This window comes from Eggerthella timonensis (genome assembly GCF_900184265.1).
GTDB classification, from domain to species: Bacteria; Actinomycetota; Coriobacteriia; order Coriobacteriales; family Eggerthellaceae; genus Eggerthella; species Eggerthella timonensis.
This window is the reverse complement of record NZ_FXXA01000002.1, coordinates 3,785,533-3,843,203: the sequence shown is the minus strand read 5'-3', so window position 1 is coordinate 3,843,203 and position 57,671 is coordinate 3,785,533. Positions and strand designations below refer to the sequence as shown.

General features: G+C 64.7%; 46 protein-coding genes and 1 pseudogene (2 of these 47 only partly in view). 30 read left to right on the top strand and 17 right to left on the bottom strand.

Annotation, left to right across the window (positions count from 1 at the left end; all coding sequences use genetic code 11):
- Window positions 1-2, top strand: partial view of a DUF47 domain-containing protein gene (locus C1A15_RS16515; RefSeq protein ID WP_101723579.1) — a 2-nt sliver only. It extends 628 nt beyond the left edge of the window; only 2 of the gene's 630 nt are visible here; the start codon falls outside the window, past its left edge; only part of the stop codon is in view: it crosses the left edge, with 2 bases visible at window positions 1-2.
- A gap of 122 nt (window positions 3-124) precedes the next feature.
- Here the strand turns inward: C1A15_RS16515 and C1A15_RS16510 are convergent, their stop codons facing one another.
- Together C1A15_RS16510 and C1A15_RS16505 are read right to left on the bottom strand one after the other, a co-directional pair.
- Window positions 125-1,075, bottom strand: coding sequence for a trimeric intracellular cation channel family protein (locus C1A15_RS16510; protein WP_101723578.1), 951 nt, complete (start codon window positions 1,073-1,075; stop codon window positions 125-127).
- Between the two features lie 6 nt (window positions 1,076-1,081).
- On the bottom strand, window positions 1,082-2,074 hold the full coding sequence (locus C1A15_RS16505) for a zinc dependent phospholipase C family protein (protein WP_101723577.1): 993 nt from the start codon (window positions 2,072-2,074) through the stop codon (window positions 1,082-1,084).
- 144 nt (window positions 2,075-2,218) lie between these two features.
- Between C1A15_RS16505 and C1A15_RS16500 the strand changes: the two genes are divergently transcribed.
- On the top strand, window positions 2,219-3,445 hold the full coding sequence (locus C1A15_RS16500; protein WP_101723576.1) for an MFS transporter: 1,227 nt from the start codon (window positions 2,219-2,221) through the stop codon (window positions 3,443-3,445).
- Between the two features lie 34 nt (window positions 3,446-3,479).
- Here the strand turns inward: C1A15_RS16500 and C1A15_RS17375 are convergent, their stop codons facing one another.
- Entirely contained in the window at window positions 3,480-3,608 is a 129-nt protein-coding gene (locus C1A15_RS17375; protein WP_281254145.1) for a hypothetical protein, read from the bottom strand.
- A 466-nt stretch (window positions 3,609-4,074) separates the two neighbouring features.
- A complete protein-coding gene (locus C1A15_RS16495) occupies window positions 4,075-5,760 on the bottom strand; it encodes an MFS transporter (protein WP_101723575.1) in 1,686 nt (561 codons plus the stop codon).
- Between the two features lie 250 nt (window positions 5,761-6,010).
- Between C1A15_RS16495 and C1A15_RS16490 the strand changes: the two genes are divergently transcribed.
- The gene (locus tag C1A15_RS16490; protein WP_101723574.1) at window positions 6,011-7,888 is read left to right on the top strand and encodes a BglG family transcription antiterminator; all 1,878 of its coding nucleotides are present in this window, start codon (window positions 6,011-6,013) and stop codon (window positions 7,886-7,888) included.
- 105 nt (window positions 7,889-7,993) lie between these two features.
- Here the strand turns inward: C1A15_RS16490 and C1A15_RS16485 are convergent, their stop codons facing one another.
- Both C1A15_RS16485 and C1A15_RS16480 read right to left on the bottom strand, forming a co-directional pair.
- Entirely contained in the window at window positions 7,994-9,610 is a 1,617-nt protein-coding gene (locus tag C1A15_RS16485) for an amidohydrolase (RefSeq protein ID WP_101723573.1), read from the bottom strand.
- 155 nt (window positions 9,611-9,765) lie between these two features.
- Window positions 9,766-11,448, bottom strand: coding sequence for an MFS transporter (locus C1A15_RS16480; RefSeq protein ID WP_101723572.1), 1,683 nt, complete (start codon window positions 11,446-11,448; stop codon window positions 9,766-9,768).
- Window positions 11,449-11,790: 342 nt separating this feature from the next.
- On the opposite strand from C1A15_RS16480, the gene C1A15_RS16475 reads away from it, so the two are divergent.
- A complete protein-coding gene (locus C1A15_RS16475; RefSeq protein WP_101723571.1) occupies window positions 11,791-12,300 on the top strand; it encodes a hypothetical protein in 510 nt (169 codons plus the stop codon).
- 567 nt (window positions 12,301-12,867) lie between these two features.
- Window positions 12,868-14,025: a helix-turn-helix domain-containing protein gene (locus C1A15_RS16470; RefSeq protein WP_245865069.1), complete on the top strand. Its 1,158-nt coding sequence runs from the start codon at window positions 12,868-12,870 to the stop codon at window positions 14,023-14,025.
- An 86-nt stretch (window positions 14,026-14,111) separates the two neighbouring features.
- Here C1A15_RS16470 and C1A15_RS16465 read toward each other — a convergent pair whose 3' ends face one another.
- On the bottom strand, window positions 14,112-15,518 hold the full coding sequence (locus C1A15_RS16465) for a sodium:solute symporter family protein (protein ID WP_101723569.1): 1,407 nt from the start codon (window positions 15,516-15,518) through the stop codon (window positions 14,112-14,114).
- Window positions 15,519-15,764: 246 nt separating this feature from the next.
- Between C1A15_RS16465 and argF the strand changes: the two genes are divergently transcribed.
- From argF to C1A15_RS16435, 6 genes are all read left to right on the top strand, one after another.
- Window positions 15,765-16,781, top strand: a complete 1,017-nt coding sequence (gene argF, locus C1A15_RS16460) for an ornithine carbamoyltransferase (protein WP_101723568.1) — start codon at window positions 15,765-15,767, stop codon at window positions 16,779-16,781.
- A gap of 136 nt (window positions 16,782-16,917) precedes the next feature.
- The gene (locus C1A15_RS16455; protein ID WP_101723567.1) at window positions 16,918-18,432 is read left to right on the top strand and encodes a YfcC family protein; all 1,515 of its coding nucleotides are present in this window, start codon (window positions 16,918-16,920) and stop codon (window positions 18,430-18,432) included.
- 79 nt (window positions 18,433-18,511) lie between these two features.
- Window positions 18,512-19,369 carry a dimethylarginine dimethylaminohydrolase family protein gene (locus C1A15_RS16450; protein ID WP_101723566.1) on the top strand — a complete coding sequence of 286 codons (858 nt, stop codon included), beginning with the start codon at window positions 18,512-18,514 and terminating at the stop codon, window positions 19,367-19,369.
- Window positions 19,370-19,399: 30 nt separating this feature from the next.
- Entirely contained in the window at window positions 19,400-20,389 is a 990-nt protein-coding gene (locus C1A15_RS16445; RefSeq protein WP_101723565.1) for a hydroxyacid dehydrogenase, read from the top strand.
- Window positions 20,390-20,793: 404 nt separating this feature from the next.
- Window positions 20,794-21,969, top strand: coding sequence for a PucR family transcriptional regulator (locus tag C1A15_RS16440; protein WP_101723564.1), 1,176 nt, complete (start codon window positions 20,794-20,796; stop codon window positions 21,967-21,969).
- A 330-nt stretch (window positions 21,970-22,299) separates the two neighbouring features.
- On the top strand, window positions 22,300-22,485 hold the full coding sequence (locus C1A15_RS16435; RefSeq protein ID WP_101723563.1) for a hypothetical protein: 186 nt from the start codon (window positions 22,300-22,302) through the stop codon (window positions 22,483-22,485).
- Window positions 22,486-22,492: 7 nt separating this feature from the next.
- Here the strand turns inward: C1A15_RS16435 and C1A15_RS16430 are convergent, their stop codons facing one another.
- Complete coding sequence (locus C1A15_RS16430; RefSeq protein WP_180953129.1) at window positions 22,493-23,446, bottom strand: LysR family transcriptional regulator; 954 nt, start codon at window positions 23,444-23,446, stop codon at window positions 22,493-22,495.
- A gap of 383 nt (window positions 23,447-23,829) precedes the next feature.
- On the opposite strand from C1A15_RS16430, the gene C1A15_RS16420 reads away from it, so the two are divergent.
- From C1A15_RS16420 to C1A15_RS16390, 7 genes are all read left to right on the top strand, one after another.
- The gene (locus C1A15_RS16420; protein WP_180953128.1) at window positions 23,830-26,565 is read left to right on the top strand and encodes an LPXTG cell wall anchor domain-containing protein; all 2,736 of its coding nucleotides are present in this window, start codon (window positions 23,830-23,832) and stop codon (window positions 26,563-26,565) included.
- Window positions 26,566-26,586: 21 nt separating this feature from the next.
- A complete protein-coding gene (locus tag C1A15_RS16415; RefSeq protein WP_101723560.1) occupies window positions 26,587-27,573 on the top strand; it encodes a heme-binding Shp domain-containing protein in 987 nt (328 codons plus the stop codon).
- Window positions 27,551-28,651: a heme ABC transporter substrate-binding protein IsdE gene (isdE, locus tag C1A15_RS16410; RefSeq protein ID WP_101723559.1), complete on the top strand. Its 1,101-nt coding sequence runs from the start codon at window positions 27,551-27,553 to the stop codon at window positions 28,649-28,651. The genes C1A15_RS16415 and isdE overlap by 23 nt, the downstream gene beginning before the upstream one ends.
- 12 nt (window positions 28,652-28,663) lie before the next feature.
- Complete coding sequence (locus tag C1A15_RS16405) at window positions 28,664-29,656, top strand: FecCD family ABC transporter permease (protein WP_101723558.1); 993 nt, start codon at window positions 28,664-28,666, stop codon at window positions 29,654-29,656.
- Entirely contained in the window at window positions 29,646-30,422 is a 777-nt protein-coding gene (locus C1A15_RS16400) for an ABC transporter ATP-binding protein (protein ID WP_101723557.1), read from the top strand. Before C1A15_RS16405 ends, C1A15_RS16400 begins: the two co-directional genes overlap by 11 nt.
- A 132-nt stretch (window positions 30,423-30,554) precedes the next feature.
- Window positions 30,555-31,835 carry an aspartate kinase gene (locus C1A15_RS16395; RefSeq protein WP_101723556.1) on the top strand — a complete coding sequence of 427 codons (1,281 nt, stop codon included), beginning with the start codon at window positions 30,555-30,557 and terminating at the stop codon, window positions 31,833-31,835.
- A gap of 10 nt (window positions 31,836-31,845) precedes the next feature.
- Complete coding sequence (locus tag C1A15_RS16390; protein ID WP_101723555.1) at window positions 31,846-32,895, top strand: aspartate-semialdehyde dehydrogenase; 1,050 nt, start codon at window positions 31,846-31,848, stop codon at window positions 32,893-32,895.
- Window positions 32,896-32,964: 69 nt separating this feature from the next.
- Here C1A15_RS16390 and C1A15_RS17370 read toward each other — a convergent pair whose 3' ends face one another.
- Together C1A15_RS17370 and C1A15_RS16385 are read right to left on the bottom strand one after the other, a co-directional pair.
- Complete coding sequence (locus C1A15_RS17370; protein WP_015761364.1) at window positions 32,965-33,096, bottom strand: hypothetical protein; 132 nt, start codon at window positions 33,094-33,096, stop codon at window positions 32,965-32,967.
- 265 nt (window positions 33,097-33,361) lie between these two features.
- On the bottom strand, window positions 33,362-34,798 hold the full coding sequence (locus tag C1A15_RS16385) for a helix-turn-helix domain-containing protein (protein ID WP_146001882.1): 1,437 nt from the start codon (window positions 34,796-34,798) through the stop codon (window positions 33,362-33,364).
- Between the two features lie 213 nt (window positions 34,799-35,011).
- Here C1A15_RS16385 and C1A15_RS16380 point away from each other — a divergent pair, with 213 nt between their 5' ends.
- Both C1A15_RS16380 and C1A15_RS16375 read left to right on the top strand, forming a co-directional pair.
- Window positions 35,012-36,796: an FAD-dependent oxidoreductase gene (locus C1A15_RS16380; RefSeq protein ID WP_101723553.1), complete on the top strand. Its 1,785-nt coding sequence runs from the start codon at window positions 35,012-35,014 to the stop codon at window positions 36,794-36,796.
- Between the two features lie 139 nt (window positions 36,797-36,935).
- Complete coding sequence (locus C1A15_RS16375) at window positions 36,936-38,972, top strand: DUF6541 family protein (protein WP_342746820.1); 2,037 nt, start codon at window positions 36,936-36,938, stop codon at window positions 38,970-38,972.
- Window positions 38,973-38,993: 21 nt separating this feature from the next.
- Here C1A15_RS16375 and C1A15_RS16370 read toward each other — a convergent pair whose 3' ends face one another.
- The 3 genes from C1A15_RS16370 to C1A15_RS16360 all read right to left on the bottom strand — a co-directional run bounded on the left by C1A15_RS16370 (window position 38,994) and on the right by C1A15_RS16360 (window position 42,647).
- Window positions 38,994-39,857 (bottom strand): GyrI-like domain-containing protein, encoded by an 864-nt coding sequence (locus tag C1A15_RS16370; RefSeq protein WP_101723551.1) that lies wholly within the window; start codon window positions 39,855-39,857, stop codon window positions 38,994-38,996.
- Window positions 39,858-39,884: 27 nt separating this feature from the next.
- Complete coding sequence (locus C1A15_RS16365) at window positions 39,885-41,000, bottom strand: C45 family autoproteolytic acyltransferase/hydrolase (RefSeq protein ID WP_219618205.1); 1,116 nt, start codon at window positions 40,998-41,000, stop codon at window positions 39,885-39,887.
- A 147-nt stretch (window positions 41,001-41,147) separates the two neighbouring features.
- A complete protein-coding gene (locus tag C1A15_RS16360; protein WP_245865067.1) occupies window positions 41,148-42,647 on the bottom strand; it encodes an FAD-dependent oxidoreductase in 1,500 nt (499 codons plus the stop codon).
- Here C1A15_RS16360 and C1A15_RS16355 point away from each other — a divergent pair.
- The 4 genes from C1A15_RS16355 to C1A15_RS16340 all read left to right on the top strand — a co-directional run bounded on the left by C1A15_RS16355 (window position 42,601) and on the right by C1A15_RS16340 (window position 46,088).
- The gene (locus tag C1A15_RS16355; protein ID WP_245865066.1) at window positions 42,601-44,517 is read left to right on the top strand and encodes a response regulator transcription factor; all 1,917 of its coding nucleotides are present in this window, start codon (window positions 42,601-42,603) and stop codon (window positions 44,515-44,517) included. The genes C1A15_RS16360 and C1A15_RS16355 overlap by 47 nt on opposite strands.
- A gap of 70 nt (window positions 44,518-44,587) precedes the next feature.
- On the top strand, window positions 44,588-45,319 hold the full coding sequence (locus C1A15_RS16350; protein ID WP_101723839.1) for a TlyA family RNA methyltransferase: 732 nt from the start codon (window positions 44,588-44,590) through the stop codon (window positions 45,317-45,319).
- A gap of 6 nt (window positions 45,320-45,325) precedes the next feature.
- The gene (locus tag C1A15_RS17160; RefSeq protein WP_219618204.1) at window positions 45,326-45,739 is read left to right on the top strand and encodes a hypothetical protein; all 414 of its coding nucleotides are present in this window, start codon (window positions 45,326-45,328) and stop codon (window positions 45,737-45,739) included.
- Window positions 45,723-46,088 (top strand): YccF domain-containing protein, encoded by a 366-nt coding sequence (locus C1A15_RS16340; RefSeq protein ID WP_101723549.1) that lies wholly within the window; start codon window positions 45,723-45,725, stop codon window positions 46,086-46,088. Before C1A15_RS17160 ends, C1A15_RS16340 begins: the two co-directional genes overlap by 17 nt.
- 4 nt (window positions 46,089-46,092) lie before the next feature.
- Here the strand turns inward: C1A15_RS16340 and C1A15_RS17465 are convergent.
- A pseudogene (locus tag C1A15_RS17465) lies at window positions 46,093-46,266 on the bottom strand (response regulator transcription factor); the annotation flags it as partial.
- Window positions 46,267-46,704: 438 nt separating this feature from the next.
- Between C1A15_RS17465 and C1A15_RS16330 the strand changes: the two are divergent.
- A complete protein-coding gene (locus C1A15_RS16330) occupies window positions 46,705-48,375 on the top strand; it encodes an FAD-binding protein (RefSeq protein WP_101723548.1) in 1,671 nt (556 codons plus the stop codon).
- An 8-nt stretch (window positions 48,376-48,383) separates the two neighbouring features.
- Window positions 48,384-49,007 (top strand): cytochrome c3 family protein, encoded by a 624-nt coding sequence (locus C1A15_RS16325; protein ID WP_101723547.1) that lies wholly within the window; start codon window positions 48,384-48,386, stop codon window positions 49,005-49,007.
- Between the two features lie 111 nt (window positions 49,008-49,118).
- Here the strand turns inward: C1A15_RS16325 and C1A15_RS16320 are convergent, their stop codons facing one another.
- Window positions 49,119-50,531 (bottom strand): helix-turn-helix transcriptional regulator, encoded by a 1,413-nt coding sequence (locus tag C1A15_RS16320; RefSeq protein ID WP_180953127.1) that lies wholly within the window; start codon window positions 50,529-50,531, stop codon window positions 49,119-49,121.
- 286 nt (window positions 50,532-50,817) lie between these two features.
- Between C1A15_RS16320 and C1A15_RS16315 the strand changes: the two genes are divergently transcribed.
- Both C1A15_RS16315 and C1A15_RS16310 read left to right on the top strand, forming a co-directional pair.
- The gene (locus C1A15_RS16315; RefSeq protein ID WP_101723545.1) at window positions 50,818-51,138 is read left to right on the top strand and encodes a type II toxin-antitoxin system RelB/DinJ family antitoxin; all 321 of its coding nucleotides are present in this window, start codon (window positions 50,818-50,820) and stop codon (window positions 51,136-51,138) included.
- Window positions 51,135-51,590: a type II toxin-antitoxin system VapC family toxin gene (locus C1A15_RS16310; protein ID WP_101723544.1), complete on the top strand. Its 456-nt coding sequence runs from the start codon at window positions 51,135-51,137 to the stop codon at window positions 51,588-51,590. The genes C1A15_RS16315 and C1A15_RS16310 overlap by 4 nt, the downstream gene beginning before the upstream one ends.
- 50 nt (window positions 51,591-51,640) lie before the next feature.
- Here C1A15_RS16310 and C1A15_RS16305 read toward each other — a convergent pair whose 3' ends face one another.
- Together C1A15_RS16305 and C1A15_RS16300 are read right to left on the bottom strand one after the other, a co-directional pair.
- Window positions 51,641-53,005 (bottom strand): PFL family protein, encoded by a 1,365-nt coding sequence (locus tag C1A15_RS16305; protein ID WP_101723543.1) that lies wholly within the window; start codon window positions 53,003-53,005, stop codon window positions 51,641-51,643.
- 468 nt (window positions 53,006-53,473) lie between these two features.
- On the bottom strand, window positions 53,474-54,445 hold the full coding sequence (locus C1A15_RS16300; RefSeq protein ID WP_101723542.1) for a biotin--[acetyl-CoA-carboxylase] ligase: 972 nt from the start codon (window positions 54,443-54,445) through the stop codon (window positions 53,474-53,476).
- Between the two features lie 516 nt (window positions 54,446-54,961).
- Here C1A15_RS16300 and C1A15_RS16295 point away from each other — a divergent pair.
- Both C1A15_RS16295 and C1A15_RS16290 read left to right on the top strand, forming a co-directional pair.
- Entirely contained in the window at window positions 54,962-55,621 is a 660-nt protein-coding gene (locus C1A15_RS16295) for a TetR/AcrR family transcriptional regulator (protein ID WP_101723836.1), read from the top strand.
- A 12-nt stretch (window positions 55,622-55,633) separates the two neighbouring features.
- Window positions 55,634-57,671, top strand: the start of a protein-coding gene (locus tag C1A15_RS16290) for a 2-hydroxyacyl-CoA dehydratase (RefSeq protein WP_101723541.1). It continues 2,654 nt past the right edge of the window; 2,038 of the gene's 4,692 nt are visible here — the first part of the coding sequence; it begins with the start codon at window positions 55,634-55,636; its stop codon lies beyond the right edge, outside the window.

Below are 57,671 nucleotides of genomic sequence, written 5' to 3'. Positions count from 1 at the left end.
AGGGAGCTCCTGCGTTCCGCGGCGCGCTTGGGTGAGACAGAGGGACGGGGTAATTGTCTCATTTTGCTCGCAAAATGAGACAATTACCCCGTCCCTCTGTCTCACCGCCGCCCCTCTGCCTCGCTCACCGTCGCGGCTCGAAGGGGTCGCGTTCTTTCTCCTCGTCGGAGCCGACGATGCGGCGAAGCTCTTCGCGGTTCACGACGATGCGGTCGCTCGGGTCGCTGGCGCCCACGCTCGACGGGTCCGGCGATGCGCTCTCATGCGCCGCGGACGTCCGGTCGCCTTTGCTCCGCTCCGCCACGTACTCGCCGTTCATGCGCGCCCAGAACAGGCGCAGCTTCTCGTAGCCGTGCCGCTCTTTGTCGCGCTCCACCTTGCCCTTCGGCGGCCGCACGCGGTTCGCCACCGAGCGCACCGGCTTCGACACCGCCCTCGTCACCACGTCGGAGTAGTCGCGCGGCGGCTTCGTGCGCCAGCCGAAGAACAGCGACGCGTAGCGCAGTCCCAGCACCAGCACGACGCAGGCGAGGGCGGCGTAGTTGTCCAGGATGTGGTTCTGGCTCATCAGCGCGTAGACGATGCAGCCCACGAGCGCGGCGCTGCCGTACAGCGCGCCGGCTTGGAACGCTTCGGGCTCGCGGTTCATGCAGATGTCGCGCAGGATGCCGCCGCCCACGGCGGTGATGGTGCCCAGGATGATGGACGGGATGATGTCGAGGCCCGCCGACAGGCTCTTGCTCACGCTGATGACGGCCCACAGCGCAACCGATAGGTTGTCGAGGAGGTCGACGATGGGGTCGAGGTAGGTGGCCAGCTTGCCGAAGTAGAACACCACCACGCCCGCGATGGCGCACGCCAAGACGAGCGTGGGCTTCTGGAAGGCGTAGATGCCGTAGTTCTGCAGCAGGATGTCGCGCATGATGCCGCCGGCCAAACCGGTGATGATGGCGATGCAGGCCACGCCGAAGATGTCGTAGCGCGCACGCACGGCGCTCATGGCGCCGGACAAGCCGCCGGTCAGCGCAGCGGCCATTTCCAGCCAGAAGGGGATGGTGAGGGCGACGTCCAGCATGGGGGTTTATGCTTCGTCGACGGGCGGAGCGCTGACCGCGCCGTCCTCGACCGACACCACCAGGGCCACCACGGGCTCGCCGGAGAAGTCCAGCTCCTTCGTGATGGCGCGCGCGGCTGCGAGGTCGAAGCCGTCCTCGTCGAACGCGAACACGTTGTCCTGCGCCTTGTCCAGGGCTTCGTCGAAGAGGTCCCAGAAGCTCGCCGTGCGCACTTCGCCCGTGAACGGGTTCTCCCACGCTTCGCGGGCGCGGTTGTCGAACGGGCTCTCGGTGAGGGCGACGGGCCGATGGCTCATCGACTTGTAGAACGAGAAGGGGCGCAGCAGCTCCTCGACGCGGCCGATGACGGCGCGCTTGCGACCGGAGGGCGAGTAGAACAAACGCTGCGCCACGCGGAAGTCCTTGACGGCCGTCTCGAACATCGTGGCGGGAACGATCTCGCCGTACACGGTGAGGGCGACGTAGGCGTACATCTTCGAGACGACGTGCAGCACGAAGTCGCTCGCGTTGAGGATCTCGGCGGAGGGGTTGAACGTGGCCACGGTCTCGTTGCGCTTCTCGAACAGCACGAGCTCGTCGAGCTCGCTTTCGATGACGCCGTGCACTTCGCTGCCGTCGGCGCGCGAAAGGCCGGGCTCGCCGGCATCGCACAGCCGGTACTCGTGGAAGAACACGAACGGGTGCATCGTGGAATCGAGCGTGTAATGGCACAGGAAGCCCAGGGCATAGGCGCGTCCGACCTCGCGCTCGGCGCTGCCCAGGATGTCGAGGGAGTTCTTGAATGCGACCAGCAGCTCGCTCGGCTTCTTGTTGTGCATGGTAGAGCCCAGGCGATTGTGCTCGCGCAGCTGAGGGCTGAGCACCGTGTAGAACAGCGGATCAGGCCCCTGGTTGCCCAGAAGGAACGCCTCGGCTTCGTCGCGCGAGCCTCCGATGAGGGTGTACAGGCGGTCGTAGACGTCGCGCCCGAAGAAATCGTGGGTTATGAGTGCGGGCATGGGGATGACGCTCCGTTCTGACGTGAATTTTACCGGTGTCGCTACGCGCTATCATATACAATGAGGAAGCAGTTGTTAACCTTCGGTTTCTCACTTGTGAAGAAGCCTTCCCAAGTTGATGCAGACGAGACGAGAGGCGCGGCCATGGCGGGCAAGTTGACGAAGCAGGAGAAGAGCTGGATTCTCTACGACGTGGGCAATTCGGCTTTCGTGCTGCTTGCAACGGCGCTGATCCCCGTGTACTTCAAGACGCTGGCCGAGCCGGGCTCGTCGGTAGTGGTGGCCTGGGGTTACGCCGAGACGGTGGCCTCGCTGCTGCTGGCGCTGCTCATGCCCATCTTGGGAAGCCTCGCCGACCTCAAGGGCAACAAGAAGAAGTTCTTCATCGGCACCGTGGGCACCGGCGCCATCGCGCTGGCCGCGCTGGGCATCCCCTCGGCGGCGCTCGCGTTCCTCGTGATCTACGTCGTCGCCTCCATCATGCTGAACGGCTCGATGGTGTTCTACGATGCGTTCCTCGTGGACGCCACCACCGACGAGCGCTACGACGAGGTGTCGTCGCAGGGCTACGCGTGGGGCTACATCGGATCGTGCGTGCCGTTCATCGCCTGCCTCGTGGTGGTGCTCATGGGGCCGAGCGTGGGCATTCCCATGGATATCGGCATGAAGATCGCGTTCCTCATCACGGCCGTGTGGTGGGTGGCGTTCAGCATCCCGCTCATCAAGAACGTGCATCAGACGCACTACAAGGAGCGCGCGGCGCACCTTGTGCGCGATACGTTCGCGGGCCTCTTGCGCACGCTCAAGCGCATCTGGAAGGATCGCCGCCTGCGCTACTTCATGCTGGCGTTCTTCTGCTATATCGACGGCGTGCACACCATCATCAAGATGTCGACGAGCTACGGCACCGATCTCGGCATCGACGCGACGCAGCTGGTGCTGGCCCTGCTGGTGACGCAGTTCGTGGCCTTCCCGTCGGCCATCGCCTACGGGCGCCTGTCGTCGAAGTTCGGCACGAAGCGCATGCTGCTCGTGGCCATCGGCGCGTACTTCTGCATCACGTTGTTCGCGGCGTTCTTCCTGCGCGAGGCGCTTGAGTTCTGGATCCTCGCCATCTGCGTGGGCCTGTTCCAGGGCGGCATCCAGGCGCTGTCGCGCAGCGAGTTCGGCAAGCTCATCCCGAAGGAGCACGCCAACGAGTACTACGGTTTCTTCGACATCTTCGGCAAGTACGCCGCCGTCATGGGCACCTTCCTCGTGAGCGTGTTCACCCAGATCACGGGGAACTCGTCGCTGGGCGTGCTGTCCATCGCCGTGCTGTTCGTCCTGGGCTTCGTGCTGCTCGCGCGCATGCCCCAAAGCAAGGAGTGATGTCCCAAAAGGGGACAGTCCCCATTTGGGACATTTAGCGCGTGCGGGCGGGCGGCCGGACGATGCGGCTGCTTTCCGAGAACAGGCACGCGACCAGCACGAATATGCCGATCATCACCGTCGCGCCGACGGCCTTGCAGGTGGTGCTCAACGTCTTGTCCATGCGATCTCCTCACCTCGAAGCGTACGGCTTCCACTATATCGTGGCCTCTTTACGGGTGCCTTGATCGCCCCTTACGTGCGGCTTACGTCTTCGTAAGGCGGGTGGGGTGTGCGCGGCGTGCCGCGCTGCGCGAGGGGCGATTGTTTCACGTGAAACATCTGTTCGAACCCCTGTTTGGCGCAACGCAGCCTAGATCGTGCGAATATCCTGCCGCACGGGGGTTTTCGGCAAGAATCCCCCCTATTGGCAGCCTCGTTTCGCGCCTGTGCCTGCGGCTGGCGCCGCGACCTGGCCTTCCCCTTCCGATTCTCCCGAAACGGAAAACCCCGGCGAAGCCTGATCGGCCAATAAGGGGAATTCCTGCCAGTGCAGCCCCTTTCCGCTGCGATTCTGCGCCAAGCAGGGGGTCAGGATACCCGTTCTGAAACACCCGGGCGCGGCACGCCGTTGCCCATGCCGCTTCGCGCTACTTCTGGAGGGCCGCGTCTTCGAGGTCGACGTCGAGTTTGGGATCGGACGAGCCTGCGGCTGCGGGGCGGGTGCGGGGAACGGCGGTTTGCACGAGGTGGCGCGTCCCCAGTAGGCCGACGAGCATCACGAGGCCCAGCAGCGCGAACGTGACCTGGGTGGATTCGGTCTGCACTTCGGCATGGGCGGCCGCGAGCCCGTCGGCTGCGGCGGCGGCCATGCCGTAGGGTTCGATGATGTCCAGGAACCCCTCGTTGCTGGTGTAGGCGGCGCTCTGCTCGATGAGGAGCGCCCGTGCGTCGGCGTCCACGGCGTCGGCGGGAAGCGAGCCCGCCATGCCGAACGACAGCGTCAGCAGCAGCGACGTGCCCGCAGCGGCCGTGCCCAGCGCCATGCCGATGTTGCGCGCCGCGCCCTGCATGCCGCCCGACTGTTGCGCGTCGCGGCCCGAGACGGCCGATGCCACGGCGTTGTTCGCCTGCGAGTTCACCGCGCCCACGCCGAATCCGCCGAGGCATACGCCTGCGAACAACGTGGGCCCGACGCCGTCGCTTGTCACCCCGAGGGCGATGAGCGCGCAGGCGGCGGCCATGGCGACGAACCCCCCGCGGATGAGCAGGCGCGACGACAGGTGCGGGGCGACCTTCGGCAGGAAGGTAGCCAGCGCGAACATCGGCAGGGCCGACAGCAGCGAGAACACACCGGTCTGCAGCGCCGAGAACCCGGCCACCAGCTGGAGGTGCGGCGTGATCACCATGCCCTGCGCGCCCATGTAGAAGAACGGCAGCGCCACCGCGACGAGGCCCGCGCGCACGGGACGGCTCTCGATGAACGATCGCGGGATGAGCGCGCTGCCGTGCACGCGCTCGATGCGCCGCTCAATGGGGACGAGCGCTACGAGCAGGACGAGGCCGCACGCCGTCAGCGGCAGCGCCGGCGAGATGCCGAAGAGGGTGAAGGGGCATCCCGAGGTGGGCGCGACCACGCCCCACGCCGAGATGCGCGACGCGCCGAACAGGAACATTCCCAGCCCGATCGCGGCCAGGGCGGTGCCGACGCCGTCGAGGCGCGCGGGATGGCCGGAGGAGCGCAACGCCGGAAGCAGCGCCGTGCTGGCCAAGACCAGCACGAAGTAGAAGCCGAGCACGCCGAAGGTCATGCGGAAGCCGGCACCGTCCATGAGCGCGCCCAGCGCGAGCGGCGACAGCGTGGATATCGCCGCGGCCCCGGCGATGGCGCCGAACGCGATAGCGCGGCGCCGCCCCTGGAACAGGCCGGGGACGAATCCGAGCACGGCGGGCGTCACGAGGCTGGCTCCCAGGCCCATGATGAGGCGGCCTGCCCAGGTGAACGCTACCATGGTGGGCGCGAGCGCCGCGCACGCCTCGCCGACGGCGGCCAGCACGAGGCCGATGCGCAGCGTCTTGCGCCATCCCCACGACACGCCCAGCATGCCGCCGGCGATCATGAAGGCGCCCGCCACGAGCGCGTACACGGTGTTCGCCACTTGGATGTCGCCCAACGAAGCTCCCAGCTGGGACGACAATTGTGCAACGGCGATGTTCATAGCCGCGTTGTCGCTGGTGGTGCCCACCTGCGCCAGGATCAGCGCAACCAGAGGGGCGTACGAGAAAGACCCCCTCGAGGCGGATGCGGCCGTGCGTGATTGGGAACGAGCTGACATGGAAAACCCCTTTAGCCGAGATGCAGGTCGATGCTGCGAATCCGGTTCCGCCCTGTATTGTAGGCCGCACCGGGAAACCGTCCGTCAACGACAATTGCCGGAGTTGCGGCAACCTTGCGCTGCCGTACGAGGACGATTGCCGGAGCAACGGAACGCATGCACCCCGGACGCCAGGTACGCCTCTGGGCGGGTGCAGTAAAATGGGAGATGCGACGTTTCATATCCGCCGTATCAAATCAGGGGGTTGGCGATGAACGTGAGGCAAGGCGCATTGCTGCGCGAACTGCTCGAGGCAAGCGAATTCCAGACGTGCGATTACTTTGCCGGACGGCTCGGGTGCTCCGAGCGCACCGTGCGCAATGACGTGAAGGTGATCGCCGCGTTTTTGCAGCGCGAGGGATTCTCTTCGCAGATCGTGGGCAAGCGCGGAGCGGGCATGCGCCTCGTGCTGGCGCAGGGCGAGGGGAACCGTCTCGTGTGCGTGCTCGACGAGAGCGAGTTCTCCATGCAGCCGCGCTTCGAGCGCCTGTGCCAGGAGATGACCATGTTCGCCTGCGCTCCCGGCGCGCACACCGCCGAGTCGCTGGCGCATCGGCTGTACACGAACAAGCAGCAGATACAGGCCGACGTGCGTTGGTGGCAGCGCATTCTGGCCCCCTACGGCATCGCGCTGACCACCGGACGCAGCATCACGCTCGAGGGTGCGGAGTGGATCGTGCGCGGGTTCGTGATGTCGGTGCTGCTGTCGTTCTCGGCTCGCGCCATCAAGCAGCGCATCGAACCGTGGCTGACCGGCGAGGGAGTCGACAAGCACGACCAGGGGTTCTACGAACGATGCATCGACGAGGCGCAGGAGTCGATGGGCTTCCGCTTCTCGAGCAACGCGCAGTGGCAGCTCACCGTGTACTTGAAGATCGCCGTGTCGCGCATCAGGCTGGGCTACACGATATCCTCGCACGCGAGCCATCGTGCGCTGACGCCGTACTTCTCCGATCTGCGTACGCGGCTCGAGCGCCACTTCGGCATCACGGTGTCGCTTGCCGAGATGCATCTGCTGCAGGACATGGCCGATTGCTGCACCTGGCAGTGGAGCTCGAAGCTCATGGACCAGTACGTTCCCGACGAGCGCGCGTTCGACATCGCGCGCGACATCGTGCGGGCGCTGACCAACAGCTTTCAGAGCGAGGTGCCGCCCTCGTACGTCAAGCCGCTCGGCATCCTCGTGGAAAGCGGGCTCACGCGTCGCGCCTGCGGCTTCACCATCAAAAACCCCAACGAGCTGGCCGTGAAGTACGACACCATGGACAGCTTCTGCCTGCTGTCGTCGGTGCTGGTGGACGTGGAGCCGGTACGCGAGGCGAACCTGCACGGCTCGGACTACGCGCGCATCGCGCTCGTGCTGCTGGAATACCTCGAGCAGGTGGACTACCAGCGCCGGTACCGCGCGGGACTCGTGGTGAACTGCGGCATCGACATGGCGCTGTACGGCAAGCATCGCATCGAGAAGCTCGTGTCGAAGGTGCGCGTGGCCGATATCGTCAGCGAGGACGAGATCCAATCGGAGTGCGCACGGTCGAACGTGGGCCTGCTCGACCGCTTCGACTTCCTCATCTCGTTCGAGCCGCTGGCGGTTGATTTCCCTTCGGTGGTGGTGTCGAGCACCATCGACGAGCGCGATATCGAGCGCATCGTCGCGTCCATCCCGCTGTGGAAGAGCGGCCACGAGGCCGAGCTGCCATGGGAGCATCGCAAGCTCAAGCGCGGCGCGAAGAATGTGGGCGTGGTGCGCGGGTTGCACGACGACCTGCTGGCGAACAGCGAGATCGACATGACGTACGATCGGTTCGTGTGGCTGTTCGAAACGCTGTCGTTCGTGAAGGGCCGCACGCTCGTGCTGGCGCTGTGCTGCGAGGGAGTGGAGCGCACGCGCGCCGTGCTGTACCAGATGGAGGGCGACGCGCACGTGTCCGGGAAGCGGTGCTCCATGGCGGCGGTGCTGCTCGTGCCCCTGGCCGAGCGCAGCGACCTGACGCCGGCCACCGAGGGGTTCAAGCGCCTCTTGGAGGCTCATGCCGACATCGCGGACGTGCCCGACGAGAGCGATTTCTTCAGCAGCTTCCCGGAGTAGGGAAGGGGAGGGGCGTCGAAGGGCGCGCGGCGTGAAGCGAGAGGGGGATGGCCGCAGTGCGCAGCCATCCCCCTCTCGCTCGTTTGACGCTTCGTTCGCTGTTTCTTACCCGTAGACCCGCTCGCCTTCCTTGATGGTGGCGAGCACGCGCACGTCGCGGAGGTCGGCGGGGGAGATGGTGAAGGGGTCGCGGTCGAGGACGGCCAGGTCGGCCAGCTTGCCGGCTTCCAGCGTGCCCTTGCGGTCCTCTTCGCCGTACTGGTAGGCGCCGTTCACCGTGATGGCGCGCATGGCGTCGTACACGTCGATCTTCTGGTCCTCGTCGAGTTGGACGCCCTTCTTTGTCACGCGGTTCACGGCGCACCAGGCGGCCTCGAGCAGGTTCGGGCGCAGCACGGGGGTATCGGTGTGCAGCGTGAAGGGCAGGCCGGCGCGCAGGGCGTCGCCGCACGCGCTGATGCGGCCGCCGCGCACGGGCCCGAAGTTCTTGAGATGGACGTCGCCCCAGTACCAGATGTGCGACGCGAAAATGGACGGCACCATGTGCAGCTCGGGCATGCGCTCGTACTGGTCGGGGCGCATCATCTGGCAGTGGATCATCACGGGGCGCAGCTCGTGCTTGCGCGGGTTGTCGGACGCTTCGAGCGCGGCGGCGTACACGCGCAGCAGCTGGTCGCCGGCCGCGTCGCCGTTCGTGTGGCACAGCAGTTGGTGCCCGCCGTCGATGGCCTTCTTCGCGAAGGCGATGGCGTCCTCGTCGGTCATCGTGCCGTACGCCACCCAGTCGTCCTCGCCTTCGGGGCCGCTGACGTAGGGCTCGGTCATCCACGCGGTCATGCCCTGAGGCGAGCCGTCCAGGAACATCTTGAGGCCTCCGATGCGCAGGTGCCCCCGGTACGTCGGGCCGTCGAAGGCCGCGTACTGCTCCAGCATGGCGTCCACGTCCTCGCCGTGCATGGGGTAGGACACCACGTCCAGCTTGAGCTTTCCGCCCTCGGCCATGCCGCACAGGAGCCCGGCCAACGATGCGGGGGTGGCGCCGTCCTGGCAGGTGGTGATGCCGTTCTCGAGGTACACGAGCTGCATGTCGTCGGCGATGGCGTTGAGGTCGAGGTTCATCCGCGGCTGCGTGATGGCGTACAAGGCGTTCACGGCCGCGGGCTCTTCGGCGTAGCCATCGGGCTCCTGCGTGCCGGCCACGCGTCCGTAGCGTCCGCCTTCGGGGTCGGGGGTGGACGCGTCGATGCCCGCCATGTCGAGCAGCAGGCTGTTCGCCACGGCCATGTGGTTCGAGGCGTGCACGGCTAGGATGGGCACCTCGGTGGACACGGCGTCGAGCACGTTCTTGTCGGGATGGCGCCCCTCGACCAGCTCGTTCTGATCGTAGCCGGTGGCCATGACCACGCCGTCGGGGCCCACGTTGCGCTCGGCGACGAACTCCCGGATGACGCGCTGGATATCCTCGAACGAGGTGCATAGCGACAGGTCGGCGTACAGGACGTACTGCATGGAGCCGCCGAAGTGACCGTGCGGATCGATGAAGCCGGGCAGCACGGTGGCTCCCTCGAGGTCGACGGTTTCGGCGCCCGGGGCCTGGCGGCGGGCCTCGTCGAGCGAGCCGACGAACGCGAGGGCGCCGTTGTCGTCGACGACGATCGCCTCGGCCCGATCGCCCTCGGCGACCATCGTGTAGAAGGTTGCGTTGTGGAAAAGCGTGGTCATGGGAACTCCTTACCTTGGTACCTTGGATGAAGCGCGGCGCGCGGGGTGCGCGGGGCAAAAGAAACGGGTGGGGTGCTATCCCACCCGTCGAGGTGCCGTTCTGTTCTATGAGGGCCGGGCGCTTCGCGGTGCGCAACGCCCGGCAAGGTGCGGTATCAGACGGGCGTGGGGGCAAGCTCCTCGTCGTCGGTCGCTGCCGGTGCCGCTGCAGCGGCAGGAGCGCCTTCCTCTTCCTTCTTGAACACGGTGATCCAGCGCGTGGTGATGAGGCCTGCGAGGATGACCACGGCAGACACGCCGTAGCCCGTGATGGTGGAGTTGACGCGGGCCTGGGAGTTGATGGCCACGAGCTCGGCCTTCTCGGCGTCGGTCATGGGGATGTCGGCGATGGCCTGCTCGAACTGAGAGTCGCCCATCAGCGTGAGGTTGCGTTCGGACACGGCCTCGCGCACGGCGGGGGTGATGGTCGGGTTGGCTTCCATGGCGGACGTGATGTTCGAAGTGATGCCGAACAGCAGCACCGCGCCGACGGCCGCCACGCCGATGGCCTGGCCAACGTTGCGCATGGTGGTCTGGATGCCGCCGGACTGCGAGGCGTCGCGCTCGTTCACGGCAAGCGCCACGATGTTGTTCGTGTGCGAGCTCACGATGCCGGCGCCGGCACCGGCTACGGCCAGGCCCACCCACATGAGCGGCGTGACGGTGCTGCCCTGCAGCGACAAGCCCATGGGGATGAAGGCCAGCGCCATGACGCAGTAGCCGATCTGGATGACGCGGCGCGGGTTGGCGTTGGGCATGAACTTGGGGATGCCCATCGAGAAGAGGAACGTGGGGATGCCGACGGCCAGAGCGGACACGCCCATGAGCATGGGCGACCATCCGGCGACGAGCTGCAGGTAGGGCGACAGCAGGATGGCCTGCAGGCCCATGAAGAAGAACGTGATGGCCGAAGCGATGAGGCCGGCGCGCACCTGAGGGGTCTTGAGGAACGACTGGGGGATCAGGGCGATGCCGTTCTTCGCCTCGACGCGCTTCTCCACGAACACGAGCACGACGAGGACGATGAGGCCGAGCGCCGCCATCGGCAGGGCCGGCGAGATGCCGAAGATGGTGAAGGGGCAGTCCGCGAACGGCTCGATGAGGCCCCAAGCCGAGATGCGGGACAGGCCGATGAGGAACAGGAACAGGCCCACGGCTGCAAGGCCGGTGCCCAGGCCGTCGAACTTGAGCTTCTCCTGCGACTTCTCGATGGCCGGGATCTTCAGCGACATGACCAGCACGAGCACGAAGTACACGGCCAGCACGCCGTAGGTGACGCGGAAGCCGCCCATCTGCATGATGATGCCGAGGAACAGCGGCAGAAACGCCGAGAGGCCCGATGCGGCGCCGATGCAGCCGAATGCGAGCATGCGGTTCTTGCCATGGTAGATGTGGGGGATGAGGCCCAGCACCGAGGGGATCATGAAGCTGGCTCCGAATCCGACGAGGATACGGCCTCCCCAGATGAAGACCGTCATGTTCGGCGACAGCGCCATGACCAGCTCGCCCGCTGCGCACAGCGCGGCGCCCATGCGGAAGTTCTTGCGCCAGCCGATGATGGTGCCCACGAGCCCGCCGGCGATCATGAACGCGCCGGCCATGAGCGAGTACACCATGTTGGCCAGCTGGATGTCGGGCGTGGTGGCGCCGAGGATGTTAACGAGCTCGGTGTTGGCCAGGCCGAGCGCGCCGTTGTCACCCGACGTCCCCATCTGGGCCATGATGAGCACCAGGATGGGCAGGACGAGAAACTTCTCGACGCCCCCTTCCTTCGATGCTGCGGGGTTGTTCTGTTTCATGCTTCCTCCTTGTCTGCGTGTGAGCAGGTCTGCTGGCGCTCATTCTAATGACGCGAACGGGGCGCTTTGGCAGAATCAGTTCCGGAGCAACGGCAAAACGGGAACGGACGCTGCGAGAGAAACGGAGAGGACGAGGTTTGAGGCCGGGGGCGTTGTCTTTGAGAAATCGCAGATGGTGGAGGATTTTCCTCTGATCTGCACAGGGGTCCGCAACGGATTCGGCAGGGGCGCACCTTTCGGCAGGGGTGCGTCCCGTGCCGGAGTTCCGGCAGCGGTTCATCCGGGAACACCGCAGTTCGCTTCCTATAATGCGGGGCGTTCACCCTGAGAGGAAGGTGCTCCATGGAGGTTTCCGCAACGGCTCAAAAAGCCCAGAAAACGTTCTCCGCCTATGCTGCCAACAAGTGCGTCATCGGCTACGGCCTGGTCAACGGTATCGTCAACGCGGCGGTGTTCGCCGCCATGCATGCGGCGCAGCCCGAGGTGACGTTCGGCTTGCCCGACATCATGATGGATCTCACGCTGACGGGCGCCATCCTGGGCATCATCCTGTTCGCGTGCGTGGTTCCGCTGACGCGCCACGACCTGAACGCCGAGCGCTTCGCCCGTCCTGAAGAGACGCCCTCCGTTGCACGGCTGTTGCCGCGCTCGTACGTGGGTGCGATGCTCGTGCTGGGCCTGGTGGCCGCCGTCGCCGCCGTGGCGGTGGGGCTGGCGTTGGCGCTGATCGTGGGCGTCGTGCTGCCGCTTCCGCTGCCGTTCGTTCCCATGATGGTGCTCAAAGGTTGCGTGTGCGCCTGCATCGGGGCCCTGTCCGGCTTTCTCACCATCTCCTACGTGGTGCGCGGCTAGCGGGGGCGAGCCGAGCGAGTCGAAGGACGGTCGACGATGGGGCTTCCATGGCCGAAGATCCTTCGACTCTGGCATGCTGCTTCCGTTCGCGATGGCGGGTCTAGGATGTTCGACAGCACGAATTTGCAGGTATGAACGATTTTTCTCCCTTGCGAACGCGCCATTTCGCAATAATCCCAGGTCGATATTTTTGCCTTCTTTCAAAATCGTTCATACCTGCAAATTCGTGCTGTTGGAATGGGATAGCGCTGGGTCCTGACCGAAGACGCTTGGGAGGTTCGCCATCCTGAGCGAGCGATGCGAGCCGTAGGAATCTTCGGCATAGGAAGCCTTCCTGGGTTGAAGTTTCTCTGTTGCGGGCCTTGACCTTCCGGGAGAGCATCCTGCATGAGGAACCCGGCATGCTCGTGTTGGATCCTTGTCGAAGTTTCGGGAGAACGGCCCCAAGCCAATCGGGCATCGCTGCCGAGTCTTATTCCCCCGTACCTCTTGCGATACGCTATCATGCGTACCGTAGCGCATCTTCTTGAAGATCGCTTCTCGCGCACAAGGGAAACGGAGGGGCTCGTGGTTACCGTTGCGGACATCATCGCATTGCCGGCGTTCAAGAACGTGGAGCTCGTCGCCCCCTGCGAGGGGGCCGAGCGGCGCGAGGTGCGCAACGTGGGCATCCTCGACTGCCCTCCCGATTACAACGAGTACAGCGTGTACGTGGCGGGCGAGCTCATCCTCACGAACCTCGGGTTCGCGTTCGGCAACCCCGGCATGGCCGAGAAGTCGCTGTTGGCCATGTTGCGCCGCGACGTGGCCGCCATCGCCATCAAAACCGTGTACGAGCCTCCCATCAGCGACGCGGTGCGCAAGGAGAGCACGGCGCGCGGGGTGCCGCTCTACCTGTACGACGGCGCCTACCACGAGACGGTGGCGTACCAATCGCTCGACCTGCTGCAGCGCGACCGCGACGAGCTGGACAAGGGCAAGGCCCTCGACGAGCTGCTGACCGCCCACGATGGCGACCAGGTGCGCACGCGGCTGAGCGCGCTCGTGGGCGCGACAGGCTCGAAGCTGCAGTGCTTCGCGTTCGCGCTGCGCGCGGGCGACCCGTGCTCGTTCTACGCCATGCTCGACTCCGTGTCTTCGGAGCTGGCGGCGGTGAGGGACGGATGCGCGGCCGTGGAGTCGTCCAGCGTGTGCCGCTATCGCGAGCATATCCTGGCGTTCGTGTCCTACGGCTCGGCCAGCGACGAGGAGCAGGCGGCCGCCGAGCGCCGATGCATCGCCGTGGCCTCCATGGAAGGCAACCTGCATTGCGGCGTGAGCGAGGCGGTGCACCTGAGCGACGGCGATCTGGCCATCCGTCAGGCGCTTGCCGCCGCGGCGAGCGCGCAGCGCCATGGCGACCAGCTTGCGCGCTGGTCGGGGCTGCACCTGTCCGCGTTCGCGAACGCCGCTCGCTACGACCGCCTGTTCATGAGCGCGAGCGAGCTGTACCGCTCGATGCTGGCCACCTACGACGAGGAGCACGGCACCGAGCTCGTGCGCACGGCCGAGGCGCTGGTGAACTGGCACGGCGACGTGAAGGTCATCGCCGAGGAGCTGCACCAGCATCCCAACACCGTTCGCTACCGCATGCGCAAGATGAAGGCCGTGCTGGGCATCCCCCACGAGGACGACAAGGTGTTCATCAGCCTGCTCAGCCTCGTGTTCCTGCCCGAGTTCGAGTGAGACAGAGGGACGGGGTAATTGTCTCATTTTGCCCGCAAAATGAGACAATTACCCCGTCCCTCTGTCTCACTCCCCGTCCCCCTGTCTCACTCGAACGGCGAGGGCACCTTCTGCTTGCTGAGGAGGTTCGCCGCCGCGTACGCCGCGAAGCCGGAAGCCATGCCCGCCACGATGGGGACGGAGCTCGCCGTTCCTACGACGACGAAGCACGCCGTCACCACCACGGTGCTCACGCCGAGCGCGTAGAGCCCCGCCTTCGGGCTGAACCTCTTGAGCACGAAGCTGGCCACGAGCGGTACGAACACGCAGCCCGACAGATAGCCGTAGCAGAGGTCGATGCCCACCAGCACGTCGTTGATCCACAGCGAGCATACCATCACCACCACGCCGATGAGCAGGGCGAACAGGCGCGTGATAGTCACTTCCTTGAGGTGCGTCGCACGCTCGGCCATCCGCGGGCGAACGAAGCGCACGTACAGGTCGTTGTACAGGATGGTGGACGACGCCAAAATCGTGCCGCTCGATACCGACATCGTGGCCGCCATCGCCGCCGCCAGGATGAGCCCGCGCACCCCGACGGGCAAAAACGTGGACACGCCCACCACGAACGCGTTCTGCGGGTTGTCCAGGTGCGGCAGCAGCACGAACACGCTCATGCCGATGACGACGGTGGCCAGCGCGTAGAAGACACTGTAGACGCCTGCGCACACGGTGCCCGCCTTCGACACCTTCTCGTTCTTCGCGGTGAAGATGCGCTGCCAGATGTCCTGGCCGATGATGAGCCCGGGAACGTACAGCACGAGGTAGGCGAAGCTCTTGTCGAAGCCCATGCTGCCCACCGACAGGTACGTCTCGGGCACCTTGCTGACGAGGGCGTCCCAGCCGCCGGCGGCCGAAATGCAGAAGATGGGGGCCAGGATGAGGATGCCCACCGTTTTCACGACGAACTGCACGATGTCGGTCATGGTGACCGACCACATGCCGCCCACGAACGTGTACAGGATGACGATGCCGCCTCCCACCAGCATGGACAGCGTGGCATCGATGCCTGTCACGCCGTTGATGATGGTTCCGATGGAGATGACCTGCACCACGCTCAGCGTGAGCGTGTAGATGAGCGTGAGCGCCGAGCTGAACACGCGCGCGACCGGGCCGTAGCTGCTCTCCACCACTTCGTTCACGCTGAGGGCGCGCAGCTTCGACAGCTTGCTCGTCACGAGGAAGCCGGCCGCGACGAGCCCCAGGCCGATGCTCAGGTTGAGCCAGATGCCGCCGAACCCGAACTCGTAGCCCAGCTGGGCGCTGCCGATGGTGGAGCCGCCGCCCAAGGTGAGCGCAGCCATGCACCCGAAGAACAGGGGAAACGACAACCGTCTGCCGGCCACGAGGTAGTCTTCCTTCGTTTTCGCGAACCGTGCCGCGATGAAGCCGATGGCGACGATGACGATGAAGTACAACGCGATGATGATGTAGTCGATAGGCGATAGAACCATCTGCGACCCCCACTCCGTTGGAAGAACCCGCTCTCGCGTTTCATCCTAGATTTCCGTTGCTCGGCACCCCTTGTTCAGTCGGACAAAGCCCACGGCTCGGGTTTTGTCCACCTGTCCAGAGGGGTGCCCTCCCGCCGCTGCGTATGATGCTTCTCGTAACCTGGCCTGCCAGGAGGGGTCGCACCGATCAGGCGTGACGTCCGTCGGGAACGAGGGCGCTAGGACATCCATCGAAAGGAGCTTCACATGACCGATTCCGTATTCCAGGGACGCAGCCTCCTCTCCACGAGGGACTACACGAAAGACGAGCTGACGTACCTCATCGGGTTCGCCGAGCACCTCAAGGATCTGAAGCAGCGCAACGTCGAGCACCGCTACCTCGCGGGCAAGAACATCGCGTTGCTGTTCGAGAAGACGTCCACCCGCACCCGCGCCGCGTTCACCACGGCCTGCATCGATCTGGGCGCGCACCCCGAGTACCTGGGCAAGAACGACATCCAGCTGGGCAAGAAGGAGACGGTGCGCGACACCGCGCTCGTGCTGGGCAGCATGTTCGATGGCATCGAGTTCCGCGGCTTCAAGCAGGAGCACGTCGAGGACCTCGCGAAGTACTCCGGCGTGCCGGTGTGGAACGGCCTCACCGACAAGGAGCATCCCACGCAGATGCTGGCCGACTTCATGACGATGAAAGAGAACTTCGGCAAGCTGGAGGGCCTCACGCTGGCCTACTGCGGCCAGGGACGCAACAACGTGCAGAACTCCCTCATGATCACGAGCGCCATCCTGGGTGTGAACTACTACAACGCCACGCCGGCCGAGCTCGAGCCCGATCCGGCCATCATCGAGCTGGCGCAGGCCTTCGCCGCCGAGAGCGGCGCCATCATCACGGTGACGAACGACCCGGTGGAGGCCGTGGAGAACGCCGACGCCATCTACACGAACGTGTGGGCGGCCATGGGCGAGGAGTCCCAGTTCGCCGAGCGCGTGAAGCTCATGTCGCCCTACCAGGTGAACGCCGAGCTGCTGTCGCACGTGAAGAACCCGAACTACATCTTCCTGCACTGCCTGCCGGCCTTCCACAACGCCGAGACCGAGTACGCCGCCGACATGGCCGAGCGCTTTGGCGTGAAGGAGATGGAGGTCACCGACGAGGTGTTCTACTCCGACCACGGCCGCCAGTTCCAGCAGGCCGAGAACCGCATGCACACCATCAAGGCGATCATGGCGGCCACTCTGGGCGATCTGTACATCCCCCGCGTCTAACACCAATTCCCGGTACGCCGCGCGGTTCTGCGCAGAACCGCGCGGGAGGTTTGGGCCCCGCAAGGATGCCGCTTCGGCGGCACCCTTGGGCGGCTGCTGCCTCGATACGCCGGAAGCGTCGAGGAGAGGAGCTTCCATGTCAGACAACGAGCCCGTGAAGGGCAAGAAGAAATTCAAGATGCCGAACACGTACGTCATTCTGTTCGGGGTCATCTGCTTCATCGCCGTGCTCAGCTGGTTCGTGCCGGGCGGCGCATACGAGCTGAACGCCAACGGCGACGCTATTTCGGGGACGTACCACATCGTCGAATCCAATCCCCAGGGATTGTGGGACGTGTTCATGGCGCCTATCACGGGCATGCTGGGCTCGGGCGCCATCAGCGGCGCCATCGCCATCTCGCTCACCATTCTGCTGTTCGGCAGCTTCCTCGAGATGATGGAGGAAACCGGTGCGGTGAAGACGGCGCTCAAGCGCATCACCATGAAGAACCAGAACAACATGCATCTGCTCATCGGCATCCTCGTGTGCCTCATGTCGTTCCTCGGCACCTTGGAAGGCGCCTACGAGGAGGGCATCGTGTACTTCCTCATGTTCGTGCCGGTGATCCTGGCGCTGGGGCTCGACACCGTGGTGGCCATCATGATCGTGGTGCTGGGCACGCAGGCCGGCTGCCTGGCCTCGACCGTGAACCCGTTCGCCACGGGAATCGCGTCAGGCATCGCGGGCATCTCGGCCGGCGACGGCATGGGCATGCGCGTGCTGATGCTCGTGGTGTTCACGGGGCTCGTCATCTTCATCATCAATCGCTACGCCGACAAGGTGAAGGCGCATCCCGAGAAGTCGGTCCAGTTCTTCCGTCGCAAGCAAGATCTCATCGAGTTCCCGGTTTCCACCAACGAGAACCTGGAGCTGTCGGGCCGTCAGAAGGGCGTGCTGGCCATCTTCGTGCTCACGTTCGCCATCATGGTGGTGGGGTGCGTGCCGTGGACGTCCATCAACCCGGACTGGACGTTCTTCGAGCAGTTCGTCGCGTGGATCGGCGTCACGCCGGTGCTGCGCGAGGTGCTGGGCAGCGACATCACGCCGTTCGGCTCGTGGTACTTCCCCGAGATCGCCATGCTCGTGATGGTGATGACGCTGCTCGCGGGCATCGTCATGCGCTACAAGGCCGACAAGATCATCGACACGCTGATCAAGGGCGCCGCCGGGCTGGTTTCCACCGCATTCGTCGTGCCGCTGGCGCGAGGCATCCAGGTGGTGATGGACGGCGGCCAGATCACGCCCACCATCCTGCACATGTGCGAGAGCACGCTGTCGGCCCTGCCTCCCGTCGCGTTCGTCATCGTGGCGCTGATCTGCTACTTCCTCATTGCGTGCCTCATCCCGTCGTCGACCGGCCTGGCGGCTGCGACCATGGGCATCATGGCGGCGCTCTCGCAGTTCGCCGGCGTGGACGTGGCCATCATGGTGACCATCTACTGCATGGCGCTCGGCCTGGCAAAGATGATCTCGCCTACCTCGATCGTGGTGATGACCTGCACTTCGGCAGCCCACATGAGCTACGGCGACTGGGTGAAGAAAGCCGCGCCCATCGTGGGCTTCCTGTTCCTCGTGTGCTGCGTGTTCCTCACCGTGGCCGTGATGCTGTAACCCTCCGCTTTCCCGGAGCGCCCCGCGCGCTCCGGTTCTCAAACGAGTTTCGCGAACATACCAATGAAAGGAGCCTCCCATGGCTGAAGAGAAAGTGTACGTGTCCAACGCGACGAACACCCTGAAGAAAGTGATGATGTGCTCGCCGCGCTACTACCAGTTCAACGGCATCAACGTGATCACCGCCGAGTGGATGAAGAAGGGCGACCAGGAGAAGAACGACGTCATGGTGGCCGAGTGGCAGATGCTCGTGGACGCCTACAAGGCCAACGGCATCGAGGTCGTGGAAGTGGAGGCGCGCCCCGAGTTCGAGGTGATGACGTTCGCCCGCGACTACGGCTGCATGATCAAGGAAGGCGCCGTGATCGGCCACTTCCGCCATCCGGTTCGCCAGGTCGAGGCCGTGGCGTACGAGAACAAGCTCAAGGAGATGGGCGTTCCCATCGTGGCGCGCGTGAACGCGGGCTGCATGGAGGGCGGCGACTTCTGGATGATCGACGAGCACACGCTGGCATGGGGCCAGGTGGACCGCACCGACCAGGCTGGCGTCGACAACCTGCGCGACCAGCTGCAGAAGTTCGGCTACACCGTGGTGGGCGTGCCGTGCCCGCCGGACAACCTGCACCTCGACATGATCTTCAACATCGTGGCCCCGCAGGTGGCGCTGGCTTGCATCGACCAGCTTCCCTACAACTTCCTGCAGATGCTCAAGCGTCGCAACTTCGAGCTGATCCCCGTGGCTAGCGAGGACATGTACAAGCACGGCTGCAACGTGCAGTGCATCGGCGACGGCAAGGTCATCGCCATCGAGAAGAACAAGCATATCAACGACAAGATGCGCGCGTTGGGCCTGGACGTGATCGACGTGCCGCTCGACCAGATCCTGCATGCGGGCGGCGGCCCCCACTGCCTCACGCAGCCCATCGAGCGTCCGTAACGCGCGACGCGACTGAAAGGAAGGGCTGTCATGAAGGTTTTGATTTGCGACCATCCCGACTCCATGATGCCCGACCACACGCTGGAAACCGAGACCCTGCGAGCGGGTCTCGGTGCCGACGTGGAGGTTGAGGTGTACGAGTACGAGGACGGCAAGCGCGACGAGTTCTACGAGCATATGGCCGATGCCGACGCGCTGCTCACGGCGTTCGTCACGGTGGACGCCGAGGCTTTCGCCCACGCGCCGAAGCTCAAGGTGGTGTCGCTGAACTCCACGGGATACGACCAGGTGGACTTGGAGGAGGCTACGAAGCGCGGCATCGGCGTGTGCCCTATCGGCGAGTACTGCACGTGGGACGTGTCGGAAAGCGCCATCGCGTACATGAACGCGCTCAACAAGCACTTCAAGTTCTACCAGAAGGAGATCGACGAGCGCCACAAGTGGGATTATGCCGCCGCTCCGCAGTGGCCGCGCCTGGAGGACCAGGTGTTGGGTATCGTCGGGTTCGGCAAGATCGGGAAGTGTACGGCCGAGAAAGCTTCGGGCCTGGTGAAGCGCGTGATCGCGTGCGATCCGAACGTGGACGACGTGGCGTTCGCCGAGCGCGGCGTGACGCGCGTGAGCAAGGGCGAGCTGTTGGAGCAGGCCGACATCATCGTGAACCACATGTGCCTGACCGACGACAACGTGCACTACTTCGACGAGGCGGCGTTCGACGCCATGGCGCGCCGTCCCATCTTCATCAACCTGGGTCGCGGCCTGTGCGTGGACGAGGAGGCGCTCGTGGCGGCGCTCGACGCGGGCAAGCTGCGCGCGTTCGGCACCGACGTGCTGTACGACGAGACGCCCGATTTGGCCACGAACAAGCTGGTGGGACGCGACAACGTGATCATCACGCCGCACTCCGCGTTCTACTCGACCACGGCCATCGAGGACTTGGAGCGTCTGAGCTGCGAGAACATCGTCCACTTCCTGAAGGGGGAGAAAGAGCGGGTGTTCAAGCTGGTCAACGAGGTGTAGAGCGCGCGGCGGCGCGCGGGGTGGGTGCGCGCGCTGCCGAATGTCGAGCGGCCCCGGCGTGCCGTCTCGGCGCTGAGTCGCTTGACGGGCCCCGCCCCTGCGTTGCGCTCAGCATCCGGCCTGGCCCTCAACGAGCCCCCGATCCGCGCCCTGCTCGTACGGCTGGCACAAAATCGACGATATGAACGATTTTCACTCCTTGCGGTACTTGTCGACCTGGGATAATGCTGCAAAGCGTCGAAAACGAGGTCCAAAAATCGTTCATATCGTCGATTTTGTGCCAAGATGTTTCACGTGAAACATCCGTTCTCAAACGCCCGGTTGTTTCACGTGAAGCATCTTGTATGCCGCGCGGTGCGGCTTCTGCGGTATCATGGGCTCGAAAGGTTTCGGGAGGAGGCTCCATGATCACGGTTGCGGACATACTGGCGTTGCCGGCGTTCGAGCAGGTGCAGCCCATCACGCAGTGCGCCGGCGCCGGTGCGCGCGAGGTGCGCAACGTGGGCATCCTCGACTGCGCCCCCGACAAGGACAACGGATACCTGTCGTACGTCCCCGGCGAGTTCATCGTGACGAACCTGGGCTTCGCGCGCGACGATCCCGAGCTGTCCGAACGGTCGCTGCTCGTTCTGATCGCGCGCGGCGTGTCGGGCATTGCCTTGAAGAAGGTGTATCGTCCCATCGTGAGCGAGAGCGTGGTGGTGGCTGCCGAGGATGCTGGCGTGCCGCTGTACCTCTACGACGGGGGCTATCACGAGGTGGTGGCGTACCAGGCGCTTGATCTCATCCATCGCGATGCCGAGGAATCCGACAAGGGCCGCATCCTCGACAAGCTGCTGTCGGGACACGATCCGCAGGCCGCGCGCGCGGCGCTGTACGAGCTCGCGGGCACCACGGGTTCCACCGTGCAGTGCATCGCCGCGGCTCCGCGATCGCTCGACGAATGTTCGCTCTACGCGACGCTCGACGCGCTGTCTGCGGTGTTGCGCGGCTTCGAACGCGATTGGGACGTGGTGGAGGCGACGTTCGTCTTCCGCTACCACGCCGCGCTGCTCGCGTTCGTCTCGTACGCGCAGCCGCCTGCAGGGGTGCGCACGCGCTCGGAGAGCGACCTGGTCGAGCGCATGCGAACCGCAGGCTCGGTATCGCTGGGGGTGGGCGAGGAGACGCCGCTCTCGGACGGCGACATGAGCGTGCGCGAGGCGCTTGCCGCGCTGAAGACCGCGGAGATCGAGAACGAGGACGTGGTGACCTGGGCCGACCTGCACCACGATGCGTTCCGAGCGGCTGCGTGCGAGGGCCGCTTGTTCTGGCGCACCGCGGCGCTGCACCGCGCGCTGCTGGAGGAGTACGACGACGCCCACGGCACCGAGCTCGCCGCGACGGCCGAAGCGGTCGCGCGCGCCTACGGCGACCTGCGCCTCGCGGCCGAAGCGCTGCACCAGCACCCGAATACGCTGCGCTACCGTCTGCGCAAGGCGAAGGACGTGCTCGGGATGTCCGAATCCCCCGACCGCGAATTCACGTTCCTGCTGGGGCTCGTCTATCTGGATCACACGAACCCCCTGCTGCAACCCTGAGGCGCGTTCCGACGCGTTGCGCCCGTGCACGGTTTCATAGCGCTGTGTGCGGAAAAATCGGGTTTTTGGCAGTCCTTTCCGGGCTTTGCCGCGACGAAACGTCTTTCGGCGGAGCCCTCGACGGCAAAACACCAGGTCGCGTGTTCGCCCCGGTGCACAATGCGAGGCTCGGATTGCCAAAAACCCGATTTTCCCGCACAGCGCGTTGGCTCTATGGCAAATCCCTTTGTACGATCGGCCAAAACCGACGGCCCACGTTCTCCATTCGTCCAAACGCTTCTTTTTCTCAGCGCAGTACGCTGGATGCAACGAAAAGGAAAGGAGCACCTCATGTTTGGAAAACTGAACGAACAAGCCACGTCCGCCCTGCTGTCCCTGGAATCCGGCGATCTGTCGTACTGCCTCAAGCTGGCGAAGCGGTTCGAGCATATGGGCATCGAGAGCGAGCAGGCGAGCAACGCCCTGTGCGCGCTCGTCGAGGGCGGCGAACTCGAGGCTATCTACCAGGCTGGATAGCGTTCCCTCAGCTGGCCGCCTTGATGGCGCGGTCGCGCGGTGCCAGGTTCTCGAGCTGTTCGAGCTCCTTCAGGCAGGCGTGGATCGTCTCGGCCGCGCTTATCACCCGGGGGTCCGCATCGGCCCGCCACGCCACGACGAGCGGGAATCCGAACGGCGCGCCGTCGAGCCGGTCCACCAGGACGACGTCGTCGCGCCGTGCGCAGTACAGGCTGGCCGTCGCCTTGGGCGTGATGTACAGCGCCGTGCCGAAGTCGGCGATGAGCAAATCGGAGAAGCTCTGCATGCTGCCGGGCGCGTACGACAGGTGCAGGTCGGCGCCTAGCATCCGGTCGATCAGGATGCGATCGTGCTCGTAGGCCAGCATGCTTTCCGTCATGATGGAGGCTCCCACCAGGTCGTCGCGCGAAAGCTGGCGCTTCGCCGCTAGCGGGTGCGAGGCCATCATGGCGATGACGGCCGGGAACGGGCGCGCCGGGCGGTAGGCGAGGCCGCGCGCCAGCGCCTCGTCGACGAGGCGGGGGAAGTACGAGAAATCGCACAGCAGCGCGATGTCGGCGCGGTTGGTGTCGAGGGGCGCGAACGGCTGCTCGCGGAACTCCCGGTCGACGAACTGGAACGGCACCTCGAGGCGCTCGCTCAAAAGCGAGGCGAGGGACGCCGTGGGCGTGAGGCAGGCGATGCGCACGCGCCCGGCCGCCTCCTCCCGAAACCGCGTGCAGCGCGTCACGGTGCCTTCGAGCGTTTCGAGGGCCGACTTCGCGCCGTCGAGGAACAGGGCGCCTTCCTGCGTGAGCGCGTTGTCGTTGTCGCGGTCGATCAGCTTCAGGCCAAGCTCGCGCTCGAGGTTCGCGATATGGGTGCTCAGGGTCGATTTCGCGATGAACAGCTCTTCCGCCGTCTCGCTGAAGCTGAGATGGCGGGAGAAGGCGATGAACTCCTCAAGGTATTCGGTCCTCATCGGCGGGCGCGGTTCCTTTCTTCCGATGCGTCGACGGTCGTTCTGGAAACCCGAACGGGCTTTCCTGCGGCAAGCGGTGCCGCACGGGGCGTTCGGAGTTCTCGAACGCCCCGTGCCCATCATAATGTTAGTTGTAGCTAACTATGTTCGAAATTTGTAAACAGCCCGTTAAATTCATGAACGGGATTCGCGTTTTCACGCTTGTCGCCGCGCGCCCCTCACCGCATAGTGATGGACGATCATGTAGGAGAGACGGTTGGTTGCGGCCCCGATGCGGGCCCTTGTTTTCACGTTGAGTTAGCTTTGTCTAACAAAACGAGGCGCGTGCCGATGGCGCGCGACGAAAGGCAAGGGGCGCGGCCATGAGACGAAAGGATGTGCGAATGATCAGATCGAGGCAGAGGTTCGCGTTTGCGAAGCGCGGTGCGGCGGTGATGCTTGCGGCGACGTTGACCGCGGGCATGGTGCCGACGATGGCGCTTGCGCAGGCAGACGGATCGGGTGGGGCGACGGCGTCTGCCGCAGCCACGAACGACGGGTTCTACCTGGAGGAAGGCCGAACGTATACGGTGCCGGTGTCGTGGCTGAACGCTTCGACGGGCGCCGAGTCCATGGCTGCGAGCTATTTGAGCAAGACGGCTACGGTGAGTTACCATGATGGCGGTTACGACATCCGCGTTTCGGCGAACGACAAGGGCATGAGCGAGCTTTTGGGCATGACGTACGGCGGCACGGCGGCCGTCTCCACGGGGGCGGGCGAGTTCCAGATACTCTCCAGCACGCTCACCGGCTCCATCGGGGTGTCGCTGACCATCAAAACCATGCAGGACATGGGCATGGGCGCGGTGGGCGTGAACCTGTCGCTGGACGCGTCCAGCCTGCCGACGGAGCCGCCGGCGGTCGACCCCGACCCTGAGCCAACGCCCGACCCTGAACCGGCTCCCGATCCCGAACCGACGCCCGAGCCCACTCCCGATCCGAACCCCAGCACCGAACCCGACGCGGGCGACCAGCTAGAGGTCGGCAAGACCTACACTGTGCCCGTCTCGTTCGCAGACGCAAGCGGCAAGCCCTCCATGGCCGGAAACATGATCGACCCCAACGCCACCGTGCAGGTGGGCGAAGGTTCCTACACCGTGACCCTCGTCGTGAAGGCCGGCGACGCCTACGAGTTCCGCGCGCTCACGCTGGGCGCCGACAAGGCTCCCACCGCGTTGACCCGCGATGCTGATGGCAACTACGTGTTCACGGGCACGGTCGACAGCATCGACGGCGCCGTCGAGGTGGGCTTCACGTACTATGTGCCCGCCATGAACCGCGAGATGACGCACAGCGCCTTCGCCTCCTTCGACACGGCCGGCGCCACTGAAGGGGCTGCGACGCCCGATCCTGAACAGCCTGGTGGCGACGGGGGTTCCGACGATACCATCGTGGAGGGCAAGGAGTACACGGCCGGCATCACGTGGGCGCAGTACGGCAGCATGGCATCCCGTTTCATGGAGTCGGAGGCGACCATCGTCTACCGGGACGGCACCTACACGGTGAAGCTGCCGGTCACCGCGACGGGCGCGGCCGCTGCCGGGTTCGCCCTCACGTACGATGGCGCGAAGTACGCGGTGACGGACGGCGCGTTCGTCCTGGCCTTCAAGGAGCTGCCCTCCAGCATCGAGGTGTCGCTGAGCTCGGACAACATGCCCATGGTGATCACCGACACCATCACGTTCGACCTGAGCAACGTGCCCGACGCTGACGACGGCAGCGGCGACGTTGAAACGGTCGACAAGGCCAAGCTGAACGAGGCGCTTGCTGCGGCGAAGAAGCTCACGCAGGGCAACAAGACCGACGAGGCATGGGACGCGCTGCAGGCGGCCATCGCTTCGGCTGAGAAAGCCGCCGCGAACGAGAATATCCCGCAGCAGGGCGTCGACGGCGTGACCGCCCAGCTCAACGCCGCTATCGAGACGTTCAAGACCAGCGCGGACAAGGAGGCCCCGTCGGGTCAGTACGGCATGGTGGTCGGCAAAACGTACACGGCTTCCGTAAGCTATGCGGGCGCCGGCTCGTTCGCCGGCATGCAGGACATGCTCCAGCAGATGGTGACCAAGTACTTCGGCACCGCGGTGGAGCTGAGCCTGCTGGAGGACGGCACGTTTGACGTGGTGGTGTACTTCGGCGGCTCCACGGGCTACGACGACGCCATCGGCGACCTCACCTACAACGGCCAGGCCGTCAAGCAATCCGCCAACAAGACGTACACTGTCAACGTGCCCTCGCTCGAGAGCGCGATCGATCTGGCCCTGCACGTGGGCGGCTCCATGAACATGGACATCACGTACGCCATGACGGTGGACACGTCCACCATCGCGCTCAAGAACGGCGACACGCCGGTGACGAGCGTCGACAAAACAGCGCTCCAGAGCCTGGTGGACCAGGCCTCCGCTCTGACGCAGGGCAAGAAGAGCGATGCGGCGTGGGAGAGCCTGCAGAGCACGCTTTCCGCGGCCCGTGCGGTTCTGAACGACGCCAACGCCTCGCAGGACGCGGTCAACCAGGCCGCCACGTCGCTGAAGGAGGCTATCGATCGCTTCAACGCCAGCGAGAACGTCTCGTTCCAGGTGGGCCACACCTACGAGGTGCCCATCGCGTTCTTCAAGCAGGGCAGCGTGACCGAGAAGTCCATGGCGGCGCAGTACTTCGGCGACACGGCACTCGTGCGTCCTCAGGAGAACGGCACCTTCACGGTGAGCTTCGCCGCGTCGGGGCAGGGCTTGGAGTACATCAAATCGCTGTCGTACCAGGGCAATGCGATCGCGCAGAGCGGCAACCAGTTCACGCTGTCCATCCCGGCTGCCGAGAACGACACGGTGATCCCCATCAGCATGTCCATCACCATGATGGAGCAGCTGGGCATCGGCCAGTCGCAGGTGGCCGACATGCACCTGTACCTCTCGCAGGCGAAGGACCTGGGCACGGGCCAGACCGGCTTGGCCGCCTCGTCGTCCAACCTGGCCCAAACGGGCGACGCCACCACGGGTCTGATGACCCTGGCGGGTGGCGCGCTCGTCGCGGGCGCCGCGGTTGCGATGACGGCCCGTCGCCGCATGACCCAGCGGAAGTAAGCATCTACTGAAAGGCACGGTATGACCACGCGTATTCGATCCGCATGCGCGGCGGCCTGCGCCCTGGCAACGGTACTCGTCCTCGTGGCGAGCGCCGTTTCCCCGGGGCCGGCGTTCGCCGCTGTCTCGGCTGTGTACACGGCCGCGACGAACCCCACCTACGAGAACCCTGCGACGGGCGCCATCGAAGACGCCGCCGGCAGCAGCAACGTCGCGCTGGCCGAGTCGATGGTGACGAGCATCGTCTATGAGAACGCCCTGATCGAGCGGGACACGGACGGCACGCTGTACGCAAGCCTGCGCTTCAAGCTGGCTGACCAGATCAGCAGCATCGCCCTCGAGGTGTCTGCGGACGGATCGTCGTACGAGCCGGTCGAGGCCGTGCAGATGCAGACGGGCACCGACAGCGCCACCTCCACGGCGACGGCCGACTACCGCTTCGCGATTCCCAGCGAGGCGGCGACCGTCCGCTGCTCCATGGACGTGATCCCCATGGGTCGCGCGGTCGTCTACTTCATCTCGCTCGGGGCGCTTCAGGAAGGCGATGCGGACGGCACGTTCGTGCAGACCGTGACGCCGGGCGAGGGCACCGAGGATGCGGCTCTCGCGGCGGCCTCGGCCGCCGACGCCGACGCCTCCGGAACGTCCGGCGACGCGGAAGCCGCCGAGGACGAGCCCGTGCAGGACGCCGACGATTTGACCGGCACGTCGCCGAACGAGGGCGTGCAGGAGTTCGACGGGGAGGGCCGCGAGGTCACCGGCGGCAAGCAGGCGGAAGCGTCGCTCGACGGCGGCACCCTCGCGTTGATCGCGGGGATCGCCGCGGGCGTGATCGTGGTTGCCGGCGTGGCGGTGTACGCGGTCTACCTGCGCCCGAAGCGCGCGAAGCAGGCGAGCGCCGCCGCAGCGGCAGCCGCCGCCGCGAGCGCGCCCGCAGGCTCCGGCCGCGACAAGGCTTCCGACGCCGGCGAGGCGCTCGATGCCGATGAGCGTGCGAGCCGTGCCTGAGCGCGCGTCGACGACCTGCGGGGTCGGGCGTGCGGCGCGCCGTGCGGGCGCGCTCGTCCTCGCGGCGTGCCTCGCCTGCTCGCTGCAGTTGGCGGGGTGCGTCGACCAGCATCCCGAGCGCTCGGAGAGCGAGGACGGCTCCTACGAGCCGCGGATCGTCGCCACCTCGCCTGCCATCGCCGAGGTGTGCGACAAGCTCGACCTCGACCTGGTGGGGGTGTCAACCACTTCGCGCGGGTTGCCCGAGCGCTACGCCGACGTGGAGCGGGTGGGCACGTCCATGTCCCCTGACCTGGAGCTGTTGAAGTCGCTGCGGCCCGATTACGTCCTGTCCCCCAACTCGCTGCAAAGCGACCTGCAGCCCAAGTACGCGTCCATCATGGAGGCGTCCGTGTTCCTGAACCTGCGCAGCGTCCAAGGCCTGTACGATTCCATAGCCTACCTGGGCGATACGTTCGACCGCCGGGAGCAGGCGCAGGCGCTCGTGGACGAGTACGAGGCGTTCATCGAAGACTATCGCGCCCGTAACGGCAGCAAGGAATCCCCGAAGGTGCTCATATTGATGGGCGTCCCCGGCTCGTACGTGGTGGCCACGCCGAACAGCTACGTGGGCAGCCTCGTCGAGCTGGCCGGCGGCGAGAACGTCTACGCCGACGCCGACGAGGAGTTCATCAACGTGAACACCGAGGACATGCAGGCGCGCGACCCCGATATCATCCTGCGCACGTCCCACGCCCTGCCCGCCCAGGTGATGGCCATGTTCGCCAACGAGTTCGCCACGAACGACATCTGGAAGCACTTCCGCGCCGTGCAGGAAGGCCGGGTGTACGACCTCCCCTCCGACAAGTTCGGCATGAGCGCGGATTTCGACTACCCCGACGCGTTGGAGGAGCTGCGCACCGTTCTGTACGGGGAGGAAGAGGGGAGCGACGGGACCGTCGTGGGCGAAGCGGCCTCCGCCGCAGCCGAGGCGACCTCGTCAACGGAGGATGCCGACGCCGTGGCCGACGCCGCTGCCAGCATCGCGGGCGGCGCGGGCTCGAGCGGCGTCTCCAGCATCGTGGACAAACAGGGATAAGGAAGGTATCGCATGGTAAGCACCTTGCGCAAAGGGGCGGCGTTCGTCGTGACGGCGGTGGCGCTCGTGGGGCTGTTTCTGGTTGCCGTGAACACGGGCAGCTTGCGGGTGAGCCCGGAGCAGCTGTTCAACGGCCTGTTCGTGGCCTACGACGACACGGTGTCCACGATCTACGACCTGCGCTTCCCGCGGATATTCATCGCCATGGCGGGCGGCGCGGCCACGGCGGTCTCGGGCGTGCTGCTGCAGGCGGCCATCCGCAACCCGCTGGCCGACCCGGGCATCATCGGCATCAGCTCCGGCGCGTCGCTCGTGGCCGTGCTCATGACGGCGTTCTTCCCGGCGTTGTTCCTACTCACGCCGCTGTTCGCGTTCGCGGGCGGCATGGCCGCGTTCCTCATCGTGTACAGTCTGTCGTGGCGCGGCGGCCTGGCGCCGCTGCGCATCATCCTCGTCGGCGTGGCCGTGAGCGCCGTGTTCGCGGGCATCATGTCGGCGTTCGATTCCGGGACGGGTTCCTCCATGAGCGGCGTGGCCAGCCTGGTGGACGCGAACATCACGATGAAGACCTGGGACGATCTGTGGACGCTCGCAAGCTATGCGCTCGTGGGGCTGCTGCTGGCGCTGTTCGCGGCGAAGCGGTGCGACCTGCTGGCGCTCGAGGACAAGACGGCGCGCTCGCTGGGCATCGACGTGAACAAGAATCGCCTGGCCATCTCCGCCGTGGCCGTGCTGCTGGCATCCATCAGCACGGCCATCATCGGGCCGATCAGCTTCCTCGGCCTCGTCGTGCCGCATATCGCGCGGCTGCTCGTGGGCACGGCACATCGGGTGCTCATCCCGTACTCCATCGTGCTGGGGGCGTTCTGCCTGCTGCTGGCCGACACCATCGGCCGCACGGTGGCGGCTCCGTACGAGATCAGCGCCGCCGTCATCATGTCGATCGTCGGCGGACCGGTGTTCATCCTGCTGTTGAGGAAGGCGCGGAACAACTATGGCGAATAACGTGTTCACGATACGGGGGCTGTCGTTCGCGTACGACGACCAACGCGTCTTCGAGGACCTCGACCTCGAGCTGCGCGAAGGCGTGGTCACCACGCTCATCGGCGCGAACGGCTCGGGGAAGTCGACGCTGTTCAACCTCATGACGAAGAACCTCAAAGCCCAGGCGGGCAGCATCTTCCTGCGGGGCGGCGACGTGAGCCAGCTGCGCCTCAAGGATTTCGCGAAGCTCGTCGCCATCGTCCACCAGCGCAACACGGTGCCGGTCGATCTGTCCGTGGAGAAGCTCGTGGCGTACGGGCGCTTCCCGCATCGCGGCATCGGGCACGCGACGGACGCCGAAGAGGACGAGCGCATGGTGACATGGGCGCTGGAAACCACGGGCCTCACCCCGTTCGCCAAGCTTCCCGTCTCGTCGCTGTCCGGCGGCCAGGCGCAGCGCGCGTGGATCGCCATGGCGCTGGCGCAGGGCTCGCAGGTGCTGCTGCTCGACGAGCCCACCACCTTCCTCGACGTGCGCTACCAGCTGGACATCCTGCATCTCGTCCGACAGCTGAACCGGGAGTACGGCATGACGGTGGTCATGGTGCTGCACGACGTGAACCAGGCGCTGCACTACAGCGACCACCTGGTGGCGCTCGCCGGCGGACGGGTCATTGCGCAGGGCGACCCGTGCGACGTGGTGACGCCGGCGCTGCTCGAGCAGGTATACGACGTGGCGCTCGAGGTGGCCACGGTGCGCGGGCGGCCGTTCGTTTTGCAGGTGTAGGCGTCGCTGAGGCGCTCGCTTGTTGTTTCCCCGTGAAAAAACGGCAGGTGGCGGCGGTCGCTCTGGCTCGCCAAGCAGGTTGTTTGGTATAGTGGACAGCCGATTGGGTTCAACCTGACGAGAAAGAGCACCATGTCGCTAATCGTAGCAAAATTCGGGGGCACGTCCGTCGCTTCGCCTGAGCGCATCCAGATGGTCGCGAAGAAGCTCATCGCGAAGAAGCAGGCAGGGCATCAGGTGGTTGCCGTCGTGTCCGCCATGGGCAAGACCACCGACGAGCTCGTCGGCCTCGCCGCCTCGCTCAACGACAATCCGCCGGCGCGCGAGATGGACCGTCTGCTGTCCACGGGCGAGCAGGTGTCCATGACGCTGCTGGCGATGGCCATCGAGGCGCGCGGCTACAAGGCCATGAGCTTCACGGGCCGCCAGGCCGGCATCGAGACGGACGGCACGCACGCCAAGGCCAAAATCGTCAAGGTGCACAACGAGCGCATCATGGAAGCCCTGAACAAGGGCGTGATCGCGGTGGTGGCCGGGTTCCAGGGCATCGACGCCAACGGCGACATCACCACGCTCGGCCGCGGCGGCTCCGACACCACGGCGGTGGCGGTGGCGCACGGTCTGGGCGCCGACGTGTGCGAGATCTACTCTGACGTGGACGGCGTGTACACGGCCGACCCGCGCGTGTGCCCGCGCGCCAAGAAGCTCGACGTCATCTCGTACGACGACATGCTGGAGCTGTCCAGCTCCGGCGCCGGCGTGCTGCAGATGCGCGCCGTGGAGTTCGCGCGCAAGTACCAGGTCGTCATTCATTCCCGCTCGGCGTTCTCCGACGCCGAAGGCACCTATATCAAGGAGGAGACCGACATGATGGAGGAAGCCGTCATCACCGGCATCGCCCACGACACGTCCGAGGTGAAGTTCACCATCCGCGGCGTGCCTGACATGACCGGCGTGGCCGCGAAGGTGTTCTCGGCGCTGGCGGGCAACACGGTGAGCGTGGACATGATCATCCAGAACATCTCGGAGGACGGCATCACCGACATCAGCTTCACGTGCCCCGGTGCCGATCTGCCGCGCGCGAAGGAGACGGTGGAGCGCATCCTGCCCGACATCAACGCCCGCGACTACGACGTGGACGAGGACATCGCGAAGGTGAGCCTCGTGGGCACGGGCATGAAGTCGTCGCCCGGCGTGGCGGCACGCGCGTTCTCGACGCTCGGCGAGAACCAGATCAACATCCTGGCCATCTCGACGTCGCCCATCCGGCTGTCCGTCGTGGTGGACGGCGCGCAGGCCGCGGCGGCCGTGCGCTGCCTGCACAAGGCGTTCGACCTCGATTCCGACAGCGTGTTCGAGGAGACGCAGCTGAGCGCCGAGGAAATCGCCGCGAAGATGAACAAGGGTAGATAGGGGACTGACGATGACTTGGACAAAGAAGATGTCGGCGAACCCGGTGGTGGCCGTGGCGGGCGCCACGGGCGCGGTGGGCGCCGAGTTCTTGCAGGTGCTGCACGACGTCGACTTCCCGGCGGCCGAGGTGCGCGCGCTCGCGTCCGCCCGCTCGGCGGGCAAGGCGCTGCCGTTCTTGGGCTGCGGCCAGGTGCCGGCGGGCGACCTCACGGTGCAGGAAATGACGCCGGAGTCGTTCGAGGGCGTGGACATCGCGCTGTTCTCGTGCGGCGCGGGCGTGTCGAAGGAGATGCGCGAGGCCGTAGCCGCGGCCGGCGCCGTGATGATCGACAACTCCAGCGCGTTCCGCATGGACGAGGACGTGCCGCTCGTGGTGCCCGAGGTGAACCCGGGCGACGTGGCGTGGCACAACGGCGTGATCGCGAACCCGAACTGCTCCACCATCCAGATGGTGGTGGCTTTGAAGCCGCTCTACGACCTGTCGCCCATCAAGCGCGTGGTGGTGTCCACGTACCAGGCGGCCAGCGGCGGCGGCGCACCGGCCATGGCCGAGCTGTACGACCAGACGCGCGCGTTCCTCGGCGGCACGCCCGACGACGAGCTGACCGTCGAGGTGTTCCAGCATCGCATCGCGTTCAACTGCATCCCGCACATCGATAAATTCCTCGAGGACGATTCCACCAAAGAAGAGTGGAAGATGGTCGTCGAGACGAAGAAGATCATGGGCGACCAGGGCATCCGCGTGGCCGCCACGTGCGTGCGCGTGCCCGTGCTGCGCTGCCACGCCGAGGCCGTGTACGTGGAGTTCGCCGACGAGGTGAGCGTGGAGGCCGCGCGCGCGGCTCTCGAGGCGTTCCCCGGCATCGTGGTCATGGACGACTGCGCCACGAACACGTACCCCATGCCGGGCCTGCTGGCCGGCACGAACGAGACGTACGTCGGCCGCCTGCGCCGCGACGACACGGTGGACCACGGCCTGGCCATGTGGGTGGTCGCCGACCAGATCCGCAAGGGTGCGGCCCTCAACGCCGTGCAGATCGCGCAGCTGCTGCTGCCGTAGCGCGAGAGCGCGCATCGAGCTTGCTCCGGCGGCCGCCCTCGGGCGGCCGCCGTGCGTTGCGGGAGGGTTTCAACGCCACGGCGCCCTGATGCGCCAACCGGTTTCCGTCACGTCGACGAACAGCAGCCCCAGCAAGAACAGCGCCGCGGCCGTGTACCCGCACCCGGCGATGACGAGGGATGCTATCCCGATTGCGTCCATGCATGCTCCTTTCCGTTCGAGAAGCAGCATACGGACGCGCGCGTTAAGAGGATGCGAAAGACGCGCCTTGCACGTTAACGTTGCGCAAAGATGCCGCACGTTGACGTCCGGAATGTGCTGTTTTCACCCGAATGTTGCGTTTATGCGTCGCAGATGCACCGCGAGCCGGGGATTCGCATGCGTTTTACCAGGTCGCGTTTGCAGAACGGCTCGAAGACGCAAGTCCAGCGCAACATTCCGGTGAAAACCGCACATTCCGAATGCCCTACTCGTCCTCGGCGCCTCTGTCGCAGCGGGCGTTCACGAGGTCGACGATCTCCTGCTTCGCATGCACGTCGAGCAGGGCGTAGATCTTCTTCGTGTGGGTGCGCACGGTGTTTTCCGAGATGAACAGCTTTTTCGCGATGGACGGCACGTCGTAGCCGTGCGCCAGCAGGTCGAGCACCTCGGCTTGGCGCGCCGACAGCCCATGCTCGGCGGCCAACTGCGCGCACGCCTGCTGCAGCACGTCGATGCCGCTGGGGGCGGGCTCCTTCGGTCGCGCGGCGCTTTTCCGCACGAGGATGAACATGACCAACGAGCACCCGTACAGCAGCACGAACACGCTCGTCACGATCTGCGTCTCCTGCGACAGCGAGCTGCGGCCGATCACGGCAGCCAAACCCTGACCGATCAGGCGCGACACGTACGTGACGCCGGCGAACAGCGCGTACACGAACACGAGGCCGAGGCCGCGTTCGCGCGCGATGGCGATGCACGACACCATCATGACGATGGAGAACAGCGTGAATCCGAAGCTGCCCACGAACACCACGACGATGCGGTACTGCTCGGCTACGAAGGGGAACGCCAGAAACGCGGTGATGAGCACGGGAAACAGCACGACGTACGCGCTTGAGATGGTGGTCTCCTTGTCGAGGGCCAGCCAGACGATAGCGAGGATGGCCGCGGATAGGAGGTTCGCCGCGAACACGATAGCGCAGCTTTCGAAGAACGCGAGGTCGTTCGAGAACGCCACCGAGCCGATGACGGGCGAGATCACGCCGATCATGACGATGCACAGCAGCGGCTTCCAGAAGTGACGGCGGATGAGCGACGGCGCGCGCGGCGACCTTTGCTCGGTCGGCGTCGCGGGAGGTGCCGCAACGGGCGCACCGCCCGCGAACCGCAGCGTGAAGAACAGCAGGACGAGGTTGCAGAATGCCAGCAGCGACTCGGTGAACAGCAAGCCGGCCTGGCCGAACGCGAAGAACAGGCCGAAGGGAAGCAGCGACAGGACCGACCCCAGGATGATCTGCTTCTTCGTCTCGCGCGGCTCGCTGAGCGACAGCACCGTCTCCCAACAGATGAAGCAGCACGTGCTTCCCACGCCCACGAGAATCGCCGACACGGTCAGCATGACGGATGACGACGTGACGAAGAATCCCAGCAGGAAGATCATGCCTGCCGCGATGAGCAGCACGGCCTCGAAGAACGGTGCGCGGTCGAACAGTCGTGGAAAGCGCGTCGAACCTACGAAGTACACGAAGAACGCGGTGATGTTGCTGAGCTGCACCGGCGTGCTCCAGCTGTCCTGCGCGCTCGCGCCGAACGCGAACTGCGGCAAAAACGAAAAGCCCCACAGCGAAAACGAGTTCATCGCCAAAAAGCAGGCGAACCCCGTGGCCACCAAGAACAGCTGAGTTTTCTCCGTATGCGCCATAACCCCTCCCCAAACGCTATTGTAGGCGAAATCGATCGGCGCTTCGATGGCCGATGCCCAAAAAGACGTGCCGATGATCAGCGGAAGCGGCAATTCACCTGATCTATGTGACCCCTTTTCTCATGAAACACCAGGCGCGGGTGAACGCGAGCCGCTCGCGTTCGTGCAAGACTGGACCCGTGTTCCGCAACCGATCACAAGGAGGGAAATCGCATGGAACTGAATCGTCGAGATTTTCTCAAAGGGGCATTGGCTACCGGTGCGTTGGCGGCTACGGGAAGCGCGCTTGCCGCGTGCTCGCCTTCGGGCGGCGCCGCGTCCGAGGGAAGCACTGCCAGCGCCGGCTCGGCATCCTCAGCCGCGTCCGACGTGCTGACGGCCGACAGCTACCAGCACATGAAGTGGAGCTTCGAGATTCCGCCCGAGCCGGTGGCCGACGCCGACATCGCCGAGACCATCACGCACGACATCGTGGTGGTGGGCGCGGGCATGGCCGGGCTGTGCACGGCGGTGTCGGCCGCCGAGCAGGGCGCCGACGTCATCGTGTTCTCCGCCAGCAGCAAGCCCATCAGCCGCGGCGGCTCGAACCACGCCATCGGGTCGAAGTACCAGAAGGCTAAGGGCATCGACTACTCGCCCGAAACCGCGCGCGAGATCGTGAAGGCCGAGCAGACCGCCGGCACGTACCTTATGGACAAGAAGAAGTGGGAGCGCTGGATCAACCATTCGGGCGAGTCCATCGACTGGACCATCGATCACATGGAGAAGCAAGGCCTCAAGTGCTGCCTCGAGCCGGGCTACTACGATCCCGACGGCACCATCACCGTGCCGCCCGCGTCGCACAACTTCTATACCGACGAGCAGCCCTTCGGTGCTCTGTACGGCGCGCCGCTCGAAGCGCAGGCGTACGCCGACATCTTCACGGGCGATTTTGGCGGCGAGGTGCATTACAAGACCGTCGCGCAGTACCTCATCCGCGAGGACGACAACACCGGGCGCGTGTCGGGCGTTGTGGCGCAGCGCGAGGATGGCTCGTACGTCAAGTACATGGCGAACAAGGCCGTGGTGCTGGCCACGGGCGACTTCTCGAAGAACCCCGACATGATGGCGAAGTACAGCCCGTGGGCGTGGGAGCACTTCAAGGATGCGCTCTCGTTCGGCGACGTGGACTACGATGCCGAACTGGTGTACTCGGGCCTCATGCCCGGCGACGGCCAGAAGATGGGCCTGTGGGTGGGCGCCGCCTGGCAGAAGACGTACCCGGTGCCGCCTATGATCAACGGCGGCGCATCGGGTCCGGCGCACGGCGTGATCTCCAACTTCTGGGGCTTGAACATGGACATCCACGGCGAGCGCTACCAGAACGAGTGCACGAACTTCGCGTACGGCGCCATCTCGGTGCTGCAGCTTCCTCAGAAGACCGCCTACGCCGTGTGGGACAAGGCGTACGCCTACACGCAGGACGAGTGGGAGCAGTTCGGATGCTGCATCGACCACGAGAACGGCATCATGCCGCTCACGCCCGACGAGGTGATCGCGTCGTGGGACAAGAACGCCGAGAACGGCAAGCAATCCATCGGCACAGGCGCTACGTACTACAAGGCCGACACCATCGAAGAGCTGGTGAAGCAGATGGACGGCATCGACCAGGAGCAGGCGCTGGCCACCATCAAACAGTACAACGAATACGCTGAACAGGGGCTCGACGAGCAGTTCCACGTGAATCCCGAAATCCTGTTCCCCGTCTCCACGCCGCCGTTCTACGCCACGAAGATCACGGGCGCCACGTTCCTCACCGTGTGCGGCGGCTTGCGCACCGATGAGAACATGCAGGTGTGCGACGAGAACGACACGCCCATCGAGGGCCTGTACAACACGGGCATCATGACCGGCGACTTCTACGCCAACACCTACAACTTCGTCATGCCCGGCCAGAACCTCGGTGCCGTGTGCGGCACGCTGTCGTACCTGTTGGGTCGCGACTTGGCAGAGCTGTAACGGCAGCGCGCACGCCGCGCAAGACGCGCGTTCCCCTCCCTCCAGCGGCCGCCCCATCCGGGGCGGCCGCGGTGCGCATTCGGAGTATCTGCGGGTATAATCTGCACTGCGATGTTCGCGAAAGACGCTGCGTTTCCGAATGATCTTACTATGGGGGACATCTATGTGGTTCACATTCTTGCTCGCTGTTTTGGCATGCGTTGCGGTGCTGTACGCCCCGGGATACCTCTTCGCGCGTGCGCTTTCGATCGCCCGCTTTTCCTCTGTTGCCATTGCGCCGATGTTCTCGGTGTTCGCTTTGACGGCGGTCGGCATCGTTCTGTTCGAAGCGGGCATTTCCTGCTCAGGGCCGGTGCTGCTTGCCAGTGCTATTGCGCTCGGCGCTGTTTCGTTGCTGGTTGGCAAAGCAGTTGCGAGGGGTTCGGGCCGTCAGCTTATCGCAGTCGGAAATGCAAGAGAAGCGTGCAAGATAGCTGCCTTGTACGTCGCAGTGGCGCTTGTCGTCACGTTCGTCGTCTTCTTGCTGGCCATCGACGGCCCCGAGTCGTTTTCGCGCAACGACGACACGACCGTGCACCTTGCGATCGTGCGAGGGTTCCTGGATACCGGCACGTTCTCCACATTGCATGCCCATTCGTATCTCGATCAGGTGACGATCAGCAATTTCTATCCTTCCGCCTGGCATGTTGCGACGGCCGTTGCGGCATCGCTCGTCGGCAACGGCGTGACCCTTGCTGCGAATGCCATGATCGTCGCATTGGTGGCGATCGTATTCCCGCTTGGGATGTGCCTGCTGCTTCACAAGCTGTTCGAGAAAGACAAGCGCATCGTATGGGCTGGCTCCCTGTTCGTCGTGGCGTTTTGCGGGTTCCCCTGGGGGTTCGTCGTGTTCGGACAGCTGCTGTCGAATATGCTCGCGTTTATCCTGATCCCGCTCGCGTTCGTAGCGCTCATGGGGGCCATCGAAGTTGCAGGGCTTTCGGGCAAGGTGCGGCTTGCGTGTGCGGTGGCCGTGGGACTGGCCGCCATAGCGCTTGCGCAACCGAACGGTGCGTTCACGCTTGGTATTTGGGCTGTGCTCTACTGCGTCAGTCGCATCTTCTATCTACCCGGTGACGATGCGCCGTGTCTCACTCGGAAGCGCGTTGCAGGGGCGATCGTGCTGATGGTCGTTGCCTGTGCGGGGTGGGCGGCGCTGTACCTTGCGCCGTTCTTGCAGAACGTCGTCCAATACACGTGGGAGGCAACGCTGTCGCCCGTCGAGGCCATCGTTAGCGGGTTGCTGTTCATGTTCACGGTGCGCCAAGGCGTGCAGCCGTTTCTCAGCGTCGCCGTGCTTGCCGGCGTGATCTACACGTGCCGCAACAGACGCTTCCTGTGGATGACGGTAGCGTACGCGTTCGCGCTTTTGGCATACGTTGTCGATGCGTCGACCGACGGCGCGGTGAAGCAGCTGCTCACCGGGTTCTGGTACACCGACTTGAACCGTACGGGAGCGATGGCCGCCCTGTTCGCCATTCCTCTGGCTGCGCTCGGATTCGTGCAGCTGGTCGATCTTGCGCGAGGCTGGTGCGCGAAGGCGATGAAGGTGCAAAAAGATCATCCGACATGCTGGCGCCTGCCCGTGGGCATCCTCGTTGCGCTCATGTTGGCGTGCCAGTTCTTCCCGTTCCATGCGAAGCTGATAGGGAACGCCGATGTTGGAGCGGGGCTGGCGAAGATCCATCGAGAGGTTTCGACGCGCTATTCGTGGAACAAAGCGCTGACGAGCGAGGAGGACGCGTTCGTGAAGCAGGCGATGGAGCTGATTCCCGCAGGCTCGCTCGTCATCAACGTTCCCAGCGACGGCAGCTGTTGGAGTTACGGCGTGGAAGGGATCAACACCTATTTCAGGCGCTCGTCCGATACCGGGCGGGGAAGTGCCGAAGAGAGCGAGATCCTGCGAACGCAGCTGTGCGACATCGCCTCGTCGCGCGAGGTGCGGCGCGTGGTTGACGAGATCGGCGCGCGCTACGTGCTGATGCTCGACGTTCCGGAAGGCGAAGATCGCACCACGCTCAAGCTGCGCTACAAGGAGGAGAATTGGCGCGGCATCGAATCGATCGACGAGCAAACGCCCGGGTTCGAGCTTCTGCTGAGCGAAGGCGACATGCGGCTGTACGAGATCGAGGGATAACGTCTATTCAGGTTGCCCCGCTCACGCGATAGGGAAGAACACCTCGATCTCGGAGGTGGTCTCGTCGGGGCCGAGGAAGCGGGGGCCGTAGCGCTCGAAATCGTCGCGATCGGCCAGATCGTAGCCGCTTTGGGGAAACCAGACGCCCCAGAGGTAACGGTAGGTGGACGGCAGATCCTCGACCCTGCCGCGGTGGACGAACCTCGCGTAGCGCCCGCCAGAGAAGCGCTTCTCCGCAAAGCCCTCGATGGTGCAGCCCTCGGGGCTCGCCGTGCCTATGAACGCCCGCACGGCGGTTCCCTCTTCGAATGTGGTCTGGCTGCAATCGGCGCCGCTTTCGTAAAAGCCGTACCGATCGCCGACGACGGGCGCTCCCTCCGCGCGCGCCAGCAGGTCGTTCAACCGTGCCCACATCGCAGGGCTTTCGTTCTCGGCGACGCTCATTTCGTACGTGAGCCCCAGGACGCGCATGCCGGGTACCTCGACGATGTCCGGGCTCAGGCTGATCAAACCGCCGACGTCCGCAGGGTCGAGAGGCGGATGGCTGGAGATGAGCGCGTCCACTCCCTGTTTGCGGTAAGCGCTCGGCGTCAGGCGGTATTTCTTCTTGAATGCGCGGGAGAAGCTCTCGGCCGATTCGAACCGCAGGCCGACGGCGATGTCGAGGATGTTCCGGTCGCTGTGCACGAGCTCGGAGGCCGCCTGCGTCAGCCGCCGGCCGCGGATGTAGCTGCCCACGGTTTCGCCCATCGCGAACAGGAAATGCCGATGGAAGTGGTAGTAGGAGTAGCCCACCGCCTTGGACACCATGACGGCGTTCAGGGGCTCGCGCAGGTTGTTCTCGATGAACACGATGGCCTCGCCGATGACCTCGCGGTAGTCCAAAGCGGTGCTCCTTTCACGGGTGCGGGCTTACAGGATGCGGAAGAATTCCTCGTTCGCATCCTCGCAGGGCAGGTCGATGCTGAAATCCTGCTCGTCGAGCGGTTCCACGGCGAAGCGGCGCCAAGCGTTCGCGCGAGGGGATCCGCAGGTCATCTCGATGCTGCGCGCGGCGGTGTCGAACACCATGGAGCGCAGCGTCCCGAAGAAGATCGGGTAGAAGTGGCAGCAGAGCCCGTCGGGGTAGGGGGTGGACAGCAGCGTTTTCAGGTCGTCGGCCGACACGCTGGGGTGCGTGTCGAAGAAGCGCTCGATGGCCGCGAGGCGCTTGATCGAGTTGTCGAGCAGCTCGGTCTCGAACGGCTTCACGTCGGGCAGCACCACGTGGTTCGTCACCGCCAGATGATCCGCCGTGCCCACCGGGCCGCTCTCTTCGAGCACCTCGTAGCCCTTGTGGCCGTCCATGCATTGTAGCAAACCGATGCGGCCCTCGCCGTCGGCCAGCATGAGGTTGATGTTGAAGCTGATGGGCGCCTCCAACGCCCATGCCACCGCCTCGTCGACGGTGGCGCACTGCTCGAGGATGCTGCGCACGACGGCCCAGAACATGAAGCCGGTGACCCCCGCCTTGCGCCCGCCTTCGAAGTTGCCCACGGGGATGCCGTTGCTGGTGATGCACACGGCAAGTCCGTGCTCGTTCATGCCGTCGCAGCGACCGAACAGGTTGAGCAGGGAGCCAACGTGTCGAAACGCCCCGTCGATGTCGGTGTAGGCGAAGCACAGCTCCTCGATCTCGTCGGTGAAATCGTAGTTGCGCGCCACGAGCGCGTGGCCGTTCGCGGTGCGGGAGGGCAAGGCCGCCATCGCGCTGCAGCCGCGCTCCACGTAGGTGGCTGCATAGTACATCGCCTGGTCGGGCGATATTCCGAGGCCGTCCGCGAAGCCCTGGATCTCCTCGTTGACGCCGGCGCAGTGCCGGTCGAGCAAATCCTCGATGGCGCGCAGCTTGTCTTGAGGATAGGCATCCGGAGGAAGGATGGCGCGCTGCAGCAGGTCGGGGCGCGTGCGTACCCAATGCGCCAGCGTTTGCCCCGCCTCGTAGTGGGTTCCGGTCAGGTTCTTGAAGGTCATGGTGGCGGTTTTCACGATGTCGTTCCTCTCGTCTTCGGATGCGGTGCACCCTCCATGGTAGAGAACGACGCGCGGGGAATCCTGACCATTCCTGCGCAAAGCGATGTGCGAGCGCGGCCCCGGTCGCAGGGGAGCCGACCGGGGCCGCTGGCTTGCGTCAAGCTACAGGTTCGCCACGTGCCTTCCGCACAGCATGCCGAAGGTGACGCACCGGCCGGCGTTGAGGCCGGCGGCCAGGTTCGGATAGCTGCCGTTGTAATAGTTGCCGGAGTCGTTGCCGATGACGTAAAGGCCCTCGATGGGAGCGTTGTCGGCGTCAAGCGCCTGGAACTTCGTGTTGATCTTGATGCCGTCGAGGGTGCAGAGCGCTATGCCCGAGAGCTTGCATGCATAGAAGGGCGCGGTGCGGATTTCCGACAGCCTGAAAGCTTCTTTTCCGTACTGCGTGTCGTTCTGCGCATCGAAAAGACCGTTGTACTCCTCGACGGTGGCCAAGAACGTCTCTTTGTCGATGCCGAACGCGTCGGCTATCTCGTCAAGCGTGTCGGCCTTGACGATCTTGCCTTCCTCGACCAGGCTTTCGATGATTGCGGCCGTTCCCTCCACGCCTTCCGGATCCATCTGGTTGGTGCCTTCTCCCTTTATCAGGCCGGAACAGCCGATGGTGTGGAAGCGCTCGATGTCGGCGGGCCACTGGGAGTCCCAGATGTTGTACCAGGCGCGCTGACGACTCTTCTTTGCCAGCGCATGGATGAGGAAGTCGTAGGGGGAGGACTCGTTGGTGATGCGCTCGCCCTCGATGTCCACCTTGAGGAACGGCTGGGTTGCCATATGGAAGTAGCCGAAGTCCATCGCGAAAGGATCGCCCGGCGCCTGGTCGGGGCGCATGATGCCGCGGTCGAACACCATGCTCGTCGGAATCTCGTCCTTTGCGGCTCCGGCCCACAAGCAGGCCTTGATGCCTTGGCCTTGGGCGTTGAAGTTGCCGAAGGGGACGATGCCGCACAGGCCCTTTGCGTTATCGGCTTGCAGCGCGGTGTACATCTCCGCATTGTTCGCGTACCCGCCGGTGGCTACGATGACGCCTTTGGAAGCGTTGATGCGCAGGTAGTTGCCGTCGGCAGTGCTCGCATAGGCTCCCACTACCTTGTCGCCTTCTTTGATGAGGCATTCCAGGCTCGTCTGGTACCTGAGCGTGGCGTTGGACTGAGCCGTGAAATTCCCCTCCACGCATGCGTAGGTGACGCCTTCTCCGCTGGCTTCGTCTTTGCCGCTCTTGCCGTTGTCGAGCATGGCGCCGTGTCCGGTGGGCCAGCATGCGTAGCGGGTTTCCTGGCTGGGCATGCTCCACTCAAGATCGATTTTGCACTGATCCACGCCGTCGACCAGATCGCAATACCAATCGACGGCCTCTGCGGAGTGATCCGTCCAGAGGCGGTGGAGGTCGATGGAGGAGTTGTTGAGCGAATAGTGGGCGAGGTCGTTGCAGATTTCCATGGGATCGATCACGACGCCGGCTTCTTGCTGCTTCCGGGATCCCACGGCGCCTATGGCGGAGCCGCGCAGGCCGGTGCCCTTGTCGAATTTCTCGATCAGCAGGGTTTCGGCGCCTTCCATGGCGGCGAAGTTCGCCGCCACTAAGCCGGAGCAGCCGGCTCCCACTACCAGAACCTCCGTGTCGATCGTTTCCTTGCAGTCGGCGTCGGTGATGCTGGGAGCCTCGCCGAGCCAAGCCGGCGCATCGCCGGCGGGAACGGCGCCCGAAGGGGAAGCGCCGTCGGAAGACGGCGCGCCTTCGTCCTTCGGCGATCCGGATGATGCCGGGGCGCACCCCGTGGCGCCCAAGGCGGCGGCGGTGCTTGCCGCCAATGCCCCTGCAATGAAGTGCCGGCGGCTCAGAACGGTTTTCGATGCCATACGCAATTCCCCATTTCTTTCGATCGTCCTTGCGACCCGTTTTGGATCTGGGCGCATTGTGCTTCTTTCGGCTCGCGTTTTGCATCGTGTTAACACGGGATTTCTTGTTTTCGCAGGTGAGGCGCATCCCCTCTTTCACGGGATTGCCATCGTTCTTCGCGTCCCTCTACAATGGGGCTCTATCGAAAGCGGGGGGGGGACGGTCGTGTTCGTTTGGGTGCAATCTCTTGACATGTTTTTCGGGCGGGCTCGGACCCGGTTCCTTGGGTTGGGGCTCATGCTCGCCTGGGTGTACGGGTCGTGGTTCTCGGGCGGCATCTTCCCGTCCGACAGCCTTCAGAACCGTGCCACGCTGTGCGTTTCGCTGGCGTTTTCCGCAGTGGGCCTTTTGGCCTTGGCGTTCCGTCCTCGCAAGCGCGTTCCTTTGGGGCCGATCGTCATTTTGGGTTCGTCGGCGGTCGTTTCAGCAACAACGCTGCTGTTCTACATCATGCCCGGTTGGCCTCCCTTGCTCGCGGTGAGCGCGCTGGGCGGTTTGGCGTCGTCGACGCTGTGGGTGGCGTGGGGGGAGCTGTTCTGCGAAATAGGCCAAGAGGACGCCGAATCGTGCATACCGGCTTCTTTGGCGGTGTTCGTGGCAGCGGCTTTGTTGACGTACGTGCTTCCATGGCCTTCATCCGGCATTCTGGCCGCCCTGTACCCGCTGGTTTCGTGCGTTATGCTGCTTCTCGGAAAGAACGTACAAGCGCCCGACTTCGTGTTCCCTTCAGCCGAAGAGCCTTTCAAACAGGTGCTGCCGTCCCTTGCGAAACTTGCCCTCTGCTCCATGACGTGCAGCATCGCAACCGGGTTCGTGGTGACCAGCTTTGCTCCGCGCGATTTGTTTTTTTTCGGCGACGACATGATCGTGGCGTACGCGTTCGGCGGCGTGATTGCGGGATGCGTCGCCGCGTTCGCCATAGCGCACGCAAGCCGGTTGAACTTCTCGTTTCTCTACGAATTGGTCATCCCGCTCATCGTGTTCTCGCTTTCTCTTCGCTCGTTGGACGCTGCGCTCTGCAATACGATTGCCTTCGTGCTGGCGTGCACGGCAACGCTGTACGTGGAAGTGCTGTTCTTCGCCATATTCGCTCGCATAACCGCCAAGGGTCTCTGCTTGCCCAGCGAGACGTTCGGCATTTTTCGATCAGTGACGCAGTTGGGGTTCTTGCTGGGGGGCTTGTTGGGATCGTTCGCCCCCTCGTTCGATGTGCAGGCCACGTGTCTCTTTCTCATTTGCGTATGCGTCGTCATGCTTCCGCTGTTCGTGCATTTGCAGAAGCGGTTTGACGAGCCTGTCGCCGAGGTCCCGGCGTTGCACGACGAGCCGCTGGAGCAGGGCGTCGATGCTATCGCTCGCGTTTCGGACGACTTCAAGCTGTCGGCGCGCGAAACGGAAGTGCTGGGCTACTTGGGAAAAGGCCGATCGGTGCCCTATATGCGCGAAACCATGACCATCTCCAAGAGCACGATCGAAACCCATATCAAGCATATCTATGCAAAGACCGACGTGCATTCAAAGCAGGAGTTGATCGATCTTATCGAGTCCTATCGGGCGGATGCCGACCTCAGATGATCGCTCGTCTCCCGTCCTCGTTCTTGCGGCGCTTCCGGAATTCGGGGCCATCATTGCTATACTGTTCCCCATGAAGAAGATCAGACTTGATACGCTGCTGGTTGAGCAGGGGTACTTCGCGGATGCCGACGCGGCGCTGCGTGCCGTGCTGGCTCACGAGGTGAAGGTGGACGACGTGTACGCCGCGAGCGCGGCGCTCAAGGTGGCGCCCGACGCGGAGGTCGTGGTGAAGAACCGCAAGCGCTTCGTGTCGCGCGGCGGCCACAAGCTGCAGGGCGCGCTCGACGCGTTCGGGCAGCGTGTCGAGGGCCTGCGCTGCCTGGACATCGGCTCGTCTACCGGCGGTTTCAGCGATTGCCTGCTGCAGGCCGGCGCGGCCAGCGTGGCGTGCGTCGACGTGAACTACGGGCAGCTCGCGTGGAAGCTGCGGCAGGATCCGCGCGTGGCGGTGTTCGAGCGCGTGAACATCAAGCTGGCCGACCCGGCTGAGCTGGGCGCGCCCTTCGACGTGCTCGTGGCCGACCTCAGCTTCATCGGCCTCGCGGCGCTCGCGCCCACGTTCGCGCGCTTCTCGCAGCCGGGCACCGTGTTCATCGGTTTGGTGAAGCCGCAGTTCGAGTCGCGGCCCGACGAGACGGAGCACGGCGTGGTGCGCGACGAGGCCGTGCGGCGACGCACGGTGGACGAGGTGCGCGCGGCGCTGGTCGATGAGGGGTTCGCGGTGACGGGCGTGGTGGAATCGCCCATCACGGGACCCGAGGGCAACGTGGAATACCTCGTGCGCGCGGTGTACGGAGAGTAGGACGCTATGGACATGCTGTATTCGCTGTGTTGCGCGCTTTCGCTCGGCGTGGTGGTGGGATTTTTCGGCGGTGCTTTCAAGATGCGCACGCAGGCGCGCCAAGCGGGAGGGCTTCGCTATAGCGAAGAGCGGGTGCGAAAGGCGACGGCGTTCAGGAAACGCGTGTCCACAGTTCTCGAATTCATAACCATGCTGATGTTGGCGCTCGGATTGATCTGGTGTGTGTATTATCTCATTCTAGGTGCGGTCGATTCGAGCCAGGCTGAGTATGCGACGGCGATGTCGCAGCTTATCGTGTCGGTTCTCACAATCGTATCTATCATCTTCGCGTTCTTCGAGTTCGTGCGCGCCGCGTCGCGACGCGAGGCCGAAGAAGCGCACGCCATTCGAAAGGATGATGATCATGAGCGTGATCGGTAATATACTGTGGTTCATCTTCGCTGGGTTTTGGCAGGGCGTGAGCTGGTGCCTCGTCGGGCTGCTGTGGTGCATCACCATCGTGGGCATCCCGGTGGGCACCCAGTGCTTCAAGATGGCGGGGCTCGCGTTCTTCCCGTTCGGCAAGGAAGTCGAATACGGTGGCGGCGCGGGATCGGCCGTCCTCAACGTGCTGTGGTTCATCTTCGGCGGCGTGTTCTTGGCGCTTGAGGCGCTGATCAACGGCGTGCTGCTGTGCATCACCGTCGTCGGCATCCCCTTCGGTCTGCAGTGCTTCAAGCAGGCGAAGCTGGCGCTGCTGCCCTTCGGCGCGGTGGTGCGCGGGAAGTAGGGAATTACCGGCGAGGCTTCTCCACCGAGTCGAAGAATTCTTCGCGGCTGTGCATATCGAGTTTTGCGTAGATGCGGCTCACATGGGTGCGTACGGTTCCCGGTGCAATGAATAGCTCGCTTGCGATATCAGCATTCGATTTGCCTTCCGCCCCGAGAAACGCAATGCTCTCTTCGCGGGTGCTGAGGACCTAGTTTCCATCGGCGACGGTCCTTACTATGCGTTCCAGTTGACGGCTTCCGTCTTCAATGCTGGCGGGGGTCCTGAACGCAATGCCGAGCGCTGGCATCGGCATCGCAGTAGAGCAACGCCTGGCCGAGGCGGGGGTCGAGATCAAGACTCGCGATAAAGAGACGGCGACGCTGCAATAATCGAGAACACTTCGGTGCCTGCGATCCTTCCCTCTCCGGACGCGGGCGCACGTTCATTGAGAAAGCCCGGGCTTGTCCGGGCTTTCTCGCGCCATGTTTCCACCCGCTTCGTCAGGGCGGGCGCGCGAAAGTCACTGCTGAACGGGTGGCGGTTCCACCCGCAACGGGGGGACTGCCGCGAATGCGTCGAGCCTACTATCGAAAGCGCAAGGGCGGCATGAGCCGTGCAGATCGAAGGAGGAACGATGGAACAGTTCAGCAGGCGGAGTTTTTTGAAAGGCGCAGGGCTGGCGGCAGTGGGAACCGCTGCGGTCGGGCTGGTCGGATGCGGGTCGGCATCGCAAGATCAGAAAGCGTGGTGGATGCCCGAGGCGTGGGACGAGGAAACCGACGTCGTCGTGGTGGGGTACGGCGCGGCCGGCGTGGCCGCCACCATCACCGGCCTGGACGCCGGCCTGGGCGTGATCACGCTGGAGAAGTCGAGCGAGCCCGACGGCGGCAACCTGGGATGCGCGACGGGCTGCATCCAAACCTGCATGAAGCCCGACGATGCCGACGGCATGGTGGAGATGCTACGGCATTTCAACCAGGGGTCGGTGAGCAAGGAGGACGGCGACGTGCTGTATCCCGCCATCGTCGAGCAGGAGATCGAGACGGGCGTGTGGTTGGACTCCCTCGAGGATCTCGAGATCTACTGGGTTTGGCGCGATTACGGCGATCCCTCGCGCATGACCGGCGAAGTGGCCTGGTCCGAACGCGGCGACGCGGGCGGTTCTGAGCTGTTCGGGAACTTCCACGAAATCGCGGTCGACAAAGGGGCCGATATCCGGCTCGCCACGCCGGCGAAACGCCTCGTGCAGAATCCCGAGACGAAGGAAATCCTCGGCGTCGTTGCCGAAGGCTCCGGCGGTGACATCGCCATCAAGGCTAAAAAAGGCGTCATCATGGCGTGCGGCGGCTTCGAGGGCAATCCCATGATGCAACAGTGGTACACCGGCTGGGGTATCCATATGTTCCCGTGGGGCACGCCGCACAACACGGGGGACGGCCACCGCATGTGTGTGGAAGCGGGGGCGCAACTGTGGCACATGGACTGCTCCGAAATAGGATCGCCGTGCTACCGTCTGCCATCCGAGCAGGTAGGGTGCTCGGTGAGCATGCAGTCGGCGGGACATTTCCCCGACGCCTCGTCGTGGTTCTTCGTCAACTACAAGGGCGAGCGTTTCGTGAACGAGACGAAGAATCTATCGCACTCGCCGCAGCACACGCGCAAGCGCACGGTGTGGTACGACATGGACACCGACACGTACGAATTCTCCAACCTGCCGTACTGGATGGTGTTCGACCAGGCGACGTTTGACGCCGCACCGCTGTACATCCAGTCGACGAAGCCGAAGTCGCTCGTGTCGTACGCGGGCGTTCACCAGCTGCTCGGCCAGGAATGGACGAACGCCTGGGCGCTCGAGCAGGGGTGGATCGTGAAAGCCGACACCATCGAAGAGCTCGCTGCGGCGATGGTGGGTACGTCTCCTTCGGGCACGAAGTGCGAAGGCGTCGACGCCGCGGCGCTGGCGGCGACGGTGGAGCGTTGGAACGCCCTATGCGAGACAGGCGCCGATTCCGATTTCAAACGCGATCCCGAGACGATGGCGGCGTTCGACGACGGGCCGTTCTACGCCATCGAGATGGGCATGGGCATGATCAACACCCAGGGCGGTCCCAAGCATAACGAGCACAACCAGACGCTCGACACGAATGACGAGGTGATTCCCCGCCTGTACAACGTGGGCGAGTTCGGATCGCTGAACGGCGGCAACTACAACCTGGGAAACATTGCTGAAGCGCTGACCACAGGCCATTTCGCCATGCTGCATGCAGGCGATCTCGAGCCGTGGGATGCGAGCGACGGAAAGTAGGAGCGCTCATGAACGTATCCGCGAAGAAAGGCATGCGCGCGTTGGTGCCGGCGGCGATCTTGCTCGCGCTGTGCGCGTCGCTTGCCGGGTGCGGCGGCACGCCGCAGCAAGCGGGCGGCGAGGCGGGCAAGGCGGGCGATACGGCCAAGGCGGCGGCGAGCGACGCCCCGTTCTCCTGGTCGGCCGATGCCGATTGCGGTCTGTGCCATGCGACGCAGTCGTCGTCGCTGACGGACTCGTCGTGCCAGGTTTCGACCAGCCATGCCAACCTGCAATGCGTGCAATGCCACACCGATGAAAACGGCCTTGCCGCGGCCCATGACGGCGTCACGCTGGCCGATACGAAGGGGGCGAAGAAGCTGTCGAAGACCTCGGTCGAGCAGGATGCGTGCGTGAGCTGCCACGCCGACGCGGGTGCACCGGGGGCCGCCGCGTCCTCGACGGCGCTCACCGACGACCAAGGCACGACAGTGAACCCGCACGATCTGCCGCAGAGCGCAAGTCACGACACGTTGACCTGTGGAAGCTGCCATACGATGCACGATGAGAAACCGCTTGAAGAGACGGCGGCCGCAGCGTGCACGCAGTGCCACCATCAGAACGTGTACGAGTGCTACACCTGCCACGAGTAAGCGAGCCTCGCTGAACGATCCCGCGTGCCCGCCGCTCTCCCTCCCGGCGGCGCGGTACGGCCTGACGGCCAAGATCGCCTCTCCCTCGGCGATCTTGGCCGTCCGCATGCGCTATCGGCGCTCGTTCACCAGGCGGATGAGCTCCTCCTTGCTGTGCACGTCGAGCTTTGCGTACAGCTGCTTCGTGTACCAACGTACGGTGTTCTCCGACAGGACGAGAATGTCGGCGATTCCCTTCTTCGTGTGTCCGCGGTAGAGCAGCTGCATGATCTCGCTTTCGCGATCGGACAGAGAGAATTCATGCTTCACCTGGCCCCATCCCTTGTCGGGGTCGTCCACGGGATACGAGGGTGCAGGCTGCTCGTCGTGCAGGTTCTGGGCGGTCATGAAAAAACAGCTGGCCAGGAACACGAATACGCAGATGGCCGTTGCTTGCACGATGTGCTCCTCGATGGGGAGCGTCCCGTAGGCGCTCGCGAGGGCGCTGTACGCTGCGATGCCGCCGGCGACGGATGCTTCGTACAGTCCGCGACCGATGCCGAACACGAAGCAGGGGTGCTGCGCGCTTCGCTGGGCGAGCTTGATCAGCACGAGGTACAACAGCACGAGCACGAGGTTGCGCGCCAGGGAAAGCGAGATGTAGGCGATGGCGGACGAGGCGCCGGCTACGAACCAGAGCATGAGCAGCAGGAACGTCAGCGCCAGCAGCATCGAGTTGGCCAGCGCCTTCGCCCGTGCGTTGTCCTCTCGGGCGACAAGCCACATGAAGAGGAGGAAAGGCAGCAGGGCGCGCAGCGCATAATTGGCGAAGGCGATCGCGTGCTCGTGCGACGAGCTGGGAATGGCTCCCTGCAGAATGCTGAATATGATGCCGTTGCCGAAAATCACGGCGTACACGATGACCTGGACGACGAGGAAAAGGGAGGACGATCGGCGCGGCTGCTTGCGAAGCGTGGTAACACCCGGTCGATTGACCAGGAGGTTCGACGTCCCATCCCAAGCGCGGCGCGCGCAGATGATGGAGCCGAACGGCAGGACGCAGGCGACGGCGAGGACGGGAGCGGTGCCGGTCAGGGAGAAGATGCTCATGACGAGGCAGATGAGGGCTCCGAACGAGAACCCCAGCAAAATGAATCCGCAGGCGTCTTTGGTTTTCATGCTGCTGTAGATGAGGAACCACGACGAGAAGCAGAAGGCGATGCCGAGCCCGCTTATTGCTCCCGCAGCGACTTGGGCGAAAACGGGCAGCGTCACCGAAGCGATGCCGAGCAGCGGCGTGACGCAGAGGGCGATGGCGCTGAGCGGATGGAAGAGAACGTGCGGGTCGCGTTCGGCACCGGGTCGAAACAGCAGGGCTATGGCGAGCAGGGCCGCCAGCATGCCCAGATGGAAGGCGAGTTGAAAGGCCAGCTTGTCGAACACCACGCGTTGGCTCACCACGAACATCCAGGCTTGCGGGAAGCAGAGGCCCAAGAACAGCGCATTGCGTTTCGGTCGGTAGACGCTCGTCAGCTGGTCGATCATCGATATTCCCTCCTGCTTGAAGGGGCGCCGCGCGCTTCGCATTTCTCCCCCGCGCCGCGCCCTCGTTTCGAGCTTATCAGGTGTACTCGATCCGAACAAGGATGATGCGATGACGTAAGTTTTTTAGAATTATGTCTATGAACTGGGAATACTGTACATTGTTTTATCGCGCTCGCAAAGTCCACCCCGATCGGGTGGGTCGCTGGCGAACGCGGTTTCGGCATGCCTTGAGATCCGCTGCTCTCCATGCTATCATATGTTGTACGTACAACATAGGAGGTGCAGCATGGCTGATGCGATGGTGACGGCGCGCATGTCGGCGGAGAAGAAAGAGGCGGGCAACCGCATGCTCGAGCAGTTGGGCACGAACGCCTCGCAAGCGGTGAATCGCCTGTACGACTACGTGCTGGAGAAGAAGCAGCTGCCGTTTCCCGAGCAGCAGGGGCGACGGAAGTACACGCAGGAAGAAATCGCGCAGGCGATCGCCTGGGTGGACAGTATTAAGATGCCCGATGTTTCCGGTCGTTTCGACAATATGACGCTGAAAGAAGTGAAACGGGAGCGCCTTATCGCTCGGGGTCTTATGGATCCCGGTGATGGTCAATGAAGCTTATCGTTGATACGAACATCATCATCGATCATGTGAAGGATCGCGGTCCTTTCGGAAGCTCTGCGCGGAAGCTCATGATGTTGGGATTTCTTCATGAGTTAGAGCTTTGGATGAGTTCTTCCCAGATTGCTGACGCATTTTATCTTCTGTCTGATGGAGGAAAGCCTTCGCTTGCAAGCAAAGTGAAGAGCAGTCTCAAAGGAGTGCGCGCTGCTGTACGCGTTTGTTCTTTCAGCGAGGCAGATGTCGACGCAGCGCTCGATTCCACGTGGGTCGACTTCGAGGATGCCTGCGTGTACCAGTGCGCGCTCAGGTTGAAGGCCGACGCCATTATCACGCGCAACCAGAAAGATTTCGAGAAGTCGTCCATCAAGGTGTTCGATTGCGACGAGCTGTTCGCCTACCTGGCCGAGGAGAAGGGCCTCACCTACGAGGAAATACCGTGGTAACGAGAAGGCGGCCCCGCAGGGCCGCCTTCGAGCGCGTTTTTGTTGTTCTGCTAGTTCTTCAGGGAGTTCAGGGGGGCGGGCATGCGGCCGCCGCGGTGGGCGAACGTGGTGCCAGCGTGGCTGTTCACGGGCATGACCGGGGCGTAACCCAGCAGGCCGCCGAAGTCGAGCTGGTCGCCCACCGTCTTGCCGATGGCGGGGATGAGGCGGACCGCGGTGGTCTTCGAGTTGATCATGCCGATGGCGCATTCGTCGGCGATGATGCCGAAGATGGTCTCGACGGACGTGTCACCGGGGACGGCGATCATGTCGAGGCCCACGGAGCACACGCAGGTCATGGCCTCAAGCTTCTCGAGCGACAGCGCGCCGTCCTCGGCCGCGCGAATCATGCCGGCGTCCTCGGACACGGGGATGAACGCGCCGGACAGGCCGCCGACGGACGAGGACGCCATGACGCCGCCCTTCTTCACCGCGTCGTTGAGCATGGCGAGCGCGGCCGTGGTGCCGGGGCCGCCGCACTGGCCCACGCCGATGGCCTCGAGGATCTCGGCTACCGAGTCGCCCTCGGCCGGGGTGGGCGCCAGCGATAGGTCGAGGATGCCCTGCTGCACGCCGAGGCGCTTGGACGCCTCGCGCGCCATGAGTTCGCCGGCGCGCGTGATCTTGAACGCGGTGGCCTTGATGGCCTCGGCCACCGACGTGATATCGGCGTCGTCGGCCAAGTCGGCCAGCACGGCGCGCACGACGCCGGGACCCGACACGCCCACGTTCACCACTTCGTCGGCCTCGCCCGAGCCGTGGAACGCGCCGGCCATGAAGGGGTTGTCCTCCACGGCGTTGCAGAACACGACGAGCTTGCCCGCGCCGATGCACTGACGGTCAGCCGTGGCCTCGGCGGTGGCCTTGATGATGCCGGCCATCTTGAGCACGGCGTCCATGTTGATGCCCGCGCGCGTAGAGCCCACGTTCACCGACGAGCACACGTTGTCGGTGACGGACAGCGCGTGGGGGATGGACTCCATCAGCTTGTTGTCGGCCTTCGAAGCGCCTTTGTGCACGAGCGCGCTGAAGCCGCCCACGAAGTCGACGCCCACTTCTTTTCCGGCCTTGTCCATGGCTACGGCGATGGGGGTGAGGTCGGTCGCGTTCGTGGCGGCGCAGATCTCGGCGATGGGCGTGACGGAGATGCGCTTGTTCACGATGGGGATGCCGTACTCGCGCTCGAGCTGCTCGGCCGTGGGCACGAGGCGCTCGGCGGCGGTGGTCATGCGGTCGTACACCTTGCGCGCCATGACGTCGATGTCGGCGTCCGTGCAACCTCGCAGGTTCAGCCCCAGCGTGATCGTGCGGATGTCGAGGTGCTGCTTGCTCACCATGGCAAGCGTCTCGGCGATTTCAGCAGGCGTGATCTGCATGATGCCCCGTCTTTCTCTCAAGCGTTGTGTGATCGTGCGGAACAGCATAGCAAACCCCGTGGTCGGCGGCGTCGCGGTTCGCTCGATTTCGACGTTTCTTCTCAAGGGCAGCCGGAAGAAGGGAGCAGATATTCTGCCCCCCGTTCGACGCATGACCGAGCGCGACGCGGCTCCGGCATGCCCTTCGGCGCGCGGTTTTCCCCATTATGTTGCGGTTGAGGCCTCCTGCGCTCCACGTTCCGTGCCGAACGCACGCGTTTCCCCAGTTCGGCCTCTGCCGCATAGCCCTGCATGCCTCCGGGTGCCGCGAATTCGCAACATAAAGGCGGAAACCGTGCATCCGGGCGAAGCCCGGCAAGGATCATGCGCCGAACGGGAATTCCGTACAGATGTTTCACGTGAAACATCGGCGTGACCGAGGGGTGCGTGGATTGCGCGCGGCACGCGGCCGCCCGAGTGAGCGGTGGGCTAGGTGAGCCGAGTGCTGACCTCGCCGTAGGGGAGTTCGCAGCGGGTTTTGTCGGGCAGCTCGATGACCAGCTTGAAGTCGGACGTGAGGTCGACGGCTCGAGCGCGCACGCGCGAGGATCCCCTGGTTACGACCAGCGGCTGGCCCAGCAGGAAGCAGCGGCGTCGGTACTCGTCGTAGAACGAGGCGTCACCCACGTGCTGATACAGGCTCCAGAAGCGCGTGAGGATGGCGGCGGCCAGCTCGCAGCGAACGGCACCCGTGCGGTCGTCGAGCACGGCGCCCGCCACGTCGGCGATGTCGCGGGGGAAGCCGTCGGTGGGCGGCTTCACGTTCACGCCGATGCCGAGCACCGCATGCTCGAAACGCCCTGACTCCATGTCGACTATGCCCTCGGTGAGGATGCCCGCCACCTTCCGATCGTCGCAGTAGATGTCGTTCACCCACTTGATGAGGGCTTTCTTGCCGGTCACCCGCTCGATGGCCTGCGCGCCCGCCACGGCGGCGGCGCAGGTGAGGAACTGGCCGCGGTCGGCGGCCAGCGCAGGCCGCAGCACGATGCTGAGGTACAGGCCCGAGGATGCGGGGGAGAAGAACGTCTTGCCGGGACGCCCCTTGCCGGCGGTCTGCTCCTCGGCGACGATGACGGTCCCCTCGGGCGCGCCCTCGGCAGCGCGACGGCGCGCTTCGGAGTTGGTGGAGTCCACGCGCTTGCGTACGACGATGGCGAAGGGGTGGTCGGGCGGCAGGAATCGCTCGATGCCCTGCGGCGACAGCAGGTCGTTCTCCTGCGACAGTGCGTAGCCCCTGTTCGTCACGGCGTCGATGGCGTACCCCTCGGCGCGCAGCGCTTCGACCGCCTTCCACACCGCGTTGCGGCTCACGCCGATGGCCTGCGCCATCGCGGCGCCCGACACGTAGCGCTCGCGGTTGTCCTCCAGCAGGCGCAGCAGTTGTTCCTTGGTTCCCATGGGTGCATGGTAGGAGAGGGATCGGATCGTGTCAACGCGATTGGAGAATGAGGGTGACAATGGACGGTGGGAGCGCGAAGGGCACGCGGCGGCGATCGGCGTGCGGAGGCGCGAGAAAGCGAACGAATGTTTCACGTGAAACATCCGGAACGCCGCCGCGCGGCGATGCGCACGCAGCGCGCCGTGGACGAGGCGCGCCCGCGGGAGGCGTACGAGACGCGTACCGCGGGGCACGCAGGCGGGGCGCGTCCCGCTGGAGGCGCAGGCAAGGTGCGTCCGCGGGAGGCGGACGAGCCGCGCGGCCGAAGGAACGTACGGTCGAAAGGCGGGAGGCGCAGCACGTCGCGGAAAGGGCGCGGAAGGGGCGCCGTGCCGCACGACGTGCCGCACGTCGTGCGGCGCTCCTCGTCCAAACGCGGGGTTCTCCCGCGTTGCTTCTCCCGTCGCGAACGGCTATAATGAGCGATAATGAACAAGTTGTTCATTATTGATCCAACTGTTCAATTAGAGGTGATCATGACCACGACAACCGTTTCGCCCGCTCCCGTCGCTGTCGCGGCGGCGCGAAGCACGGCTGCCCCGCAGGATCGCCGCATCACGCGATCGAAGCGCGCGCTGCGCGACGCGCTCATCGAGCTCATGGAGGAGCGCAGCTTCGACGGCTTCTCGGTGAACGATCTGTGCGAGCGCGCCGACCTCAACCGCGGCACGTTCTACAACCATTTCCGCGACAAAGACGATCTGCTGGCCCAGCTGGAAGCCGAGGTCATGGACGACCTCGATCGCTTTCAGGCGCAGATGCAGAGCCTCACCGTGCGCTCGCTTCTGGGCTACCGGGCGCGCAAGCAGCCGTTGCCGCTGCTCGTGGAGCTGTTCGACTATTTGCGCGAGCAGGGCGCGTTCCTCCATGCGGCGCTCGGCCCGGGCGGCGACGTGGGCTTCGGCCCGCGCCTGCGCGACTCCGTGTGCACCAACCTCGTCCAATCCATCCTGCACGAGCGTTACCGCAACGACCCGTCGCCGTTCGTCGGCTACTACGTCGCGTTCTTCGCATCCGCGTACCTCGGCGTCATCACGCGCTGGATCGAAACGGGCATGCAGGAAAGCTCGGAGGAGATGGCGCTGATCGCCATGAGGCTGTTCTTCATCAAACCGGGCGAATCGATCAAGCTGTAAGGCAAGGGAGCTATGGAAGAGAACAACAACCTGCATATCGGCATCGACGTGGGTTCCACCACGGTCAAGCTGGCTATCCTCGACGAGGCCAACGAGGTGAAATTCTCGGTGTACCGTCGCCACCACGCCGACGTGCGCGCCACCATCGTGGAGGTGCTGTCCGAAGCGGCGGCCGATTTCGGCACCGAGCGCATGACCATCGCCATCACGGGCTCGGGCGGCCTGCTGCTTGCGCAGTGGCTGGGCATCGAGTTCGTGCAGGAGGTCATCGCCTCGAAGATGGCGGTGGAAACCTTCATCCCCGCCACCGACGTAGCCATCGAGCTGGGCGGCGAGGACGCGAAGATCATCTACTTCGACCAGGGCATCGAGCAGCGCATGAACGGCACGTGCGCCGGCGGCACGGGCGCCTTCATCGACCAGATGGCCGCGCTCTTGAACACCGACGCGGGCGGCTTGAACGTGCTGGCGCAGGGCGCGACCACGTTGTATCCCATCGCCAGCCGTTGCGGCGTGTTCGCGAAGACCGACGTGCAACCGCTCATCAACGAGGGCGCGCGCAAGGAGGACATCGCCGCGTCCATCTTCCAATCGGTGGTGACGCAGACCATCAGCGGCCTGGCGTGCGGCCGGCCCATCCGCGGCCACGTGGCCTTCCTCGGCGGCCCGCTGCAGTACCTCCCCGAGCTGCGCAAGCGCTTCTACGAGACGCTCGAGCTGGACGACGAGCACATCATCGTGCCCGACAACGCCCACCTGTTCGTGGCCGGCGGCTGCGCCATCGCGGGCGCGGCCAGCGAGACGGTGAAGGCCGAGCTTTTGGACGACGTGCTCGATCGCCTGAAGAACCTCGGCGACATCCAGGGCTCCGAAGTGGTGCGCCTGCCCCCGCTGTTCGCCAGCGAGGACGAGTACGCCCAGTTCAAGAACCGTCATGACGGCGAATGCGTGCGTCGCGGCAACCTCATGGACTACGAGGGCACGGCCTACCTCGGCATCGACGCCGGCTCCACCACGTTCAAGGCCGCGCTCATCGGCGAGGACGGCGCGCTTTTGTGGTCGCACTACGCCAGCAACAAGGGCGACGTGCTGGGTTGCGCCCGCACGGCGCTTTCCAACCTGTACAACGAGATGCCGGTGGACGCCGACACGGGCGAGCCGCTCGTGCGCATCGGTCACGCCACGGTGACGGGCTACGGCGAGCACCTGCTGCTGGAGGCGCTGCGCGTTGACTCCGGCGAGATCGAGACGGTGGCGCATCTGCGCGGCGCGCAGGAGATGCTGCCGGGCGTCGAGTTCATCCTCGACATCGGCGGCCAGGACATGAAGTGCCTGCGCGTCAAGGACGGCGTCATCGACCACATCATGCTCAACGAGGCGTGCAGTTCGGGCTGCGGCAGCTTCATCGAGAGCTTCGCCACGGGCCTCAACCTTGACGTGGCCGAGTTCGCGGATACCGCCGTGCGCGCCGAGCGCCCCGTCGACCTGGGCAGCCGCTGCACCGTGTTCATGAACAGCCGCGTGAAGCAGGCGCAGAAGGAAGGCGCCACCGTGGGCGACATCGCCGCGGGCCTTGCCATCTCCGTCATCAAGAACGCGCTGTTCAAGGTCATCAAGATCCGCGACCCGCACGACGTGGGCACGAAGGTCATCGTGCAGGGCGGCACGTTCCTGAACGACGCCGTGCTGCGCGCGTTCGAGCAGCTGTCCGAGGTCCAGGCCGTGCGCCCCGACATCGCCGGCAACATGGGCGCGTTCGGCGCCGCGCTGCTCGCGCGCGACCGCTACCACTCCGCCGTGGCGCTCGAGGCGCGCAAGGCCGAGGCGGGAGCGGCGTGGAGCTCCGAGAACGACGAGCTGGCCGCGCCCGTCGCCGTGTGCTCGACCCTGCTCACGCTCGAGCAGCTGGCGGAGCTGTCGCCCACGCACAAGACCGTGCGCTGCAAGGCGTGCTCGAACCACTGCCTGCTCACCGTCAACGACTTCGGCGTGGACGAGACCACGGGCAAGCACCGCCGCTTCATCACGGGCAACCGCTGCGAGAAGGGCG

What these genes read in the sequence shown, in the direction of transcription:
- C1A15_RS16510 (WP_101723578.1), bottom strand. Translation starts at nt 1,075, where the DNA reads ATGCTGGACGTCGCCCTCACCATCCCCTTCTGGCTGGAAATGGCCGCT.
- C1A15_RS16505 (WP_101723577.1), bottom strand. Translation starts at nt 2,074, where the DNA reads ATGCCCGCACTCATAACCCACGATTTCTTCGGGCGCGACGTCTACGAC.
- C1A15_RS16500 (WP_101723576.1), top strand. Translation starts at nt 2,219, where the DNA reads ATGGCGGGCAAGTTGACGAAGCAGGAGAAGAGCTGGATTCTCTACGAC.
- C1A15_RS17375 (WP_281254145.1), bottom strand. Translation starts at nt 3,608, where the DNA reads ATGGACAAGACGTTGAGCACCACCTGCAAGGCCGTCGGCGCGACGGTG.
- C1A15_RS16495 (WP_101723575.1), bottom strand. Translation starts at nt 5,760, where the DNA reads ATGTCAGCTCGTTCCCAATCACGCACGGCCGCATCCGCCTCGAGGGGG.
- C1A15_RS16490 (WP_101723574.1), top strand. Translation starts at nt 6,011, where the DNA reads ATGAACGTGAGGCAAGGCGCATTGCTGCGCGAACTGCTCGAGGCAAGC.
- C1A15_RS16485 (WP_101723573.1), bottom strand. Translation starts at nt 9,610, where the DNA reads ATGACCACGCTTTTCCACAACGCAACCTTCTACACGATGGTCGCCGAG.
- C1A15_RS16480 (WP_101723572.1), bottom strand. Translation starts at nt 11,448, where the DNA reads ATGAAACAGAACAACCCCGCAGCATCGAAGGAAGGGGGCGTCGAGAAG.
- C1A15_RS16475 (WP_101723571.1), top strand. Translation starts at nt 11,791, where the DNA reads ATGGAGGTTTCCGCAACGGCTCAAAAAGCCCAGAAAACGTTCTCCGCC.
- C1A15_RS16465 (WP_101723569.1), bottom strand. Translation starts at nt 15,518, where the DNA reads ATGGTTCTATCGCCTATCGACTACATCATCATCGCGTTGTACTTCATC.
- argF (WP_101723568.1), top strand. Translation starts at nt 15,765, where the DNA reads ATGACCGATTCCGTATTCCAGGGACGCAGCCTCCTCTCCACGAGGGAC.
- C1A15_RS16455 (WP_101723567.1), top strand. Translation starts at nt 16,918, where the DNA reads ATGTCAGACAACGAGCCCGTGAAGGGCAAGAAGAAATTCAAGATGCCG.
- C1A15_RS16450 (WP_101723566.1), top strand. Translation starts at nt 18,512, where the DNA reads ATGGCTGAAGAGAAAGTGTACGTGTCCAACGCGACGAACACCCTGAAG.
- C1A15_RS16445 (WP_101723565.1), top strand. Translation starts at nt 19,400, where the DNA reads ATGAAGGTTTTGATTTGCGACCATCCCGACTCCATGATGCCCGACCAC.
- C1A15_RS16440 (WP_101723564.1), top strand. Translation starts at nt 20,794, where the DNA reads ATGATCACGGTTGCGGACATACTGGCGTTGCCGGCGTTCGAGCAGGTG.
- C1A15_RS16435 (WP_101723563.1), top strand. Translation starts at nt 22,300, where the DNA reads ATGTTTGGAAAACTGAACGAACAAGCCACGTCCGCCCTGCTGTCCCTG.
- C1A15_RS16430 (WP_180953129.1), bottom strand. Translation starts at nt 23,446, where the DNA reads ATGAGGACCGAATACCTTGAGGAGTTCATCGCCTTCTCCCGCCATCTC.
- C1A15_RS16420 (WP_180953128.1), top strand. Translation starts at nt 23,830, where the DNA reads ATGATCAGATCGAGGCAGAGGTTCGCGTTTGCGAAGCGCGGTGCGGCG.
- C1A15_RS16415 (WP_101723560.1), top strand. Translation starts at nt 26,587, where the DNA reads ATGACCACGCGTATTCGATCCGCATGCGCGGCGGCCTGCGCCCTGGCA.
- isdE (WP_101723559.1), top strand. Translation starts at nt 27,551, where the DNA reads ATGAGCGTGCGAGCCGTGCCTGAGCGCGCGTCGACGACCTGCGGGGTC.
- C1A15_RS16405 (WP_101723558.1), top strand. Translation starts at nt 28,664, where the DNA reads ATGGTAAGCACCTTGCGCAAAGGGGCGGCGTTCGTCGTGACGGCGGTG.
- C1A15_RS16400 (WP_101723557.1), top strand. Translation starts at nt 29,646, where the DNA reads ATGGCGAATAACGTGTTCACGATACGGGGGCTGTCGTTCGCGTACGAC.
- C1A15_RS16395 (WP_101723556.1), top strand. Translation starts at nt 30,555, where the DNA reads ATGTCGCTAATCGTAGCAAAATTCGGGGGCACGTCCGTCGCTTCGCCT.
- C1A15_RS16390 (WP_101723555.1), top strand. Translation starts at nt 31,846, where the DNA reads ATGACTTGGACAAAGAAGATGTCGGCGAACCCGGTGGTGGCCGTGGCG.
- C1A15_RS17370 (WP_015761364.1), bottom strand. Translation starts at nt 33,096, where the DNA reads ATGGACGCAATCGGGATAGCATCCCTCGTCATCGCCGGGTGCGGGTAC.
- C1A15_RS16385 (WP_146001882.1), bottom strand. Translation starts at nt 34,798, where the DNA reads ATGGCGCATACGGAGAAAACTCAGCTGTTCTTGGTGGCCACGGGGTTC.
- C1A15_RS16380 (WP_101723553.1), top strand. Translation starts at nt 35,012, where the DNA reads ATGGAACTGAATCGTCGAGATTTTCTCAAAGGGGCATTGGCTACCGGT.
- C1A15_RS16375 (WP_342746820.1), top strand. Translation starts at nt 36,936, where the DNA reads ATGATCTTACTATGGGGGACATCTATGTGGTTCACATTCTTGCTCGCT.
- C1A15_RS16355 (WP_245865066.1), top strand. Translation starts at nt 42,601, where the DNA reads ATGGCGGCGAAGTTCGCCGCCACTAAGCCGGAGCAGCCGGCTCCCACT.
- C1A15_RS16350 (WP_101723839.1), top strand. Translation starts at nt 44,588, where the DNA reads ATGAAGAAGATCAGACTTGATACGCTGCTGGTTGAGCAGGGGTACTTC.
- C1A15_RS17160 (WP_219618204.1), top strand. Translation starts at nt 45,326, where the DNA reads ATGGACATGCTGTATTCGCTGTGTTGCGCGCTTTCGCTCGGCGTGGTG.
- C1A15_RS16340 (WP_101723549.1), top strand. Translation starts at nt 45,723, where the DNA reads ATGAGCGTGATCGGTAATATACTGTGGTTCATCTTCGCTGGGTTTTGG.
- C1A15_RS16330 (WP_101723548.1), top strand. Translation starts at nt 46,705, where the DNA reads ATGGAACAGTTCAGCAGGCGGAGTTTTTTGAAAGGCGCAGGGCTGGCG.
- C1A15_RS16325 (WP_101723547.1), top strand. Translation starts at nt 48,384, where the DNA reads ATGAACGTATCCGCGAAGAAAGGCATGCGCGCGTTGGTGCCGGCGGCG.
- C1A15_RS16320 (WP_180953127.1), bottom strand. Translation starts at nt 50,531, where the DNA reads ATGATCGACCAGCTGACGAGCGTCTACCGACCGAAACGCAATGCGCTG.
- C1A15_RS16315 (WP_101723545.1), top strand. Translation starts at nt 50,818, where the DNA reads ATGGCTGATGCGATGGTGACGGCGCGCATGTCGGCGGAGAAGAAAGAG.
- C1A15_RS16310 (WP_101723544.1), top strand. Translation starts at nt 51,135, where the DNA reads ATGAAGCTTATCGTTGATACGAACATCATCATCGATCATGTGAAGGAT.
- C1A15_RS16305 (WP_101723543.1), bottom strand. Translation starts at nt 53,005, where the DNA reads ATGCAGATCACGCCTGCTGAAATCGCCGAGACGCTTGCCATGGTGAGC.
- C1A15_RS16300 (WP_101723542.1), bottom strand. Translation starts at nt 54,445, where the DNA reads ATGGGAACCAAGGAACAACTGCTGCGCCTGCTGGAGGACAACCGCGAG.
- C1A15_RS16295 (WP_101723836.1), top strand. Translation starts at nt 54,962, where the DNA reads ATGACCACGACAACCGTTTCGCCCGCTCCCGTCGCTGTCGCGGCGGCG.